This window comes from Nonomuraea sp. NEAU-A123, assembly GCF_018603905.1.
Taxonomy (GTDB): Bacteria; Actinomycetota; Actinomycetes; order Streptosporangiales; family Streptosporangiaceae; genus Nonomuraea.
Genome location: NZ_JAHFZZ010000013.1, coordinates 227,123 through 284,793, shown reverse-complemented (window position 1 = coordinate 284,793; position 57,671 = coordinate 227,123). Strand labels below are relative to the sequence as shown.

Here is a 57,671-nt window from a genome sequence, read left to right as displayed (position 1 = left end):
TAGCCGGGCACGAAGACCCACTTGGACATGACGTCCGAGTTGGTGGCGGTGTCGTAGACGCAGTGACCGGCCGTGGCGACCAGGTTGCGGTACTTCGACTGGATCGAAGTGGCCGAGCACCACTTCTTCTCGCCCTTGCTGTTGACGAAGAACACCTTGCCGATGGTCTTCGGCAGGTTCACGTTCTGAACCTTGACGGTGGTCTTCTTCTCCTGGCCGATCGGCACGGAGGAGCCGGGCTTGCTGTCCGCGCTGTAGCCACCCTTGCTCTGCAGCTTGGTGACGTCGCCGGCGTCCCAGACGTTGGACTCCTTCGCCGCCTTGAGGGCGGCGTTGTTGGTGGCCGACCAGAAGTCCGCGATGGCCTTCGCGTCAGCGGCGCTCTTCGCCATCGGGTCGGAGGCGACGTCGCTGGCGGCCGTGGCCGTACCGGCGAGGCCGGCGGCCAGAAGGCCGGTAGCCAGGATGGCTCCACCGGCGGGGATGAGGATGCGCTTCAAGGGAACTGCTCCTTGCTCTGTCGTGAGACGCAACATGCGTCCCATGCGTCAGTAAAGGGATAGCAAGGAACATAGCGTGGTGATCTCTGCAGGTAAAAGCCGTTCTGGCCCATCTGGAAGGCACCCTTACCGCCGTGACCTTCCTGTTACCAGTCAGAGATCTTAGCGGAGGGTGATCGAATTGACACGTTTTCGCTGGGTATGAGGGGGGCATGGCGGAGGGGTGGCGAGGGGCCCGCCACGCTTCGTACATGCTCCAATGTGACTCAGATCACAGGAACCAGATTGGCGCGAGCTCCGTCTAATACCACCAAATCCACGACGTTGATCTTGAAAAAGCGCGAAAAAGGGGCCCAGCCGATCTCGGCCGGGCCCCTTTTGGGTGGGGAGTGTTACTTGTAGAGCTCGCCGTTCGGGCCGACGATCTTGCCGGACCAGACGTTCTTGGCCGAGTTGTACACCGAGGCCGTCTCACCGTCGAAGTACGGCGAGGTGATGTAGTCGATGCGGTCGTTGCCGTCCTGGTCGGCGAACGTGCTGGTCACGCCGTTGACGTAGCCCAGACGCTTGCTGTTGCTGTAGTTGGACAGCCAGGGGCCGCCGTCGAAGCCGGGCGTCACGGCGCACTTGAGGCCGATGTGCTCCTCGATCTTGAGCCACGGTGCGCCCACGGCCTTGGCGGTGGTCTTGTTGTAGCACCACTTCGGCGTCACGCCGCTGTAGGGCTTGTTGCCGTCGGGGTGCGGGCCCGCGGGGTAGCCGAAGGCGCGGACGGGCTTGCCGGTGGGCTGGTTCCACGCCACGCCCTGGCCGCCGACGGCGTCACCGAGCCGGCCGGCGTCCTTGGACAGCAGGATGTAGTAGTGCCCGCCCCAGTTCCGCTTGGGGCCGACGAAGCGGTCGTAGTCCTTGCGGTCCACCTGCTTGACGCCGTTGAAGGAGATGCCGTTGTAGACGGTCACGAACGCGTAGTCGCGGTCGTAGTCCTCGTAGGTGTCGAAGTCGTAGTGGGTGAAAGCCTGCTTGCCCACGTAGATGCCGAACGGCGCCTTGCCCTCGTAGTAGCCGGGCACGAAGACCCAGTTGTTCAGCAGGTCCTTGTTGCTGTCGGTGTCGTAGACGCAGTGGCCGGCGGTGGCGACCAGGTTGCGGTAGTTCGACTGGATGGACGTGGCCGAGCAGTAGCGGAACTTGCCCTGGCCGTCGACGAAGAAGACCTTGCCGAGTGTCTTGGGCATGTTCACGTTCTGAACCTTGCCCGGGGCCTTCTTCTCCTCCCCGATGGGAGTGGCGCTTCCCGGATTGCCGTCAGGGCTGTAGCCGCCCTTCGAGACGACCTTCCTGACCTCTTTGGCGTCCCAGGTGTAGGCGGTCGCGGAGCGGAGGGCGGCGAAGTTGGACGCGGCCCAGAAGGACGCGACCGAGGAGGCCTGCTGTGTCGTACGGGCCATGGGGTCGGTGGCGATGTCGCCCTGTGCCTGAGCGGTGCCTGCCAGGCCGGCGGCCAGGAGGCCGGTCGCCAGAACGGCGCCACCGGCCGGGAGAAGGATGCGCTTCAAGGTAAAACTCCAGACGCGGGGCGCCTCGTGCGCCCCATAATGCAGCAAACGGACAGGCGGGAACCTATCGGTCTGACTCTGGTCCTGTGAATTACCTGATAGCGGAGTCAACCGCGACGATCATGCTCGTGACCTTCCCGAGATCTGAAACCGGCTGATCACTCGGGGTGGCCATACACTACGTGTAACTTACGTCACATTTTGCGGTGTAGTGAGCGCTGCGGCGCGTCGGTAGACGTCGCCGGTCGTGGTGTTGAAGGTCGGCGAGGACACCGCGTCGTAGCCGCCTTTGGCGTCTCTGTTCCAGGTCAGGCTGTTGATCCCGTTGAGGAATCCGACCTTCTGGGCGGCCTGGTAGTTGATCAGCCAGGGGCCGCCACTCGCGCCGAAGGTGAAGCCGCACGGTTGGAGCTGCACGCCGTACTGCAGGTCGAGGCTGGGGGCGACGGTGCGTCTCGTGGTGCCCGAGCACGCCTGCAGCGTCTTGCCGTTGAACGGGCGGCTGCCGTCGGGCTGCGGACCCGCCGGGTAGCCGAAGGCGGAGACCGAGATGGCCAGGCCCTTGCCGATCGTCAGACCCTGCCCGCCGATGTTGTCCTGCAGGCGGCCGACGTCCTGCATCACGAGCTGGCCGCCCTTCTCCACCCACTTGAAGCCGCGGTGCACGGTGACGAAGGCGTAGTCGAAGTCGTAGTCGCCCTTGCCCGGCCAGTCCTCGTGCATGCTGATCGCGGCGCCCACGTAGATGCCGTCGGGCGTCTCCCCGCTGGGACCCGGATTGGGGACGAAGATCCAGTAATCGGCGGGCTTGGCCTGGCGCGAGTCGTACGCGCAGTGCCCGGCGGTGGCCACCACGCTGCGGTTCTTGGCCGCGACCGAGCTGGCCGAGCAGAAGTACTCCTTGTCGCCGAAGCGGAAGAAGACCTTGCCCATGGTCTTGGCGGCCGTGCTGTTGCGCGGGAGGACGGGTCCGACGCTCAGCAGGCTCTTCGGGCGCTTCACCGTGACGATCTGGCTCGCCCCGGCGGCGGCGGTGGCGGTGGGCGAGGACTGCGAGGCCGGCGTGGCGGGGCTGTAGCTGTCGGCATTCTTGAGGCGGTCGGGCTTCCAGTACTCGGCGACCTTCTTCATGTCCGCCACCGACTTGGCCAGCGTGACCGAGTAGACCCGGCTGTCGGTCGCGGCCGAGGCGGTCCCCACGAGGGCAGGCAGCAGCAGCAGCGCGCTGAGGGCAGCCGCTACCAGGTGCCGGGCCCGGGGGATCATGGAAAAGCCTTGCCTTTGGGGGTTAGTAGTTCTGGGGGTGTAACGATGGATTTTTCCAGATCAATCACTGTATTGCAGCTTGGATGGCGATTCGTTATCAGATCAAGCGTGACTTGTACCTCATAAGGAGTGCGTCAAGAGCGCCATCCGGATAGCGGAACCGATCCCATGTGAAGGTCGTTTCCGCACGTCACAGGCATAGTACATGACGCGACTTCGATGTCTACCCGACTTTTCCGCGTGCCTTTCTTGATCACTGTAGGGGTGTGAGAAGGCCCCGGCCGGGGGAGCGGCCGAGGCCCGGTACCTCGTTGTTACGGCATGTTGCCGGTCCACCGGTTCGCGGCGGCCTTGTAGACCTTGTAGGTGTCGGTGTTGAAGTACGGCGACGAGACGTGGTCGTAGCGGTCGTTGCCGTCCGTGTCCCACGAGACGCTGTTGACACCGATCAGGTAGCCGGTGCGGGTCGAGCTCTTGTAGCTGAACAGGAACGGTCCGCCGCCGGCGCCGGCGGTGAAGGCGCACGTGAGGCCGATGTGCTCCTGCAGGTTGTACTTCGGCGCGGCGGGCATCGGAGCCGTCTTGCCGTAGCACCACTTCATCGTGCGGCCGGTGAACGGCTTGTCGCGTAGTCCTCCTTCACCACGAAGTCGTCATGCGCGTTGAACGTCTTGGCGGCGTAGATGCCGTAGGGGGCCTTGCCCTGCCAGGCATTGTCGCCGTCCCAGTACGACGGAATGAAGATCCAGTTGTCGTAGAAGGTGTCCTCCCTGGTGTCGTAGACGCAGTGGGCCGAGGTGGCCACCAGGTTGCGGTACTTGCCCTGTACAGAGGTGGCCGAGCAGTACCGCCAGCTCGCCGGATTGGCCGGGTTCGATGCTGGCAGCGTGAAGAACACGCGTCCGACCGTGTTGGGCAGGTTGACCTGCTTGCTCTTGACGGCCTTGGTCTTCTCCTCATCGATCGGGGGGACGGATCCGGGCGGGCCGTCGGGGGTGGAGTTGCTGCCTTTGACGCCGTTGGAACGAGCGTCGAGGTTCGTGTCGTAGTCGGCCGCCAGCTTGACGCGGTCGGGCGTCCAGAACTGGACCGCCTGCTCCGCGGGAGTGGCCGCGTTCTTGGACACGACGTCGGAGGGTGGGGTCGCGCCGGCGGCGGTGCTGCCGACCATCCCCGCGGCCAGGCCGATGGCCGGCAGACCGGCGAGCGGGATCGCGATGCGCCTTGCTCGGGAATACATGAAGCTCCTCTCAGTTCTCGGCGGCCCAGAGCGGGGTACAGCGCCCCGTTGGGCCAGGAAAACGTTTGGAACGTTATTGAATGGCGCAATCCGGCAGCCAGGAAAGGGCTGGAAAAAGTTATGGAAATAGCCAGATAGCATGTATTCCGAGAAAGCATTTCCGCAGGTGGAGCGGCTTGTTTATTTGCTCCGACATCACCGGTAACAGTGATTATCAAACGCCACTACTTATCAACCGAATGTTGTTCTGGTTAACTGGGTGGCATGGATCCACGCACCCCCTGTCTCATAGGCACGGCCCAGCGCACCGTTCGCGAGCAGCCGGGCCCGGAACCGCTCGACCTGTGGGAGCACGTCGCGCGCGAGGCGGCTCGCGAGGCGCGGCTGCCGGTCGAGCGGCTCGACTCGATCCAGCTCGTCTACACCGACTCCTGGCAGTACGACTCTCCGGTCGGCCGGCTCGCCGACCGCCTGGGCGCCGCGCCCCGGCACCGGGCGTACTCCAGGGTCAGCGGTACGGCCCCGCAGCTGCTCATCGGTGAGGCCGCGGGCAGGATCGCGGCGGGGGAGCTCGACTCGGCCCTGATCGCCGGCGCCGAGGCGCTGGCCACGCGCCGGGCCTACCGGCGGGCGGGCGAGCACGTGCCGTGGAGCCATCCGGCCGATCCCAAGCCGCCCTACGGCTGGGATCGCCCGCCGCACCCGGCGGAGCTGGCCCACGAGCTGTTCCTGCCGGTCCACACCTACGCGATCATGGAGACGGCCCGCCGCGCGTCCCTCGGTATGTCGATAAATGAGGAAATGGTGGACCGGGGGCGGATGATGGCGCCGATGACCGAGGTCGCCGCCGCGAACCCACACGCCTGGCGGCGTACCGCCCGCACCCCGGAGGAACTGGTCACCGGCCACCGCTTCATCGGCTGGCCGTACACGCGCGACACCGTGGCCGTGGGGGAGGTCGACCAGGCCGCGGCCGTCGTCCTGGTCTCCGCCGGACTCGCCGACCGGCTCGGCGTACCGGACGACCAGCGGGTCTACCTGCGCGGATGGGCATACGGCGAGGACACGTGGGAGGTGGCGGCCCGGCCCGCGCTCGGCGCCTCGCAGGCCATCGCGCGCACCGCCGAGGCCGCGTTCTCGCGGGCCGGGCTGGGCCTGGACGACATCCACGCGCTCGACCTCTACAGCTGCTTCGCCATCGCGCTGCGGCAGGCGTGTGACGCGATCAAGCTGGACCCGCTCGACCGGCGCGGCCTGACGGTCACCGGCGGCCTGCCGTACGCGGGCGGTCCCTCCAGCGACTACGTCCTGCACTCGACGGCCACCATGGCGGGGCTGCTGCGCGCCCAGCAGGGCCACGGCCTGGTGACGGGCGTCGGCATGCACCTGACCAAGCACACGTACGCGATCTGGTCCACGGACCCGGGCGGCACGCTGGGCGATGCCACTCCCGTCTTCACCGCCGCCCCGGTGGAGATCGTCGCCCTGTACGACGGCCCCGCCACGGTGGCCGGCTACACGGTGGCGCATGGCCGCGACGGTGTCGCGGAGAAGGGCATCCTCGTCGTCGACCTGCCCGACGGGGGGCGGGCCCATGCTCATGTGCTGGAGGAGGAACTCCTGGCGGACGCGATGTCCAGGGAGCTGGTCGGCCGGCGGGTGCGGCTGGTGTCCGACGGGAAGGTCAATGTGGCGCGGTGGTGAGATTGAGAACTGTCCAAGAATTGTGAGTGCATGGTTACTATCTGCTGTTGACATTTTTATGTCGGCGGTGGACGCTGGTGTCATGCGGAGGACCACGGTGCGGATCGACGACGCACTCCTCAACGAGGCCAAGGCGTACGCGGCACGAAACGGACGCAGTCTCACCTCGGTGATGGAGGATGCCTTGCGACAACTACTCAACCGCTCCACGGAGGCGGCCGAGCGGCCCCGCGTGGAGCTGCCGGTGTCCGGCGCCGTCCCTGGGCCCATGCTCACCTGGGCAGAGCTCAAGGAGCTGATGGAAGTGGACTTCGTGGAGCATCAACTGGCGAAGCTCGGGGGTCGCGATGCGGATGCTTGATGTCAACATCCTGGTCAACGCGCAGCGCCGCGATGCCGAGCACCATCAGGAATGCCTGGCCCTCGTCGAGGAGATCGTCAACGGCGACGAGGCCTACGCGGTCAGCGACTTCGTGATCAACGGCTTCATGCGGGTCGTGACCAACCACCGCATTCCGCAGAGCACCCCGTTCGAGACGGCCTGTCGGTTCGCGGAGAGCGTCCGCAACCAGCCGCACGCCGTCCTGGTGAATGCCGGATCGAGACACTGGGAGATCTTCACCAAGCTCTGCCACGCATCGGGCGCCACGGGCAAACTCCTGCCCGACGCCTACCTCGCCGCACTGGCCATCGAGCACGGTTGTGAATTCGTGACCTGCGACACCGATTTCGCCAAGTTCCAGGGCTTGCGCTGGCGGCATCCGCTCAACTGAACTGAGGACGGATACGCCAGCCGCACTACTCGGCAGGGGATCACCGTGGCCGATCAGTTCGACGTGATCGAGGCAGGCGAGCGTGGCCGGCGCCGATGGGTCGGGATCGGGGTGGTGCTGGCGTTGCTGGTGATTCCCATCGTCAGCCTGCTCGTGAGTCGCGACCCCGAGCCGGGGCAGGTGCCGCCGCCGCCGACCGCCGCGCCGGCGCCTGTGCCCATCCAGTCGTTGACCAGGGTCGAGGGCGCGCCCAATGTCGTACGCGCGCCGGTCAAGGTCAAGGGCGGCGACGAGGTCATCCCGGTGGTGTTCCCCGATGGGCGGCACGCGGACATCCGCTACCCCGCCGATCTGCGGCTCAATGAGCTGGGCGCACGCCCGTTCGTGGGCGCCTGGGTGGCCGGGCACTATCGCGGGCTCTACGCCCCCTACGGCGGCGAGATGGAGATCTCCAGGGGTGGCCAGCCGATCAGGAACTTCACCCCGAACGTCACCCTCTGGCCGCGCCAGCCGGGCGGCGGCTCGTACGGGCAGGTGCTGATGTTCGCGTTCGGCAAGTGGCGGCTGGCGCTCTACGACCGGCCCGAGGGACTGAGCTTCGAGGAGCGGCTGGCGGCGGCCAAGAGCCTGCGCGGGAAGGTCGGCAAGGACGGCTACCTCGTCCTGAGTGGCGGCGGCGACGCGATCCGCCTGGCGGAGCCCGGTGAGACCGCCCAGGGCGACCCGGTCGGGCCGCAGCTCTGGTTCGGCGGCGGCGTCGGCGACATGCTCGCGCTCATCCCCACCCCCGACTGCCAGAAGGACGCCAGGACGCCGTCGGTGGTCAACGGCCGCGGCCGGCCCGCCCGGGTCGTGTGCCGGGGCGACGTGCAGATCGCCGCCTCAGGCTCGCGCTCGTTCGTCGAGCACGCCATCGACGGGATCCGGATCACGCTGAAGTAGGGTGCGGCCATGTTCGCCGTAACCGCCACACAGACCGATCCCGACAACCCTCTCGCCGGGCTGACGCTCGGCGAGCATCCGGAGCCGCAGGTCCCGGACGGCTGGACGACCGTCACGGTACGGGCGACCGCGCTCAACCACCATGACCTGTGGACGCTCAAAGGCGTGGGCATCAGGCAGGACCGCCTGCCGATCGTGCTCGGCTGCGACGCGGCCGGGGTGGACGCCGACGGCAACGAGGTCATCGTGCACGCGGTGATCGGCTCCGGGGCCGACGAGACACTCGACCCGAAGCGCTCGCTGCTGTCGGAGGTTCACGACGGCACGTTCGCCGAGCGGGTCGCCGTGCCGCGCCGCAACCTGGTGCCCAAACCGGCCGCGCTCACCTTCGAGGAGGCTGCCTGCCTGCCCACGGCCTGGCTGACCGCTTATCGCATGCTGTTCGACAAGGCCGGTCTCGAGCCCGGCTCCACCGTGCTCGTGCAGGGGGCGGGCGGCGGGGTGGCCACCGCGCTGATCGCGCTCGGCCGGGCGGGCGGCTACCGGGTCTGGGCGACCAGCCGCTCGGCCGCCAAGCGGGAGCAGGCCGTGAAGCTCGGCGCCGACCAGGTCTTCGAGCCCGGCGCGCGGCTGCCCGAGCGGGTCGACGCGGTCATGGAGACCGTCGGCCAGGCCACCTGGGACCATTCGCTCAAGTCGCTCAAGCCCGGCGGGCGCATCGTGGTCTGCGGCGCCACCAGCGGCGCGGTCCCGCCCGCCGACCTGAACCGGGTGTTCTTCCTGCAGCTCTCGGTGATCGGCTCCACGATGGGCACGCGCGACCAGCTCCAGCGGCTGGCCGTGTTCCTGGAGCAGACCGGGCTGCGGCCGGTCATCGACCGTACGATGCCGCTGTCGGACGCCCGTGACGGCTTCGCCGCCCTGGCCGAGGGCGACATTTTCGGAAAAATCGTCTTTACCCGCTGAATAAGTGAAGGGTTACTTTTGCGCATCCGGGATGATACAAAGAAGGTGAGGTTGTATCACCCCGGGAGGCGCCGTCATGGACGTCGAGCCGTTCGGCCCAGGCTCGTTGCACTGGGAAACCGCTGGTGAATACCGCAACCTGCTCGTGGCGGGCAGTGCGCTGGTCCTCCAGACCATGCACCCCGCGGTGGGCGCGGCCGTCGCCCAGCACTCCGTATACAGGCAGGACCCGTGGGGTCGGCTCAACCGCACACTCACCTCGATCCACACCTGGGTGTACGGCGGAGCGGACGGCCTCGCCGAGGGTGAGCGGCTGCGGGAACTGCACAAGCCGATCAGCGGGGTGGACGAGCAGGGCAGGTGCTACCACGCGCTGAACGGTGCGGCCTGGGCCTGGGTGCACCTGTCGCTGTTCGAGCGCTTCGTCACCCTCAACCGCTACTTCGGCACGCCCTACACCGAAGACGGTGAACGCCGGCTCTACGCGGAGACGCGGCAGCTCGGCGCGATCCTGCGGGTGCCGGAGCGGGAGATGCCGCCGACCGTCGAGGAGTTCTGGTCCTACTTCGACGAGATGGTGGCCGAGCGGCTGGAACCGCATCCGACGGCGCTCGACGTGCTCGCCGTCATGCGGGGGACCCCGATGCCGCCCGGGCTGCCCCGGCCGCTGCGGCGGCTCTGGGCGCCGGTGGGTGCCGGATCGGGGGAGATCAACTACTTCGTGACCGTGGGGACGCTGCCGCCCGCCGTACGGGAGAAGCTGGATCTACCCTGGTCGGCGCGGGACGAGCGGCGGCTGCGGCACCTTGGGCGGGCGGTGGCGATGCTCATCCCGCGCCTGCCGGAGCGGTTGAGATATATGCCGATGCCCTATCACGCGCGGAAGGCCGCCCGGAGCCTGCGGGGCCTGGAGCGGGCTCTTCGCTCGGCGTAGTGGCCGGCCCTGCCTGATCATGGCTTCAGGGAGTCGCGGATCTGCCGGGCGGCCTCGTCGAGCGTGGCGCGTACCTCGTCGATGGCCTTGCGGGTGAGCGGGGTGGCCGACGCCTCGCGGCGTACCTGGGCGACGAAGTCGGCCAGGCGCTCGCCCAGCTCGGCGTCCAGCTCGGCGCGGCTGGGCGGTGCGCCGCCCAGCGTGCTCCAGACCTCGGACCAGATCCTGCGCCACTCGCCGCCGAGCCGTTCGCCGTGGTCCTGCCAGTGTGTGGCATGCTCCATCCACTGGCGCTTCTGCTGCTCCTTGAGCCGCTTGATGTTGGCCTTCTGCTGATCGCGCAGGCGTCTGGGGTCGTCGACGGCGCGGACGTCCTTGGCCATCCGGGTGAGCTCGTCGCGCAGCGACTTGACCGTGTCGCGGACATCTTCCTTCACCTCGCGCGCGATGTCGCGCACGGAGGCGGAGATCTCCTGCTCCAGGTCGTCGAGCTCGTCGAGGCGGGCGTTGAGCTCGTCGCGGCCCCTGTCGGTGATCGAGAACACCTTCTTGCCCTCGACCACCTCGTGCGTCACCAGCCCCTCCTCCTCCAGGCGGGCCAGGCGCGGGTAGATCGTGCCGGGGGAGGGCGAGTAGACGCCGAGGAAGCGGTCCTGCAACAGGCGGATGACCTCGTACCCGTGCCGCGGGCTCTCCTCCAGCAGCTTCAGCAGATACAGCCGGAGCCGGCCGTGACCGAAGACAGGGCTCATCGTTTCTCCCCCTTGAGCAGCGTGACCTCGCCGGAGACCGTCGTCGCCGACACCGAGGCCATGCCGCCACCCAGCCGCCCGGACATCGACTTGGCGCCCGGACCGCTCGCGTCTGACAGGTTTTCGAATGTGCTGACCAGCCTGCCGGAAGTGGACCTCATGCTGACGTCCGCCTCCACGTTCTCGGGCAGCCTGACCAGGATGTCACCGGACATGCTGTGGAAGGTCACATATCCGGTCGGACGCAGCTCCAAGTCGGCGGTGATCCGTCCGGACACGGTGTTGGCCCTGAGCCGGCGCGGCGTCCCGTCGGCGACGGTGAGCTCGCCCGAGACACTCTTGAACGCCAGGTCGCCGTCCATCGTCCGGCACTCGACATCGCCGGAGACGGTCGTGGCGCTCACGTCGCCGCTCACACCGTCGAGCACGATGTCCCCGGAGACGCTCCTGACCTGGGTCGTCTTCTCGAACCCGGCCACGACCGCCGAGGCGGAGACGACTCCCGCGTTGATCGTGCACCTCTTGGGCACGGTGAGCGTCAGGACGCTCTGGCGCCGGTCGCGCCGCAGCCAGCCGAGCAGCCCGTCCCAGGTGAGGTCCTTGTAGGCGACGCTCAACTCCCCGCTCTCCTCGTCGTAGGTCACGATCAGCGGCGCGGAGTCGATCTCGGCCACCTCCAGCGTCGGTGGCCCGTCGCTGGCCAGCACGGCCACCCGTCCCGCGACGATCCGCACGTCAAGCGCGGTCACCGAACCGAACGTCAGCTGCTCCGGCCCCTCGATCGTCCACTGCTGCATGATCCCCGCCCTTCTGACGACACATCCACACGTAAGACACGATATGTCGCGTCTATCGAAAACTCAAGATGTATCGCGTCTGGGGGGTGATGAGTATTCGCGTCAGTCGTCCTCGTCGTCGAGCCGGGCCAGCCAGGTGGCCAGGCGCTCGATCGGGGTCTCGAACTCGGGGTTCAGATCGACGAACTCACGCAGCCGCTCACCCAGCCACAGCAGGCTGACCTCTTCCTCGCCACGCCGCTCGACCAGCTCCTCGATCCCCCGGTCGGTGAAGTACATGGTGCTCCCATTCATTGATTACGCAGCCGCGAGGTCAGGTCGTCGGCTGGGGTCCAGGCGTCGGCACGCCCACGTCTGACTTTAGTCAGGAGTCCGCGCTGCTCGAGATCGCGCAGGTCGGTCCGGGCGGTCTGCAGGACGACCTGGTGGCTGGCCGCGTGACCGGCGACGGTGTACTCGGCCACGGGATGGTTGCCGGCATGAGTCAGCAGCGCGATCTGGCGGCCGTTGAAGGCCCCGCTCCGCCCGCGGGCCAGACTCGCCCGCACCTCACGGGCCTGCTCGGCCTTCCTGCCGAGGTAGGCGTGGAGATCGTCGACGGCCCTTCTCAGCACGCCGAGCTGGTAGAGGACGAAGTAGGTGAGGTCGTTCTCGTCCTGCTCGACGTAGAGGAAGCTGCGCCCGTAGCGGGCGGGGGCGTTCTTCAGGATGCGCGAGATGGAGATGAACTCGGTCAGCAGTGAGCCCCCGCCAAAGGCGGGGGCTCACTGGGTGATGCCTGATCTAGCCGAACAGCTCGCTCAAGATGTCCTCAAGCTCATTGTCGTGGCTGGCGTGTGAGCCGGTCGCGGGTGAGCTGTTGGGGGTCCGCGAGACGCGGCGCAGGGAGCGGCCGCTCAGCAGGCCGGGGTCCTCGGCCAGCTTGAGCGTGAGGTATGGCCACGGCCCCATGTTGACCGGCTCGTCCTGTGCCCACAGCAGCTCGACCTGCGAGCCGTAGCGGGAGAGCTCGGCGGCGAGCTCCTCCACCGGGAACGGGTAGAGCCGCTCCAGGCGGACCAGGGCGACGTCGTTACGGCCCGACTTCTCGCGCCGGTCGAGCAGGTCGTAGTAGATCTTGCCCGAAGAGAGCACGACCTTGGTGACCTGGCCCGGGTCCACCGTGGTGTCGCCGATGACCGGCTGGAAGGTGCCCGTGGTGAAGTCGGACGCCTTCGAGGTGGCCCGCTTGTGCCGCAGCAGCGACTTGGGGGTGAAGACGACCATCGGCTTGCACCTGCCCGACTCGACCTGCCACCTCAGAAGGTGGAAGTAGTTGGCCGGGGTGGTGGGCTGCGCGACCGTCATGTTGTCGAGCGCGCAGACCTGCAGGAACCGTTCGATGCGGCCCGAGGAGTGGTCGGGGCCCTGTCCCTCCAGGCCGTGCGGCAGCAGCAGCACGACACCCGACTTCTGGCCCCACTTCTGCTCACCGGACGAGATGAACTCGTCGATGATCGTCTGGGCGCCGTTGACGAAGTCGCCGAACTGGGCCTCCCAAGCCACCAGGGCATCGGGGCGCACGACGCTGTAGCCGTACTCGAAGCCCAACGCCGCGAACTCGCTGAGCAGCGAGTCGTAGATGTAGAACTTCGTGGTGCCCTGGTTGAAGACCTTGAGCGGGGTGTGGTCCTCGCCGGTCACCCGGTCGACCAGCACCGCGTGGCGCTGGGTGAACGTGCCCCGCCGGGTGTCCTGGCCGACCACGCGGACCGGGTGGCCGTCGATGAGCAGCGAGCCGAAGGCCAGCGTCTCACCCATGCTCCAGTCGATCGCGTCCTGCTCGACCGCCTGACCGCGACGCTGCAGCACCGGCGCCAGGCGCGGGTGCGGCGTGAAGCCCTCAGGCAGGTTGAGCTGGGTGTCGACGATCCGCTTGAGCGTCTCGTCGCTGATCGCGGTCGGCGTGTCGTCGTGCGACCACTTGATCACCTCAGCGGGCGGCACCCGCATCGCACCCGCCTCCAGCGGCTTCTTCGCCGCCTCACGGGTCTCGGTGAACGCCTGCTCCAGCTTGGCCTGGTAGTCGCGCAGCGCCTGCTCGGCCTCCTCCACCGTGATGTCGCCCCGGCCGATCAGCGCCTCGGTGTAAAGCTTGCGAGTGGAGCGCTTGGCGTCGATCAGGTCGTACATCAGCGGCTGGGTGAAGGCGGGGTTGTCGCCCTCGTTGTGGCCGCGGCGGCGGTAGCAGATGAGGTCGATGACGACGTCCTTGCGGAACGTCTGGCGGTATTCGTACGCCAGCTCGCCCACACGGACCACGGCCTCGGGGTCGTCGCCGTTGACGTGGAAGATCGGCGCCTGGATCATCCGGGCCACGTCGGTCGCGTAGACGCTCGACCGGGACGAAGCAGGAGATGTCGTGAAGCCGACCTGGTTGTTGACCACGACGTGCACCGTGCCGCCGGTGCGGTAGCCGCGCAGCTGCGACAGGTTGAGCGTCTCGGCCACGACGCCCTGGCCGGCGAAGGCCGCGTCGCCGTGGATGAGCACCGGCAGGACCGTGAAGCCCTCCTCGCCGCGCTCCAGCAGGTCCTGCTTGGCGCGGACGACGCCTTCGAGCACCGGGTCGACCGCTTCGAGATGGGACGGGTTGGCCACCACGGAGGCGGCGATCGTCTTGCCGCTGGGAGCGGTGAACGTGCCCGACGCGCCCAGGTGGTACTTCACGTCACCCGAGCCGTGCGCCGTGCGCGGGTCGATGTTGCCCTCGAACTCGCCGAAGATCTGCCCGTAGGACTTGCCGACGATGTTGGCGAGCACGTTGAGCCGGCCGCGGTGGGCCATGCCGATGACGACCTCGTCGAGGTCCTCGTCGGCCGCGTCGCTGATCACCGAGTCGAGCAGCGGGATCAGGGACTCGCCGCCCTCCAGCGAGAAGCGCTTCTGCCCGACGAACTTCGTCTGCAGGAACGTCTCGAAGGCCTCGGCCGTGTTGAGCCTGCTCAGGATGTTGAGCTGCTCGTCACGAGCCGGGGAGGCGTGCGGCTTCTCGACCCGCGCCTGGATCCAGGAGCGCTCCTCGGGGTTCTGGATGTGCATGTACTCGATGCCGACGGTGCGGCAGTAAGAGTCGCGTAGCACGCCCAGGATCTCGCGGAGCTTCATCAGCGGCCGGCCGCCGAAGCCGCCGGTGGCGAACTCGCGCTCCAGGTCCCACAGCGTCAAGCCGTGTGACTGGATGTCGAGGTCGGGGTGCTTGCGCTGTTTGTACTCCAGCGGGTCGGTCTCGGCCATGAGGTGGCCGCGTACCCGGTAGGCGTGGATCAGCTCGATGACCCGCGCGGACTTGGCCACGTCGTCGTCGTGCGAGGTCGAGATGTCCTGGACCCAGCGGACCGGCTCGTAGGGGATCCGCAGCGCCTCGAAGATCTCGTCGTAGAAGCCGTCCTCGCCGAGCAGCTGCCGGTGGATCGTGCGCAGGAAGTCGCCCGACTGGGCGCCCTGGATGATCCGGTGGTCATAGGTGCTGGTCAGCGTCATGACCTTGGAGACGGCCAGGCGCGAGAGCGTGTCGGGTGAGGCGCCCTGGTATTCGGCCGGGTATTCCATCGCACCGACGCCGATGATCGTGCCCTGGCCGGGCATCAGGCGCGGCACCGAGTGGACCGTGCCGATGGTGCCGGGGTTGGTCAGCGAGATCGTGGTGCCGGTGAAGTCGTCGACCCCGAGCTTGCCGGAGCGAGCCTTGCGGACGACCTCCTCATAGGCCATCCAGAACTGCCGGAAGTCCATGTCCTCGGCGCCCTTGATGGAAGGCACCAGGAGCTGTCGCTCGCCGTTGCTCTTCTGGACGTCGATGGCCAGGCCGAGACCGACGTGCTGCGGCTTGACCAGGGTCGGCTTGCCGTCGACCTCGGTGTAGGAGTAGTTCATCTCCGGCATGGCCCGCAGCGCCTTGACGACGGCATAGCCGATCAGATGCGTGAAGGAGACCTTGCCGCCGCGACCCCGCTTGAGGTGATTGTTGATCACGATGCGGTTGTCGATGAGCAGCTTGGCCGGGATGGCCCGGACGCTGGTCGCACTCGGGATGACGAGCGAGGCGTCCATGTTGGCGGCGGTGCGTGCGGCGGCACCGCGCAGTTTGACCTCCTCGGCACCCGCGGGCACCGGGGCCGCGGGCTGCTTCGGCTTGGCAACGGGGACCGGAGCTGTCGGCGCAGCCTTCGCTGGAGCCGCCGCTGGAGCGGAAGCGGTCACACTGCCGTTCGCCGCCTCCTTGGCGGGCATCCTGCCCGGTCCGTAGTCAGGGTTGTAGTCAGCGAAGAAGTTCCACCAAGCCTTGTCAACAGACTCTGGATCTTGGAGATACTTCTGGTACAGCTCGTCGACAAGCCACTCGTTCTGTCCAAAGCTTGCCAGCGGGTTTGTCCGCGACGACTCAGACGACACGGCGGAAATCGCCCTCTTCCGCAGATCGGCGTTGATGTTAGAGAACCTGTCCAAGGTTACTCGTCTTGTTCGGCGGCGCGCGCAGGAGAGGCCATGCTGCCTCGTCTGATCCTCTCAGGAGAGTCCCAAGAGGTCACGACCCCCTAGTCAATCCAGGTGGTCCCGCGATTATCACCGTTTGGTATCAACAGCGGGGCAGCAGGTTTATTTCCCTCCAGGCACCACTCTGGTGCTGATTCGCACCTCAGGGGACAGCTCGGTCAGCAGGTCCGCCAGCTCCTCGCCCGCCTCCTTGAGCTCCTCCAGGGACATCGGTTCCAGCCGCTCCAGGATGAAGATCGCGTTGGTGGTCTCCTCGGTGAGCCGGGTGCGCGCCACCTGACGCCAGTTCCACCGGCGGCAGGTGACGCCGAGGTCGTCGCGCCAGATCACCTCGCCGGGCTCCGGCTGCCCGAGCGCCTCGTCCGACTCCTCGCCGCCGCCGGCCCTGACCAGCCGCGCCGGGCCCACGTAGCGGTCGAGGTCCTCGCCGCCGATCGGCAGCGCGTGCTTCACGCTGATCGAGTTGTACGCGTCCACGGCCTGGTTGATCTCCGGCAGTGGAAGCCTGCGGGTCAGGGCGTCGACGGAGGGCCTGGTCTTCTGCGGCTTGGCGCCGAACGCGCGGTAGGCATCCTTCCACGCGTCGATCTTCTCGGTCTGTACGGGCTGCTCCGCGGCCTCCGCGAGCCAGGCGCGGGAACGGTCGTCGGTCGGCCCGTTGCGCAGGCCGTGCGCCGTCATGAGCAGCACCGCGAAGTCGGGACGCAGGGCGAAGACCGCCTCGTCCACCCAGATGTCGTCAAGCATGCGTCCCAGCCTATTCGCCACGGGAGACCGCAAAATTCACTTTGCAAAATTGTCTTTGCGGTTTACGCTTCACGTGTGGAAGAGAAGTTCAAGATCAGCGATCCTCGGGTGCTCAAGGTGGTGGCGCACCCCCTGCGGGTGCGGCTGCTCGGCCTGCTGCGCGCTCACGGGCCCGCGACGGCCAGCGAGCTGGGGCGCGAGGTGAGGGAGAGCTCCGGCTCGACCAGCTATCACCTGCGCGAGCTGGCCAAGTACGGCTTCATCGAGGAGGACCCGGAGCGCCGCGACGGCCGGGAACGCCGCTGGCAGGCCCGCCACCGCTACACCTCCTGGGACAACCTGGAGATGGCGGCCACGCCCGAGGGGCAGGAGGCCGTCCGGATCATGCACCTGCGCCAGTTGGAGGCGTTGGGGCGGGCGTTCGAGGTGTTCGAGGCGGGGGAGTGGCCCGCTGAGCTGGTCGAGGTCTCCGGGATGAACGACCATATGGTGCGGCTGCCCGCGGCGGCCGTCCGTGAGTTCAGTGAGCGCGTCGACGAGCTGGTGCGGGAGCTCGGCGACCGTTACGCGGACGACCCCGACGCCGTGCTGATGAGCGTCTGGTCGGCGGTCTTCCCGCGTGGGCCGCAGGAAGAGCGGGAGAGCTGATGACCGCCCGATCCGAGGGAGAGCCGATGACGCCCCGGTCCGCGCTGCGCCGTTACCAACTGGTCAGCTTCCTGACCTGGCTGCCACCTGGCCTGTCGATGGCCGTCATGGTGCTGCTGATGACCGACAGGGGTCTCAGCCTGGCCCAGGTCGGGCTCGTTGTCATGGTGTTCTCGAGCGTCACCATCGGCCTCGAACTGCCCACCGGCGGCCTGGCCGACGTGATCGGCCGCCGGACGGTCCTGGCGATCTCGGCCGCGTTCACCGTCGTCGCGCTCGCGCTGATGGCGGTGTCGACCACGTTCTGGATGTTCCTGGCCACCTGTGTGCTCAAGGGCGTCGCCCGCGCCCTGTCCAGCGGCCCCGCCACCGCCTGGTACGTCGACACGCTGCACGACCTCGAAGGCCCGGGCGCCGACCTCAAGCCGGGGTTGGCACGCGGCGGCGCGATGGAGTCGGTGGCGCTGTGCCTGGGCGTGCTGGTGGGCGGGTTCGCGCCGCTCGCGGTGCCGCCGGGGGTGATGACGCCTCTCGCGGTGCCGCCGCTCCTGGGCGCGACGGCCGGGCTCGTGCTCCTGGCGGCGGTGCTCTTCGCACTCCCCGAGCCATCGCACGCGCACCGGTCGCCTGGGGTGTCGCGCGGTCGGTGGTCATTAGCGCGGGTTCTCCGGGACGTGCCCGCGACCGTCGCGGGCGGGGTGCGGCTGGTGGCAGGTGCCGCTGTGCTGCGCCGCCTGATGCTGGCCGCCGCGGCGTCGGGCGTCGCGCTGGTCGCCGTCGAACTGCTCACCCCCGGCCGGTTGGCCGCGCTGGCCGGTACGGCGGAGCTGGGCAGCACCGGCTATGCCATCGTGGCGGCGCTCGGGTTCGCGGGCAGCGCGGTGGGCAGTGCGCTCGCGCCCCGGGTGGCCGGGTTGGCGGGCGGTTCGGTACGTGGCGCGGTCGCGGGCACCGTCCTGACCGCGCTGGCCATCGCCGCCCTGGCGGCCACGGCCGGTTTGGACGGGCCGCCCGGTTTCGCGGCCACCGGGCTGGCCTATGTCGTCATGTTCTCGGGGCTGTCGATGGCCGGGCTGCTGTGCTTGGAGATGACGCACAATGCCGTCACGGCCGCCCAGCGCACGACCGTGACCTCGACGAGCTCCCTGTCACTGCAGGCAGGGGCGGGAGTGTCCAATGTGGTGTTCGGCACACTCGCGGTCCAGGCCGGTCTCTCGTCCACATGGTCGCTCGCCGCCGCGGTGGTGCTGGGCTCGGCGCTGCTGTTCGTCCGCATGCCCCCGTTGGCCGAACCCCACCGGCTCACAAGTGGGGGCGCTCCGGCCAAGAATGCGCACGTCACGGCGCCCAGCCCGGTGAGCCGGAGGAGCGTGTCCCTGGAGGGAGACCAGCCCCGCACGGAGGATGGGGCCGGCCCATGCGGGCCGTAAAAGGAGATGGGTTTTCAGGGGAGAGCGGGCACTGACGGCGCGGCGTCGGTCCAGCCGACCTGGAGCAGGGTTTCGGTAAGCGCCTTGTTCGGGGAGGGTTTGCCGTTCGGCTTGGTCCCTACGATTCTGGCAAGCAGCACCATCTTGTCGGTATCGACGATCAGCTCAGTCGTGGTGTTGATGGAGAGTCCCGCACCGGTCCTGCCCGCATGGTCCTTGACCTTCCCGAGGGAGCGGACGCCGGGCATCGTCAGCAGCGCCTGGTAAGCCGCGGCGCGGACCTCCTTCGGTGCGGGGAGGCTGTACAGGAGAAGGGGCAGCGACGCTGTCACATGGCCGTCGACGGCGTTCTCCGGAGTTCGTGAGACTCGCGCGGCCTTCGCGAGCCAGGCCTTCAATCCGCTCGGGTCCGCGGGCAACTGCTGAACCTCCTCGTACGTCAGCTTCTGCCCGGCCAGGAAGAACTCGTTCGTACCTTTCAGGAGTTCAACGCTGCCCTTTTCGGTTTTGGTGGACATGGACCCGGCCTTCCTGCCATCAGCCGTGCGGCTCCACTTGGCCGGGGAGCCGTCGCGGTGCCACGCCTTCTGGTCGGCCGCGCTCCTCGGATGTGTCCCCAGCGTCCGTTCCCCGAACCAGTACTTGCCGGCGGTCGAGATCCACAACTCCCTGATCACCTGCGTCTCCACCCAGTAGCGGTTCGAGCCGCTCCCGAGCTGCCAGGGATAGGTGTTCTTCGACAGCGTCCTCGTATGCCAGTAAGCGCCTTCCGCCGGAGTCGTTACCGCGGCGGTGAGCCGCAGGTCCGGCGGGTCCAGGAGCCCCGGCGCGGTCGGCAGGCCCAGCAGGGCGATGGCGCTCACCGCAGCCAGGCCGATCCTGACGGCGAGCATCGGCCGGGTCGGGGTGGTCACGAGTTTCATGACTCCCTATACGCCTGAGCGAGTCGCGGGGTTGCCTGTGGGACAGCCATTTGTGCGAGGCAACGCCCGGCGCGGCCCAGGCGTATTAGAAGGCGTGAAATCGGACGGACAGGCGTGAGCGGCGCCGAGGAACAGGAATTCGCCGCGTTCGTGGCCGCACGCGGCACGAGCCTGTTGCGGGTCGCCTACCTCACCTGCGGCGATGAGGCCGAGGCGGAAGACCTGCTGCAGACGGCGCTGGAGCGCACATACCGAAACTGGGACCGGGTGCGGTACGCCACCCCCGAGCCCTACATCCGCCGCGTCATCGTCAACACCGCCATCAGCCGGGCCCGGCGCCGGGCGATCCTGCACATCATCCCGACGCACACCCCTCCGGATCAGGCGGCGCCGGAGACCGACGTCGACCTGCGCCGCGTGCTCATGGACGCCCTGCGCGCCCTGCCTCCCCGGCAGCGCGCGGTGATCGTCCTGCGGTACTGGGAGGACCTCGGCGAGACGCAGACCGCCGAGATCCTCGGCTGCTCGGTGGGCACGGTGAAAAGTCAGGCGTCGAAGGCGATGGCCAAGCTCCGTACGGCGCTCGGCGACGGAACACTGGAGGGAGTGATCAGGAATGTCCACGCTTGAGGACCACCTTCGCCAGATCATGGCGGACGAGACCGCGAAGTTGCGTGCCGCGCCCGATCTCGTGGATCGGGTGCTCCGATCCAGGCGGAGGAAGAAGCGGCGGGTCAGGTTCGCCGCCTTGGCCACGTCGGTGGCCGTCGCCGCCGCCGTGGTGCCCGCCTACCTGGTCCTCGGCCCGGGCTCCTCGATCGTGCAGGGACCGGGACTCGGGCCCGGCGAGCCGGTCGTGACCGTCGAGACGTCGCAGCCGGACGTCCCCGCCATCGACGACACCCCGCCCGCCCGGCCCAAGGATCTCGGGGACCTGGGCGACGGAAAGGCCTTCGGGCACGTCAAGGTGGGCTACCTGCCCAAGGGGCTGCGGTGGCACCACTGGTCCGTGGACTTCGGAGACAGCTACTCGACCGCGTGGAACTACGACGGTAAGGCGAGCAGTTTCTACTGCGTCCAGATCTACGTGTACGAAGGTCAGGCCGTTCAGGAGGTCGATGACAGCGAGCAGACGTACCGCGACAAGAAGAAAGGCAAAGAGGTGGCCGTCGGTGACCGGACCGGCTACCTGATCGTGCAATGGGTCGGCGAGGACGGTATGAAGGGCACCCCGACCCTCTTCCTGAACATGGGCGAGGGGCGGCGGGCCGAGGTGATGTTCAGCCCGGTCTACGCCAAGAAGCTCGGCGCCACCAAGACGAACCGCGAGCTGTTGAAGATCGCCGAAGGGCTCACGGCCGACTGAGATCAGGCTCGCTCCCGGCGAAGGCCGGGATCGCGTACAACCTCCGCGCGTCTCTTCAGTAGAACATGGTTCGGGCACAATGCTGTGCATGGCGAAGTTCGTGGTGACTCCATCCAGCGAGACCCAGCGCGCGGCGTGGCTCGGCGGAACGATTCCCGAGGTCGAGCGGGTGCGGCCCGGACTGTGGTCGGTTCCGGTGCCGATCCCGGTGAACCCCCTGCGTTACGTGCTGGTCTACGTTCTTGAACTGCCGGACGGGGTCGCCATCGTCGATGCCGGATGGAACACCGACGAGGCCTACGAGGCGCTCGTCGCGGGACTGCGGGTCGCCGGGTACGCGATCACCGATGTCAAGGGCGTCCTGGTCACCCACATCCATCCCGATCACTACGGCCTGGCGGGGCGGGTGCGGGAGATGTCGGGCGCGTGGATCGCCCTGCACCCCGCCGACGCGCGCCTCGTCCACGACCGGTATGACGACAGCGCCATCGACTCGCTGGTCCAGCGCGAACGGGCGCTGCTCGTCCGGTCGGGGGTGCCCGAGCTGACTCTGGACGAGCTGGCCGGCGCCTCGATGATGATCAGGCACATGGTGTCGATGGCCAAGCCCGACCGGCTGGTCGAGGACGGAGACCGGCTGGACCTGCCCGGCTGGGACCTGCGGGCGATCTGGACTCCCGGGCACTCGCCTGGTCATCTCTGCTTCGTGTCGCCGTCCAGGAAGCTGCTGTTCTCCGGCGATCACGTGCTGGCCAAGATCACGCCGATGGTGGCCGTGCACCCGCAGTCCGCGCCCAACCCGCTGGCCGACTACCTCGACGCGCTGGCCGCCGTACGGAAGCTGGACGTGGAGGAGGTGCTGCCCGCGCACGAGTACCGGTTCCTGGAACTGGCCGAACGGGTCGACTACGTGATCGCGCATCACGAGGAGCGGCTGGCGGAGATCGAGCGGGCGATCGGGGCCGCCTCCGGCGGGGTCTGCTGCTGGGACATCGCGACCGGCCTGACCTGGGCGCGGCCCTGGGAGACGATCCCGCCGTTCATGCGGCGGGCGGCCAACAACGAGACGCTGGCGCACCTGGTGTGGCTGGAGTCGCGGGGGCGGGCGCGGCACGTTCCGGGCGAGCCGGACTTGTGGTTCGCGGGCGTCTGACCAGCGGTCTCAGTAATTTCATGTAAACCAAGTAGGAAATGTTGACTTCCAGCTCATGCCTGCGTAGCGTCGTATGCATGAGCCCGGACTTGACCCGGCGCGCGCATGTCGACTTCTGCCGCGTCGTCAGCGCACAGTGTTACTGATCACGACTTAGTCCCCGTCCCCCCTTATTTGAGGACATCTCGTGATCAGACCACTTTCCTTCATCCCCCTTCTCCTCGCCGTCACGGCCGTCACGGCGTGCGGCACCGCCCAGGGCTCCGCCGAAACCCAGGAGCTGCGTTACCAGGGCAGCGTCGGCGCCGTCACCTTCCCCGAGCTGGCCGAGGAGCTCGGCTATCTCAAGCCCGTCAAGCTCAAGTGGATCGGCAACACGACCAGCGGACCACAGGACATCCAGACGGCCGCCACGGGACAGAGCGACTTCGGCGGCGCGTTCAACGGCGCCGTGGTCAAGCTCGTCGCCGCCAAGGCCCCGATCAAGGCGGTGATCAGCTACTACGGCAGTGACCAGTACGCCTACCAGGGCTTCTTCACCCTCCAGGACAGCCCGATCCACACCGCCCGCGACCTGATCGGCAAGAAGGTCGGCATGAACACCCTGGGCGCCCACGCCGAAGCCGTGCTGAAGGAATACCTCAAGCGCGGCGGCCTGACCCCGGCCGAGGTCAAACAGGTCGAACTGGTCGCCGTACCACCCGTCAGCACCGAGCAGTCGCTGCGCCAGAAACAGATCGACGTGGCCGTGCTCGGCGGCATCCTGCGTGACAAGGCGCTGGCGCGCGGCGGTCTCAAGGCCCTGTTCAAGGACGTCGACCTGTTCGGCAACTTCTCGGCCGGAACGTACGTGCTCACCGACCGCTTCATCAAGCAGAACCCGAACACGGCCAAGAAGTTCGTCGAGGCCACTGCCAAGGCCATCCAGTGGACCCAGACGCACAGCCGGGACGAGGTCGTGGCGGAGTTCAAGAAGATCATCGCCAAACGTGGCAGGAACGAGGACGCCACCGCCGTCGGCTTCTGGAAGAGCAGCGGCGTCGCCACCAAGGGCGGGGTGATCGCGCCGCAGGAGTTCCAGCGGTGGATCACCTGGCTGGAGGACTCCGGCGAGATCAAGCCCGGCCAGATCAAGGCCCAGGACGTCTACACCAACGCCTACAACCCGTTCGCCTCGGGAGGCTCCCGATGAAGATCGAGTTCGTGTCCGTGACCAAGGAGTTCGCCGTGCGCGGCTCCGACCGGCCCTTCACCGCCGTGTCCGACATCTCGCTGGACGTGGCGGAAGGGGAGTTCCTCACGCTCGTCGGTCCCAGCGGGTGCGGCAAGTCCACCCTCCTCGACCTGCTCACCGGCCTGACCCTGCCCACACGCGGCGAGATCCGCATCAACGGCGTGCCCGTCTCGGGCCCGGGGCTCGATCGAGGCATCGTCTTCCAGCAGTACGCGCTGTTCCCGTGGCGTACCGCGGTGGCGAACGTGGAGTTCGGGCTGGAGGCCAAGGGGGTGCCGCGGCGCGAACGCCGTGAGCGCGCCCGCGGCTACCTCGACCTGGTCGGGCTGCGCGGCTTCGACGAGCGCTACCCGCACGAGCTCTCGGGCGGCATGAGGCAGCGGGTCGCCATCGCCCGCAGCCTCGCCTACGACCCGGACATCCTGCTCATGGACGAGCCCTTCGCCGCCCTGGACGCCCAGACCCGCGAGTCCCTGCAGGAAGAACTGCTCCGCATCTGGAACAAGACCGGCAAGACCATCGTGTTCATCACCCACGGCATCGACGAGGCGGTCTACCTGGGGCAGCGGGTCGCCGTCATGACGCCCAGCCCCGGCCGCATCCGGGCCGTGGTGCCGGTCTCGTTCGCCTCCCGCGAAGGGGATCTGCGGGCGGATCCGGTGTTCGGCGAGTACCGGCACGCGATCTGGACGCTGTTGCGCGAGGAGGTGACCTCCGTTGGCCAGACCCTCACTCAGCTCGGCCGGCCTCTCGGCCTCCCCGCTTGACGACGACCACCTCCACTCGTCCGCCGTCACGACCATCACACCGATCCCTCAGCCCGTCAGTCCCGCCACGGGTCGACGCCGCAGTCTCTGGGGCGTCGCCCGCCGGGCGTTCAACGCGTCCGCCGCGATCGTCGTGCTGGCCGCGGTCTGGGAGATCCTCCCCAGGGTCCAGGTGGTGGACCCCACCTTCCTGCCCCCGCTGAGCGACGTCCTGGCCGCCTGGTACGACCTGCTCCGAGGGGGCGAGCTGGTCGAGCACGTTCAGGCCTCCCTGGTCAGGTCGCTGGCCGGGTTCGGGCTGGCCATCCTGACCGCCACCCCGCTGGGCCTGCTGATCGGCTGGTATCGCCCGGTGGCCGAGTTCCTGAACCCGGTCCTGGAGCTCTTCCGCAACACCGCCGCCCTGGCCCTGTTGCCGGTGTTCGTGCTGATCCTGGGCCTGGGGGAGACGTCCAAGATCTCGATCATCCTGTACGCCTGCGCCTGGCCGATCCTGCTCAACACCATTGCGGGCGTCAAAGGGGTCGACCCGCTCCTGATCAAGTCGGCGAGGTCCCTGGGACTCGGGCCGTTCCGGTTGTTCCAGAAGGTCATCCTGCCCGCGGCGGTGCCCACCATCTTCACCGGCATCCGCCTGGCCGGGGCGTACTCGATCCTCGTGCTGGTCGCCGCCGAGATGGTCGGCGCCAAGGCGGGGCTCGGCTACCTCATCAACTACGCGCAGTACAACTTCCGGGTGCCCGACATGTACGCGGGGATCATCACGATCTCGGTGCTCGGCCTGCTGTTCAACCTGCTCCTCGTACGCCTGGAGCGCCGCTTCTCCACCTGGAGGACCACGTGACCATGCACCTGAACGCCTTCTTGATGGGCGTCGGCCACCACGAGGCCGCGTGGCGGCACCCGCTGACCGAGCCGAGCCGCCTCACCGACATCCGCCATTACCAGGAACTGGCCCGGATCGCCGAACGCGGCAAGCTGGACTCGGTGTTCCTCGCCGACGGCCTCGCCCTATGGGGAAATGTCCGGCACAACGCGCTGGGCGGGCTGGAGCCCCTCACCCTCCTCGCCGCCCTGGCCGCCGTCACCGACCACATCGGCCTGATCGCCACCGTGTCCACGACGTACAACGAGCCGTTCCACGTGGCGCGCAAGTTCGCCTCGCTGGACCACATCAGCGGCGGCCGGGCGGGCTGGAACATCGTCACCTCCGCCGGCGAGGCCGAGGCCCGCAACTTCGGCATCGAACGCCCGCCGCACGGCGAGCGCTACCGCCGGGCCGAGGAGTTCCTGGAGGTCGTGAACGCGCTCTGGGAGAGCTGGGCGGATGGGGCGGTCGTCGGCGACCGGCGAACCGGCGTCTACGCCGACGTCTCGCGGATCAAGCCGATCGACCACGTGGGCACGCACTTCAAGGTGCAGGGCCCGCTGAACATCCAGCGCTCACCCCAGGGCCGCCCCCTCCTCGTCCAGGCCGGGTCGTCGGAGGACGGCAAGGAGTTCGCGGCGAGGTTCGCGGAGGCGGTGTTCACCGCGCAGCAGACCCTCGAAGACGCCCAGGAGTTCTACGCCGACCTCAAGGGCAGGCTCCCCGCGCACGGGCGGCTGCCGTACGAGCTCAAGATTCTGCCCGGCATCTCGCCCATCATCGGCTCGACCGAGCGTGAGGCGCTGCGGCTGGAGAAGGAGCTGGAGGACCTCATCGTCCCGGCGTACGGCGTGCAGCAGCTCTCGAACATCCTCGGCGTGGACCTCACCGCCTACCCGTTGGACGGTCCATTGCCCGACATACCCCCTAACCCGGACGGCCAGCAGAGTCGCATCAAGCTGATCAAGGACCTGGCGGGCCGCGGCGATCTGTCGATCCGCGAGATCATCAACAAGCTCGCCGGCGGCCGCGGCCACCGGGTCGTCGCGGGCACCCCGGAGCAGATCGCCGACCAGCTCCAGGAGTGGTACGAGAACGGCGCGGCCGACGGCTTCAACATCATGCCCCCGTACCTGCCCGGCGGCCTTGCGGACTTCGTCGACCACGTGGTCCCCGAGCTGCAGATTCGCGGCCTGTTCCGCAAGGACTATGAGGCCCGCACCCTCCGCGACCACTACGGATTGGCGGCCGCTTCGAACATCGTGGCTTCGGGAGTGTCCTCGTGAGCATCGTCACCGTCGTCGGCAACCCGCGTCCCGGGTCTCGCACGTTGGGGGCGGCGGTCGCGGCCACTGACGCCATAGCCGCCCGGCTCGGGCACACGGGGGCGAGGGAGGTCATCGACCTGTCGACCCTCGCGCCGACACTGCTCCAGCCGGAGACCGACGCGAGCCTGGAGATCGCCCTCGAACTCCTCACCAGCGCCTCGGTGGCCGTCGTGGCCAGCCCCACTTACAAGGCGACCTACACGGGCCTGCTCAAGGCCTTCCTCGACCGGCTGCCCCCGAACGCCCTGGCCGGCACGGCGGCCCTGCCGATCCTCGTCATGGGCCACCCCAAGCACGCGCTGGCGGTGGAGGTCCACTTCCGCCCCCTCCTGGTGGAACTGGGCGCTTTCGTGCCCACCCCGGGTCTGGCGCTGCTGGAGTCAGAACTACCAGGCGCCGAGCCCTTGGCTCAGTGGGCAGATCAGGTCGCGCCGCAGATAGCCGCCAGGGAAGGAGCCCTGAGATGACCATTTCACTGGACACCGACCAATTCCGTACGGCCCTGGCCCAGCACGCCGCCGGCGTGGTGATCGTGACGGCCAGACCGGAGGGCGTCCCGGTGGGCCTCACGGCGACCTCGTTCTCCTCGGTCAGCCTGGACCCGCCGCTGGTCTCCTTCTATGTCGACCAGTCGTCCACCACCTGGCCCTGGCTCCGGCTGGCCGACCACTTCGCGGTGAACGTCCTGGCCGGCGACCAGCACGACCTGGCCACCCGCTTCGCCCGCCGAGGCATCGACCGCTTCGCCGCACCTACGCGGTGGCGTCCCGGCCCGCACGAGACGCCGTTGCTGGAGGACGTTTCAGCGCACCTGATCTGCATTCCGCACACAACCGTGGAGATAGGCGACCACACCCTGGTGGTCGGCCTCGTCACCGCCGCCTCCACCACCCCGGCTCGCCCGCTCCTCTACCACCGCGGCCAGTATGGGCGATTTCTTCCGCATAACTAACTCTTTTTAAAACCAGAACCCCTTTTCTTTTTTACGGCCAGCATGGGCCAGCCCCACCCGCCATACGGGGCTGGGCTCTGTCCAGGGGCACGCTCCTCCGGTGGAGAGGGCTGGGCGCCGTGACGCGCGCACTGTTGACCAGGGCTGCCGTCATTCGTAAGCAGGTGTTCCCGGTCACTCGTGAGCAGGTGTCTCTGGCCATTCGTGAGCGGCTGTCTCCAGCTCGACATGCGGGAGGTAGTGGGCGTCTTGTCCCGGAGGGAGGTGGGTTTTGCTTGGGGGTGGCCGTGGTCTCACTGTCTCGTCGCGGTGGCCGGCCCCGCACACCTCAGGAGCGTATCCCTGGACAGGGGCCAGCCATGGGCGGTGGGTGGGGCTGGCTCATGCTGGCCGTAAAAAAGAAGAAAAAGAAGAAGCTCGCGTGGGACAGCACCGATGACAAGAAAGAAAAAAATATCTCTACTTCTATAAAATATCTCTACTTCTATCTGGTGCGGACCCGGGCGCGGGCGGTGGGAAGCGGCAGGTCGAGGATGGTGCATATGCCGGGCGGGGCGGCGCAGACGGAGGGGATGGTGTTGATGGCGTGGGCGGCTGCGGCGGCGAGGCCGTGGGAGACCTCGTCGATGGACATCGTCATGTGCGGCACCCCCTCGATGTGGATCGCGAAGCCCGGAGCCGGCCAGCGAGCCACCTTGCCGGCGTCGGCCTTGTAGATCACCTCGACCGTCATGAACGGCCGCCCCCGCACCAGGCCCGAGAACACCCAGCGCGACGCGCACACCGCCCCCTCCTCGACCAGGCCGGCCGCGATCTCGAACGGCTGCCCGGCCACCTCGAACTCGTCCCGCTCCTCCACCTCGTCGAGGTGCACGTCGAGTGCGTCGGCCACGAGTTGCACGCTCTCGGCGAAGAGGGCGCGCTGGAAGGTCCGGAACGGCCGGACCGCCGCCGTGTAGTCCTTGGCCGTGCGGGTGAATCCGATCAGGTCCACCACGACCTGGCGGGACGGGTGGCCGCGGAAGTCCGATGATTCGCGCACGTAGATGTGGTCGACCCGGTCGGCCAGTCCGGTCAGCGCCAGCGGCAGGAAGTCGCTCATGAAGCCCGGGTTGATGCCGGTGCCGTGGAGCGTGGTGCCGCCCTTGTCGCAGGCGGCCTCGATGCGCTCCACCACCCGCGGGCCGTACGACTTGGGATAGACGAAGCCGGTGGTCGTGATGACGTTCTTGCCCGAGGCGAGCAGCGCGCAGATGGTCTCCAGGTCGAGGGTCCGGTCGGGGCCGAAGAAGGAGGCCGGCAGCGGCATGTGGAGGACGCAGTCGGCGTCGATGGCCATGACGCGTTCCGGGTCGCCCGTGCAGGACACGCCCGTATAGGGCAGGCCGACCAGTTCGCCGGCGTCCTTGCCGATCTTGTCGGGGTCATAGACCAGGACCCCCGCGAGCTCCAGCCCCGGCCTGCTGAGCACGCTGCGCAGCGCGTAGCGGCCGACGGCTCCGGTGGCCCACTGAACCACGCGAATGGGCGCGTCTACCGGCATGTCCGGCCTCCCAGGCCCGGTGGAGGGCGGACGGGTGCTGGAGGGCGCCGCCCGTGCGGAGCCCAGAACTCTAGCAGATAATGAACCGGTCAATCACTATCCGCGACGATCAGTCACAGTGCAGCGGACTCGGGTTATTGTGCCAGTACTAGAACGTTGTTCTCCTGCGCTGGAGGTTCGATGCTTCGGTTCGATGACAGGGTCGCGATCATTACGGGAGCCGGGCACGGTCTCGGCAGGTCGCACGCGCTCCTGCTGGCCGAGCGGGGTGCCAAGGTCGTCGTGAACGACCTGGGCGGCGCGCTCGACGGTAGCGGCGCCTCCGCGGGTCCCGCCGCCGAGGTGGTCGAGCTCATCACCAAGAACGGTGGCCAGGCCATCGCCAATGCCGACAACGTGGCCACGCCGGAAGGGGCCAGGGCGATCGCGCAGGCCGCGATCGACGCGTTCGGCAGGATCGACATCGTCGTCAACAACGCGGGCATCCTGCGCGACAGGTCGTTCGGGAAGATGACGGTCGAGGACTTCGACGGGGTGCTGGCCGTGCACGTGCGCGGCTCCTACCTGGTCAGCCAGGCCGCCTACCCGTACATGAAGGAGGCCGGCTACGGCCGCATCGTCAACACCTCCAGCCCCGCGGGCCTGTTCGGCAACTTCGGCCAGGCCAACTACTCCACCGCCAAGATGGGGCTGGTCGGCCTGACCAAGACGCTCGGCATCGAGGGCGCCCGCAGCGGCATCAAGGCCAACGCCATCGCGCCGATCGCCTGGACGCGGATGACCGAGTCGTTGCTGCCGGCCGAGTTCGAGGCCAAGTTCACGCCTGAGCGGGTCAGCGCGCTGGTGGCGTACCTGGTTCACGAGTCGTGCGCGCCGAGCGGCGAGGTGTTCAGCGTCGGTGGCGGCCGGGTGGCGCGCGTGTTCGTGGCCGAGGGGCCCGGCTGGAAGTCCGACGACCTCACGCCGGAGTCGCTCGCGGACAACTGGGACGCGGTCATGGCCGAGCAGCCCTACGTGCTGTCGGCCGCCGACTCGATGAAGGCCATGCTCTAGAGACGCCGGGGCTACCTGCTCGACGGCGGGTAGCCCCCCTTGCGGGTCCGTCACAGCCGTTCGACGTTGGGCCCCCGGCAGCGGTTGCGCGTGTCGAAGACGAAGGTGCTGGCCTGCTCGACCATCTCGTAGTCGAAGCAGTCGTGGTCGGTCAGGATCATCACCGCGTCCGCCTGGGCGAGCTCATAGCGGGTGGCGTCGACGATCGCGATGCCGTGCGGCAGCAGGAAGTGGTCCACGTGCGGGTCGGCGGCGCGCACATCCGCGCCCAGCTTGCGCAGGGTCCTGGCCACCTCGATCGCCGGGGACTCGCGGCAGTCTCCCGCGTTCTTCTTGTACGCGAGGCCGAGCACGACCACCCGGCTGCCCTTGATCGACCTGGAGCGCTGGTTCAGCGCGAGGGCCAGCCGGTGGATGACGTGATCCGGCATGTGGTCGTTGATGTCGTTCGCCAGCTCCACGAACCGGAAGTTGTGCCCCAGACTGCGCTTGACCTTCCACGACAGGTAGGACGGGTCGATCGGCAGGCAGTGCCCGCCGACGCCCGGGCCCGGGGTGAAGCGCATGTAGCCGAACGGTTTGGTGGAAGCGGCGTCGATGGCCTCCCAGACGTCGATCCCCAACTGCCGCGCGAAGATGGCCAGCTCGTTCACCAGGGCGATGTTGATGTGCCGGAAGGTGTTCTCCAGGAGCTTGCACAGCTCGGCCACCTGGAGCGAGGAGACGGGAACGACCTCCTGCACGATCCGCTCGTAGAAGGCCTGGACCCTTTTCAGCGAGGACTCGTCGATGCCGGACACGATCTTCGGCGTGTTCTCGAGCCGCCAGCGGGCGTTTCCCGGATCGATGCGTTCCGGGCTGTAGCCGAGGAAGAAGTCCTCGGGTGCCTGCAGTCCGGAGCCCTCCTTCAGCAGGGGCAGGAGGTACTCCTCGGTGGTTCCGGGGTAGGTGGTGGACTCCAGGACCACCGTGGCGCCCGGCCGTACCAGCGGTGCGATGGATCGGGCGGCCGAGGCGATGTGACGGAGATCGGGAACGCCCTCGCTCAATGGCGTCGGCACCGTGATCACACAGATGTCGAATCCCTTGGCGTCGGCATAATCGGTAGTGGCGAGGTAGCGACCGCAGCGGTGCGCGGCGGTCAGTTCGTCGTCGCTGATGTCCTCGACATAGGACTCACCGGCGTTCAACCGCTTGATCCGCCACTCGTCCACGTCGATGCCCACGACGTCGAATCCCGCGCCGACCGCGCGCATGGCCAGCGGCAGGCCGACGTAACCCTGGCCGACGACCACCAGTTTCTCTCTCATGTCAGGACCCCCGTTACATCGAGATGAGACACGATCCGACTGTAGGAGTCCGGAGTTCTCATACCGCCGATTCGATGGCGATCCCCGGCGTGTCGTCTTATGGCGGGGTCCAGTATTCTCCGCGGCAAGGCCAGCGATTTCGGGTGTCATAAGAGTATTAACGCGGATATTTCCGTGCGTGGAGTCGGCCTTCCAGGGGATCGGGCTGTCGGCTGGATTTCGTCTATGGATGGCGGCTGGCCATCAAGAAGAGGCGATCCGTACGTGTGTGAGTGCTTTAAAGCTTCCAGGTAAGTATCGGAGGAGGGTATTCACGGGTAAAGAGCTGACCAATCGGGCATTAGCCTGGGCTCTTCTTGATCACATCTGGGTTTTTCGTGTGATGCCGTTCAAGGCATGCTCCTGCCGAATGTCGTAGCGTCTTAAAGGGGATCGACGACATTCGGGTCGTATCTCTTACGGCTGGACTTATAGCCGCTTTTAATGGCAAACGCGATGAACCAGGCGAGTGTGGAACACCGCCGTATGGATCCTTGGCGAGCTGCAGGCTGCGGCGTCCAGCCGATTGCCTGAGTAGCACAAGATACAGTGAGGAGTTGTGGCGCATGTCAAAATCACATAGCGATGCGCCCGATCGAGCAGCCGGCACAGCCTTCCCCGAAGCTCTCCAGCACGAAGCGACCATCAAAGTCAGATATTCCCGTTCTTCGGGGAATGTCGGTCGGTTGTGGATGGGGGTGGCGGCGGCGGTCGTGCTGATAGCAGGCGCGCTGGTAGGCCTGCCGCAGAGCGCCGGCGCTACGGGGCCGGTGGATATCGGTGACGCGGAGCCGTACGGGGTCGTGGCCGGAGACGAGGTCACCAACACGGATCTGACCACGGTCACCGGAGACGTCGCGGTCAGTCCCAGCAACACGCTGACCGGCTTCCCGCCCGGCACCATCAACGGTGACAGGGATCTGGGCAACGCGACCGCGGCCGCCGTCAAGGCTGATGTGGTCGCCGCCTACAACGACATCGCCGGACGGACCGCCGATTTCACGGTGGCGGCGCAGCTAGGCGGCACGACCAAGGGGCCCGGCCTGTACGCCTCCACCACCGGCGCCTTCACGATCAACGGCACACTCACCCTCGACGCGCAGGGGGATCCGAACGCCGTCTTCATCTTCCGGGCGAACACCCTGACCGCCGCCAACGTCTCCAACATCGCCCTGGCGCGCGGCGCGCAGGCCGACAACCTCTTCTGGCAGTTCAGTGACACCGTGGCGCTGGGCACCTACTGCACCTTCCGCGGCAACGTGCTGGCCCAGGACTCCGTCACGGTGAACTTCGGCGCCAGCGTCAACGGCCGGCTCTTCGCGATCAACGATTTCGTCCACATCACCGGCACCGACAGCATCCCGGCCACGCGTATCACCGTTCCCAACGACCCGCCCACCACCACTACTCTGACCACCTCGAACGACCCCTCCTGGCGAGGGGGCCCGGTCACTCTCACCGCCGTCGTGGCGCAGGTCAGCGGCACCGTGGTCCCCGCCGGCGAAGTGGTCTTCAAGGACGGCTCGACCATAATCGGCTCGAGCAATCAGGACGACGACGACGTGGCCAGGATCACGACCTCGAGCCTCGGCGCCGGCGCACACCACCTCACCGCCGTCTACCTGGGCGGCGACGTCTTCGATCACGAGGCGCTGATCCACTTCGCCCCGAGCACGTCGCCGGAAGTGGTTCAGGACGTGTCGGACAGTCTGTGGAACAAGCAGGCCACCCCGGCCGTCCAGTCTCAACCGGATACGCAGGCGATCACGGTCGGGGTGAAGTTCCGGGCCTCAGTGAGCGGGACCGTCCGCGCCATCCGGTTCTTCAAGGGCGCTTTGAACACGGGGACTCATACCGGAAGCCTGTGGACCAGCGGTGGTCAACTGCTCGCGAGCGCGACGTTCACCAGCGAGACGGCCTCTGGCTGGCAGCAGGTGAATTTCTCGACGCCTGTCTCGATCTCTGCTAATACCACCTATGTAGCGTCGTATCACACTACATCAGGATATTATTCGATGAACCGCCCGTACTTCACCTCGGCTTTCACGAACGGGCCGCTCACCGCTCTGGCGAACGGTACGGACGCGAACGGGGTGTACACCTACGGGGCGACCAGCACCTTCCCGACGAGCTCCGTGCAATCGACCAACTACTGGGTCGACGTCGTGTTCCAGCCGTCGGACAGCCTGTGGGACACAGTGGCCACTCCGGCCGTCCAGTCTCAACCTGATACGCAGGCTGTTACGGTCGGCGTGAAGTTCCGGGCCTCGACGAGCGGGAAAATCGTCGCCATCCGGTTCTTCAAGGGCGCTTCGAATACGGGGACTCATAAAGTGAGCCTGTGGAGCAGCAGTGGTCAGCTGCTCGCGAGCGCGACCTCCTCCAACGAGACAGCCTCCGGCTGGCAACAGGTGGATTTCCTGACGCCTGTCACGATCTCTGCTAATACCACCTATGTAGCGTCGTATCACACTACATCGGGATATTATTCGATAACTCGCCCGTACTTCACCTCGGCATACACGAACGGGCCGCTCACCGCTCTGGCGAATGGTACGGACGCGAACGGGGTGTACACCTACGGAGCGACCAGCACCTTCCCAACGAGCTCCTACCAGTCCACCAACTACTGGGTCGATCCGGTATTCGACTAACGGCCGCGAGTCTCCGAGATCACGACCGCCGCTGCTCATAGCGGATCCGTGAAGTCGGGGTGACCGCCAAAGGCCCCGTTGTGCAGGCAGTTCATTGCCTGCGCAGCGGGGCCGTGTCATTTCTCGGGAACCGCATCGATGCCCGCTAATGTCAAATATCCAGCGTCATATGACCGGCGGGGGATTTATCCCAGATCACAGATAAAAGGAGTTGCTCATGACTACTATTGATTTTTCCCGTTTTTGGGGGAATGCCGGTCGGTTGTGGATGGGGGTGATCGCGGCGGTCGTGCTGGTGGTAGGTGTGCTGGTGACCCTGACCGAGGGCGCGAGCGCGCCGCAGTCGGTGGACATCGGCGCCGCGGAGCCGTACGGGGTGGTGGCCGGGGTGTCGGTCAACAACACGAACCTGACCACGATCTCCGGAGACCTGGGGATCAGCCCCGCCAAGACGTTGACCGGCTTCCCGCCCGGCACCATCAACGGTAACAGGCAGCTCGGCAACGCGACCGCGGCGGCGGTCAAGGCTGATGTGGTCGCCGCCTACAACGACATCGCCGGGCGGACCGCCGATGCCACGGTGGCAGGGCAGCTCGGTGGTACGACCAAGGGGCCCGGCCTGTACGCCTCCGCCGGCGGCGGCTTCGCGATCAGCGGCACACTCACCCTCGACGCGCAGGGAGATCCGGACGCGATCTTCATCTTCCGGGCGGACACCCTGACCACCACCAGGGTCAGCAACATCGCCCTGGTGCGCGGCGCACAGGCCGACAGCGTCTTCTGGCAGCTCGGCGACACCGCGGCGCTGGGGATCTACAGCACCTTCCGTGGCAACGTGCTGGCCCAGCGCACCGTCACCGTGAACTTCGGCGCCAGCATCGACGGCCGGGTCTTCTCCCTGAACGGCTCCGTCAACACCACCGGCACCGACAGCATCCCGGCCACTCGCATCGCGATCCCCAACGACCCGCCTACCACCACCACTTTGACCAGCTCCCGCAACCCGTCCGCGAAGGGGCAGGCGGTCACGTTCACCGCCACCGTGGTCGCGGTCAGCGGCAAGCTGGTCCCGGCGGGTGAAGTGGTCTTCAAGGACGGCTCGACCGTTCTCGGCTCGGTATTCCTCAACCGCACCGGCCGTGCGGTGTTCACGACCTCCAGCCTCGACCGAGGGCAGCACCGGATCGTCGCCGTATATCTGGGCGGCGACAGCTTCGACCACGAGGCGCTAATCCACCACGCCCCGAGCAAATCCGACCCGGTGCTGCAAATCGTCAACGCCTAGATCTGACGGGGCATCCCCCACCCCGTCAAAAGCACAACCCCACCCATCCTGTACGGCACAGCACGGGAAGACCCACCCGCCGCCCCGGGTCACCGGCATTCCAGGGTCACGCTCACCGGCCGCGCCGCCACCCACCGCGACGTGCGCATGGTCACCGTCTACGTTCCCCTCCACCACCCGGAGCGCCCGAGCCCCCTAAGCCCCCGAGATCCCGAGCTCCTGAGGCCGTGAGGTCCCGAGCTCCTGAGGCCGTGAGGTCCTGAGCCCCTGAGGTCCCGAGCCCCCCGAGCCCCCGAGGGCCGGTTGGGCGGTTCGGGGTTTTCGGTTCCAGTCGGTGGGTCGAGTTGCCCGATCAGTGGTGCGGCATCGGTGGGGCGGCGGGTTTCAGCGGGCGCCACCACCGCTGGTTGTCCTCGTACCAGCGCACCGTCGCCGCCAGGCCGTCCGCGAACCCCGTCAGCGGTTCGTAGCCCAGGGCTCGGAGCTTGCCGTAGTCGACGGAATAGCGACGGTCGTGCCCGAGCCGGTCCGGCACCTGCCTGACCATTTCCCATCCCGTCCCGAGCGTGGCCAGCAGCAGCTCGGTGAGCTCCCGGTTGGTGAGTTCGGTGCCGCCGCCGATGTTGTACGTCTCTCCCGGCGAGCCCTTCTCCAGCACCAGGTGAATGCCCCGGCAGTGGTCGTCGACGTGCAGCCAGTCCCGTACGTTCAGTCCGTCGCCGTAGAGGGGGACCTGCTCGCGGTCGAGGAGATTGGTGACGAAGAGCGGGATGAGTTTCTCCGGGTGCTGGTAAGGGCCGTAGTTGTTGGAACAGCGGGTCACCCGGACATCGAGGCCGTACGTCTGGTGATACGCCCGGCAGAGCAGGTCGCTGCCGGCCTTGGCCGCCGAGTACGGAGAGTTCGGGAGCAGGGGCTCGTCCTCGGACCAGGATCCTTCCGCGATCGACCCGTACACCTCGTCGGTGGAGACGTGCACCACCGTCCGGACGCCGGCCTCCAGCGCCGCCTGCAGCAGTCTCTGGGTGCCCAGCACGTTCGTCGTCACGAAGTCACCGGCTCCCGTGATGGACCGGTCGACGTGCGTCTCGGCCGCGAAGTTCACGATCACCTCGCACTCGGGGACGATCTCCGCGAGAAGCTGCAGGTCGGTGATGTCTCCGTGAATAAACGTGTAGCCGGGATGTCCGTCTACGGGCGCAAGATTGGCGAGATTTCCGGCGTAGGTGAGCTTGTCGAGAACGGTGATGTTCACGGCCTCGTAGCCCGGATACGAGCCGAGCAGCAGTGAGCGTACATAGTGCGAGCCGATGAATCCGGCGCCGCCGGTGACCAGAATCCTCATGAGCGCACCTGAATCTTGCTGTGATCGCCCACCATGAGCTCGTGGGTGTTCGGTATGCCTTCCGCACGGTTCACTTCGACGTTACGCCCGATCAGGGAGTGTCCGATGCGCGAGACGCCGCGGATGGATGAGCTGTCGAGCACGATGGAGTACTCGATCTCGGTGTTCGCCAGCTCGCACCTCGCCCCGATCGAGGTGAAGGGGCCGACATAGGAAGAGATGATCTTGGAGTCCGCCCCGATCACGATGGGCCCGCGCAGGACGGAGTCCTCCACCACCGCGCCCCGCTCGACGACGACTCGCCCGGTGATCTCACTCCGGCCGTCTACGGTGCCGCTGATGTCAGGCTCGATCTGTTCGAGGATGATCCGGTTGCATTCCAGCATGTCCTGCAGCCGCCCGGTGTCCTTCCAATAGCCGCTGACGAAGTGGGAGTGGACGCGGTAGCCCTTGTCGATCAGCCAGGTGATGGCGTCCGTGATCTCCAGCTCGCCGCGCGCGGACGGTGTGATGCTCCGCACGGCCTCGTGGATGACCGGGGAGAAGATGTAGACCCCGACGATCGCGAGATCGCTGCGCGGGTGCTCCGGTTTCTCCTCCAGCCCGAGGATCTCGCCTTCCGGCCCGAGCTCGGCCACGCCGTAGAACTGTGGTTCGGCGACCTTGGTGAGCAGGATCTGCGCGTCATGGTCGGCCCCGCGGAACGCGTCGACCAGGCTGGTGATGCCCCCCACCAGGAAGTTGTCGCCCAGGTACATCACGAAGGGCTCGTCGGCGAGGAACTCTCCGGCGATCAGGACGCAGTGAGCCAGCCCCAAGGGGGCCTGCTGGGGGATGTAGGTGATGTCGAGGCCGAACTTTGAGCCGTCCCCGACGGCCGCGCGCACCTCGTGGGCCGTGTCGCCGACGATGATGCCCACGCTGGTGATGCCCGCGTCTCGTAGTGCTTCGAGTCCGTAGAAGAGGACCGGTTTGTTGGCCACGGGGACCAGCTGTTTCGCCGAGGTATGGGTGAGCGGGCGCAGCCTCGTCCCCTTGCCACCCGCTAGAACGAGCGCCTTCATCCGCTTCCTGAGTCCTTCCGCGAAGAGCAACGGCGGCCTGTCCGCTGGAGTTTATGCCGCGCCGCGACCAGGGGACCTTCGCGGTTCCGCGCTCTTGTCGAAGAAAACCCGGCCCGTTGCCGAGACTAGATGGTTCCGCGATCGCGAAAAGTCCATGTTCGGTGTATCAGATAGCTCAGTGGTGGACTTATGACTATTATCAGGCCCTGCGCGATCATGATGGGAATTCCGATGATGCCCACGAGGATCGGCAGGCTGATGAGGGACGCCCCGAGGAAGCTCAGGCCGACCACATAGAATCGCAGGTACCCCCGCAGCCAGGACTCGCCGGAGACCCGGAACACCACCAGCCGATACCACGGGTACACGATCACCACGGTGACGAAGTGGCTGGTCACGACCAGGACAAGATAGGGAACGGCATCCTCGGCGGCGAGCAATGCTAGGCCAAGGAGACAGTAATAGACAACTGCCGTCATGGCGCCGGCCATTAGATATGTGATGCGGTTTCCAGCAAAAGCGGAGATCAGAGCCCGCCACCAGAAATGCGGCTTCTTGTCGCTTTTGGCGTGGCTTTCCACGTCAACCATGTCGCCCGCACTCCAGATCGTCGTGTGGTGGGGGCAGCATGATTGTAACCGGCTCACACTGGATGATCGGGGGATCAATGTCGGTGTCGGTGGTAATTCCGTGTTACCGATCCGCGCGCACTCTTCCAGCGCTGGTGGCCAGGATCCTGTCGACCATGAGCGAGGCCTCCGTCCGTCACGAGGTGATCCTCGTCGTCGACGGCAGTCCGGACGACACCTGGGCGACGGCCGCCGGACTGGCCCGTCGGAACGAGGCCGTACGAGCGATCCACCTCTCCCGCAACTACGGCCAGCACAACGCGCTGATCGCCGGCATCAGGGAGGCGGCCTTCGAGGTCGTCGTCACGTTGGATGACGACCTGCAGCATCCGCCGGAGCAGATTCCGCTCCTGCTGGCCGCTCTTGAGGGCGATCGTCTCGACCTGGTCTACGGCGTCTCCTACCGCGAGGAGCACGGTTTTCTCCGGAGCTTCGCCTCCCGATCGGTGAAGGCCGGGATGTCCAGCGCGCTGGGCATCCGCTCCGCCCGGGCGATCAGTGCCTTCCGCGCCTTCCGCACGCGGCTGCGCGACGGGTTCGAAGATCTGTCGGGGCCGCATGCCTCGGTCGACGTGGCCCTGTCGTGGGCCACCTCCCAGGTCGGGTCGGTCCGCGTGCGCATGAACGAACGCCATCACGGGCGCTCCAACTACTCGGCGCGGCTGCTGATCCGGCACGCGGTGAACATGCTGCTCGGCTACAGCACGGCGCCCCTGCGGGCGGCGAGCTATCTCGGATTTCTCGTCGGCGTCGTCGGCCTGCTGCTGGGCGGGGCCGTCCTGTGGCGGTTCGCCACGGGGGAGACCACGGTGGCCGGCTTCACGACCATCGCCTCGATGGTCGCGCTCTTCTCCTCCGCGCAGCTCATCTCCATCGGTGTCCTCGGGGAGTACATCGGCCGCATTCATGGCAGCGGTATGGGCCGGCCGACCTACGTCGTGCGTGAGCGCGTCGGACTGACCGCCTCCGCTGACGTGCGTCCCGGCGGTTCTAGTGTTCCCGCCCAGGCAGGAGCGCGCTCCGGACCAGATGAACCGTGAGAACCGTCCGTACGGGCTCGAACCCGTATCGGGCCCATGCCCGCTGCACTCGCGTGTTGTGCCCCTGGGTGGAGATGACGACCTCGCCCGCGCCGCGCGCCAGCGTGCGGTCCTCGACCGCCTTGAGCAGGTGAGCGTACAGACCGCGCCCCTGCTGCTCGGAGACCACGCCGGCGAGCAGGATCTCCGTCCGGGCTTCGTCCTCTTCCAGGGTGGCCAGCGCGAGGACGGGCGACTCCGTCCCGGCCGCGCGCCGATCCACCAGCGCCAGGCAGCCGCCTTCGGCGGCTGACCGCAGCGCCCATTCCTGGTAGCCGGCGACCGCGTCGGCGGCGTCGAACAGGGGATTGGCCAGGTAGTGGTTCCCGTATGCGAGGAAGATGTCGGACACCAGCTCCTCGATCGCGGCGGTTCCGGTCAGCTCGGTCGCGCGCAGCTCTGGCGACGCCTCGGGCGTCCGGCCCTCTCCGGCGCGCAGCCGCCAGTACACCAGGGAGTCCGCGAAGATGGCCGTCCGGCCCGGAGTGGTCAGCTGGGCGTACCAGCCGACGTACTCGGCCGGGTAGCGAAGGACGATCACGTCCGCAGCGGAGCGTACGACAGCCTCGCGGACCGCGGAGAGCGACGATCCGGACTCGGCGGAGACGGCGAGCCGCTCCACCGAGCAGCCGAACCGCGCGGACTCGAGCGGAGACTCCCGCGCCTGTACGGCTTCCGCCTCGATCACGTCCTGCCAGGCCATCAGCTCACCTCGTAGGCTCGGACCGCGTCGATCACGCGTGACAGGTCGGCGTCGTCCAGGTCGGCGAACAGCGGCAGCCGTACGAGACGGTCGGCGACCTCCTCGGTGACCGGGCAGCCGCCCGGGGCCGTCCGCCCGTACCGCCTACCCGCGGGTGAATCATGGAGCGGCTGGTAGTGGAAGGCCGCCTGCGCGCCACGGTCGGCGAGATGACCGATGAAGGCCTGGCGGTTCGCCAGGTCGGGGAGTAGCAGGTAGTACAAGTGCGCCGGATGTGTGCACCCGTCCGGGATCGTCGGCTGGGCGACCCCGTTCTCCGCTGCCCAATCCGCCAGTTCCTCGTGATACCTGTTCCACGCGGACTGGCGTCGGAACTGGATCTTGTCGAACGATTCGAGCTGCGAGGTGAGCTGCGCGGCGAGCACGTCCGACGGCAGGTAGCTGGACCCGATGTCGACCCACCGGTACTTGTCCACCTGGCCGCGGAAGAACCGGCTCCGGTCGGTGCCCTTCTCCCTGACGATCTCCGCGCGCTCGACGAGGCCGGCGTCGTTCAGGAGCAGCGCGCCGCCCTCTCCGCACTGCACGTTCTTCGTCTCGTGGAAGCTCTGGGCGGTCATGCAGCCGAACGACCCGAGTGGACGGTCCTGGTAGAACCCGCCCAGTCCATGGGCGTTGTCCTCGATGACCGCGAGGCCGTGCCGTCGCGCGAGCTCGCCGATCACCTCCATCGCGCACCCGACACCCGCGTAGTGGACGACCACGATGGCCCGGGTGCGGTCGGTGATCGCGGCTTCGAGCTGACGTTCATCCAGGTTCAGCGTGTCCGGCCGGCAGTCGGCGAACACCGGGACGGCCCCGCGCAGCGCGTAGGCGTTGGCCGTCGACATGAAGGTGAACGACGGCATGATCACTTCGTCGCCGGGCCGCAGGTCGAGCAGGAGCGCCGACATCTCCAGGGCGTGCGTGCACGAGGTGGTCAGCAGCGCCCGGTGGGCCCCGGTGATCTCCGTGAGGAGCCGGGTGGCCCGCTCGGTGAAGGGCCCGTCGCCGCGGGTGAACCGCCGGAGTACGGCCTCCGCCAAATAGTCGAGCTCGTTCTCCGAGATGTGCGGCACGTTGAAGGGGATCGCCGTCAGGCCGGTTGCGTTCACGAACGCAGTGAACAACGGGCCGGGCCGGCCGACACGCATGGTGCCTTGTGGCTGGATGAGGCATTACGCAAGCCTTACCTCACCACCTCACATCGAGCCGTCCGGCAGCCGATAGACGGCGTAATCACCGGACCGGAACTGGAATTCCGCGAAATCGCCGATTCGCCGGCTGGGATTCGCCCGGAGCTCGTCGACGAAGAGCCAGCGCACCCCGTAGCTCTCTCGCAGGCGCCGCATGGCGGTCTGGCTCGGCGACTGAAAGGCCGTGTCGTTCATCTTGATCAGTTCGGTGTCCCAGAACGGCAGGCCTTCGGGCAGCAGCCCCGGACGCCAGTGGCTCAGGTTCGTGGCCGTGTAGGCCCAGCCCTCGACCAGCACGTGCCGTTCGGACAGCGCGGCCACCCACGGGTAGCGGGTGTCGCACGGATGCTCGTACCCCAAGCGGCAGTGCGTGTTCGTGGCCACCAGGTCGTCCGGCTCGGAATGGTCGCGCAGCCACCGTCCGGCGGCCAGGGCCCCCTGGGGGATCACCCGGTTCTCCACCGGCCGGACCACCGGATTGGGATCCTCCCCGGTGACGTTGTCGATGGCGGAAAGGACGCGTGCGTGCCAGTACGCGGGCAGGCCGATGGCCGCGAACGCGACGAGCACGAGGGCCGAGGCGTGGGCGCGTCCCCTCAGGAGAGCCAAGAGGAGGCCCGCCAGCACGGTCAGGGCCACCAGGGTGAGATAGGGCCGGTACAGGCTCCCGTCCTCCTGGCCGGAGCCCAGCGGAATCTTGACGCCACACAGGATGGGGATCAGGTACGCGGCGACGAGCCCCGCGCCCATCGAGCACACGACCGCCTTGGGCGACACCCGTGCCCGCCGCAGGAGGATGAGGATCCCATAGGCCGCGACGGCGGCCAGGTAGGGGTAGGCCCCCCAGAAGAAGAAGAGCTGGCTCTGGCCCGGGTGCCCGAGCAGCAGCACCGCGCCGAGCCCGGCCGCGCCCATGCCGAGCATGAGGCTCACCCGTGGCCGCATGAGCAGCTTTGGCCTGCTCAGCAGCCCGAGGATGCCGGACCAGGTCACGGCCCAGCAGAGCAGATACACCAAGGTGAGAGCCAGCGTCGAGCCCGGCGAGGGCGTGGTCAGTCCGGTGAGTCTGCTCCAGGTGCCGCGCATGAAGGACAGCGGGTCCGTGACCAGCCCTTGCCGCTCCTGGCCGAACAGGAAGAACTGCGCGAAGAGCACGCATGCCGCGGTCATCCCCAGCAGGATGAGTACGGGCGTGGACGGCCGGCGCCGCCTCATCACGTCGACGGCGGCCACGACCAGCAGTCCAGCGCCGAGCAGGGGCAGATAGGTGGCTTTGGCGCCGGTCAGGACCACCAGGAAGAGCCCGGCCAGCAGCCATGTGCGGGTGTCGCGCCACCGGCGCTCGAGAAGGTCCACCAGGAGGAGGACGAGGGGAGCGAACAGCAGCGCGCCCAGCGTCTGCGTGGGGCTGATCCACGCGGTGTCCGGAACCCCTCCCCAGGTGAACACTCCGTTCGTGCCCAGGTACAGGCTCGGCGCGCCCACGAAGATCGTGCCCACGAGGGTGACGACCCCGCCGATCCATGAGCCCGTGACGCGGCGCCCGGTCATGCCGGCCAGGACGACGAACGCGGCCAGCATGGGCAGCATCCCCAGGCGGTACAGCAGGACAAGAGGTTCCACTCCGGACAGCCAACTCGCCGCCGCGAGATGCGCGTAGACGAACCAGTGGTACGCCAGAGGCTCGCCCACGACCATCGGCACCGAGGGCGGCACATGGTGCTTCAACTCGCCGATCAGCGCCAGATGAAACGGCATGTCGGGAGCCGACGCCCCGAGACCGGGCCAGGTGATGGCGTGGGTGCCGAAGAACTTGAGGGCGCTGCAGCCGACCAGCAGAGCGATGACGAGGGCGAGGGCCCATGACCACCACAGGGGAGTCGCCGGGCGGGATCCGGCCCGCCAGTGCCCGCGCAGGGACGGGACCGCGAGGAAGAGTGCGTAAGTGGTCAACGGCCACACCGCGACGAGCAGCGGCATTCCGACGGCGCGAGCGCCTATGTAGACCAGGATCTCCACGGCGTAACCGAACGCCAGGCCCAGTGCGATCTCCTCTGCCCATGTGCGCGGAGCGCGGTACAGGGCCCTGATCGCCAGGACTCCGGGCAGCGCCAGCCCCAAGACGACGTAGATGGCGAACAGCGCCAGGTCCGTGCCGGACACTCCATAGCGAATCAGTACGGCAGCGGTGAAAGCCGTCACGAAGGCGGCCGCGAGCCGGCCGGACAGTGCGGGCCACCAGCGGACCGGGCGCCGGGCGCCGCGTGCGGGCCGTACCGGATGTGCTGCCTCCACCGTGCTCAGCCGGCTCGGCGCGGAACCGTTGACAGGCGAGATCTTGTCCATGGCCGCAAGCTTGGTGCGGCGAGGGCTTCGATCGGGCCGGGCCCCCTGCTCGCGGCTGTTTCTTGCCGGTTCTTTGTCCGGGCCAAAGGGTGATGGCTCGCGTTCTCCGGAGATATGCCGATCTCTGCGGCGAATGAGTTGTTAGCGGAGAATCAACACCCGCGTCCGTCCTGCCGGAAAATCGCCCTGCCCTCACCCGATTAACGAAAGAGCCGGGCATCGTTGTATTCATTTGCTCATGGCCCCCCGTGACGGCTGAGAAGTTCACTGAAATCAGTGTGATCCAGGGGGTGCATCATGCCCGGCAGTGAGAAAAAGACCGGTTTGTGGTGGCGGACATTTCGCAGTCCGCCGGTTGTGCTGGGTGCGGGCATGGTGGCCGCGCTGGGCATCCTCGGTGCCGCCCAGGTGCCGGTGGGTGAGAACGGTGTTGTGGGCATCACCGCGAACGTCACCGCTTACCCGGACCAGGGCACGACGGAGTCCGGCGTCGCGGCCCCTCGTATCGGCGAGGCCGCACGCGAGGGCTTGGCAGCGATCAAGGCCGCCCACGGCCGCCCGCCGGGCCCGCCCAGGAGGAGGCATGCCGTGATGGCGGCGGATCCCTGCCCGCCGACCTCGGTCATCTGCGTGGAGAACGCCCTTCCCGGCAATCCGCCGAGCGAGTGGGACGTGGTGGGGGCGGGTAGCGCAAATATCCAGGGATATGCGACGGATATCAGCATCAACAAAGGGACGACCGTAAATTTCAAGGTGGACACAGACGCCACCGACTACCGGTTGGACATCTACCGCATCGGCTACTACAGCGGCATGGGAGCGCGAAAGATCGCCACGGTGGAGCCGTCCGCCACGTTGCCTCAGGTGCAGGACACGTGCGTCAGCGATACGGTCACCGGACTGGTCGACTGCGGGAACTGGGTGGTGTCCGCGTCCTGGGCGGTGCCGGGCACCGCCGTTTCCGGCGTCTATATCGCGAAGCTGGTACGCGAAGACGGCACCTTCGGCGAGAGCCAGATCACCTTCGTCGTACGAGATGACACGCGCGGCGCGGACGTCCTGGTGCAGACCTCTGACGCGACATGGCAGGCGTACAACAACTACGGCGGAAACAGCCTGTACACCGGAAGCCCGGCGGGGCGTGCCTTCAAGGTCAGCTACAACCGGCCGTTCAACAACCGGAGCGCTGAAGTCAGTGGCGCGCCGGAGTCCTTCTTCTACAACTCCGAATACCCGATGGTCAGATGGCTTGAGGCCAACGCCTATGACGTGAGCTACGCCACGAACGTCGACACCGCAAGGCTAGGGGCGGAGCTGCTTGAGCATCGCGCGTTCCTGTCGGTCGGCCACGACGAGTACTGGTCCCTGGAAATGCGGAACAACGTCGAGGCCGCCCGGGGCAGCGCGGTCAACCTGGCCTTCTTCTCGGGCAACGAGATGTTCTGGAAGACCAGGTGGGAGCCGAGCATCGACGGCGCGGCCACGCCGTTCCGGACCATGGTCTGCTACAAGGAGACGCTGGCGAACGCCAAGATCGACCCGAGTCCGCAATGGACCGGCACCTGGCGTGACCCGCGTTTCTCGCCGCCGTCGAACGGCGGCCGGCCGGAGAACGCCGTGACCGGCACGATGTTCGCGGTCAACGGCACTGTCTCCGACTCGGTGGCCGTTCCCGCGGCGTACCGGAGCATGCGGCTGTGGCGCAACACGTCCGTGGCGAACCTCCTGCCCGGACAGACGGCGATCTTTCCGGCTGGAACGCTGGGCTATGAATGGGACGCGGCGCCTGACAACCTGACGACCCCCGCGGGCTCGGTGAAGTACTCCAGCATGACGATGGGCAGGATGGACAAGATCCTGCTCAACTTCGGCGGCGGATACGGGGCCGGGGTCTCGACCCACAATCTGATCCTCTACCGGCACTCCAGCGGTGCGCGCGTCTTCGGCGCGGGCACCGTGCAGTGGTCGTGGGGGCTTGACGCCGTTCACTACCGGCCTGGTACGCCTACGGACGTCCGGATGCAGCAGGCGACCGTCAATCTCTTCGCCGACATGAGGCTGCAGCCGGCGAGCCTGCAGCCGGGCCTGGTTCCGGCGACCGCGTCACCGGACACCTCCCCTCCGACGACGACGATCACGAGTCCGTCCAGCGGTGCCGCCGTGGCGAGTGGCACCACGGTCTCCATCCGGGGGACGGCGATCGACCTCGGGGGCGGACAACTGGGGGGCGTCGAAGTATCCCCGGACGGCGGCAACCGGTGGTTCCAGGCGAAGGGGCTCGCGGACTGGCAGTTCAGCTGGACGACCGGCGCGGCCGGGCCGGTGACGATACTGGCGCGAGCGGTCGACGACAGCGGAAATCTCCAGACGACGCCGACCCAGAGGGCCGTCTCCGTCACCACACCTTGCCCCTGCACCACGTGGCCGCCGTCCGCGACGCCCGCCACCGCTTCGCACGCGGATCCCGCCGCGGTGGAGGTGGGCGTGAAATTCCAGCCCACCAGTCCGGGCCACATAAGCGGCATCAGATTTTACAAGGGGGCGCTCAACACGGGAACGCACACGGGTAGTCTCTGGACCTCCACGGGTCAGCTCCTGGCCAGAGCGACGTTCACCGGTGAATCGGCGAGCGGCTGGCAGCAGGTGAACTTTTCCACGTCCGTCCCGGTGAGCGCCAACACCACTTATGTCGCCTCGTATTACGCGCCGTCCGGGAGGTATTCGATAACCCGGCCGTATTTCACTCAGCAGTATTCGTCCGGGCTGCTCATCGGACTGGCGAACGGTGCCGTCGCCGGGGGCAACGGCGTCTATTCGTACAGCGCGACGCCCGTCTTTCCCACCGGTACCTACCAGTCCACGAACTACTGGGTGGACGTGGTGTTCTCGCCGTCGAGCACACTGTGGGAGGAGACGGCGCAACCGGCGCTCGATTCCAGCGGTGACACCAAGGCGGTCGTCACCGGGGTGAAGTTCAGTCCCACCTCGAACGGAGTCGCCACCGGAGTCCGGTTCTACAAGTCTCCGCAGAACACGGGAACCCACGTCGGGACCCTGTGGACGGAAGGCGGCCAACTGCTCGCGAGCGCGACATTCACCAACGAGACTCCGTCCGGGTGGCAGCAGGTGAACTTCGCGACACCGGTCCCGCTCACCGCGAACACCACGTACGTGGCCGCCTATTACATGCCTCAGGGAAATTACTCGATAACCAGGCCGTTCTTCACGACGGGATATGGCCGCGGCCCGCTCTACGCACCGGCTGGTACCGAGGTGGTGGGAAGTAACGGGGTATACAAGTACGGGACGCCGACCACGTTCCCCACCAATGCCTACCAGGTCAGCAATTACTGGGTCGATGTGCTGTTCGACGCCGCAGCGAGTTAACGCGCCGCGCGCCGTCACATGGAAATGACCCGGCCCGAGGCTGAGCCTCGGGCCGGGTCGTTCCGCGATCCTTAAAAACCCACAAAGGGCAGGCAAGAACATCGCCGTGCGCGGGCGTTCGCACCTGTCCGAGACGCCGGTGTGGTCAAGCTTGCGTGCATGGCCGAAGCTCCACCCTTTCTGCGCTCCGCGCTGCTTCCCTTCGCACCCACGTCGGAGCCCGGCGTGGCCGGATCGCCGCCCGGGGGGAACCGCGCGTCACTGCTGAAGCGCTGTTCGACCTGGCTTCCGGCGACGGCCGTGGTCGCCTGTGTCGGGGTCGCGCTGGGGTTCTATGGCGTGTCCGCCGCGGACCTGGCCCTCTTCAGCCTCTACATCGCCCTGGGTGTCGCGCTGCCGGGCCTGCTGTGGGTCCGAGCGCTGTACCGGGGCACGCCCACGCTGACGGAGGGGCTCGCGCTCGGCGTGACGCTCGGCTACGCGCTGGAAGTCCTCACCTACATACCGGCCCGCGCGCTCGGCGTGCCGCTGCTGGTGCTGGCCTGGCCGATCAGCACCTATGTGCTCTTCCTCGCCGTCCCCCGGCTGCGCGGACATTGGAAGGGCGCCCCCGGCGCGGGCAGGACGCCGTTGTGGTGGTCATGGTGCACCGCGCTGATCATGATCTATCTGGTCGTGTGGTCCGCCGTCAACGTCTTCAGAACCCAGGCCCTCACCTGGCCGGCGATCGGGACGTCGTTCATCGACATGCCCTTTCACCTGGCCCTGGCCGGTGAGTTGAAGCACCACATGCCGCCCATGGTGCCGACGGTCACCGGCGAACCCCTCGTCTACCACTGGTTCGTCTACGCGCATGTCGCGGCCGCCAGCTGGGTCACCGGGGTGGAACCACTGGTTCTGCTCTTCCGCCTCGCCATCCTGCCCATGCTCGCCGCCCTCATCGTCGTCCTCGGGATGGTCGGCCGTCGCATCACGCACTCGTACGCGGGAGCGCTGGCCGGCCTCGCGAGCACGGTCCTCATCACGGCGCCGAGCCTGTATCTGGGCGAGGCCGGCGGGGTGTTCACCTGGAAGGCCGTGCAGTCATGGTCGAGCCCGACCCAGACCTTCGGCGCCCTGTTCTTCGCCCCGATCGTCCTGCTCCTCATCGACCTGCTCGGCCGCAAGCCACAGCCACGGGGCAGGTGGGTCCTCCTGGGGATCCTGCTCGTGGCGGTCATGGGGGCCAAGGCCAGCTATCTGCCGCTGCTCATGGCGGGGCTCGTGGCGGTCGTGCTGGTCGAGGCGGTCCGGTGGTTCGCCCTGCCCCGGCGACCGCTCGTCGCGCTCGGCCTCACCGCGGCGTGCCTGCTCTTCGCGCAGTGCGTGCTGTTCGGCGGCGCGCGGCAGGGGATCTTGATCGATCCGTTGGCGATCATTCGCCTGACCTTGAGGAGTATGACCGGATTGGAGGTCGGGGCCGAGTTCTCGCCGGCGGTCACGATCGGCGTCGCCCTGCTGTGCGTCCTCTGCGGGGTCATCACATGGTGCGGGATCTTCGGGCTCGTGGGCCGGCCGCACCTGCTCGTGCGGCCCGTGGTGGTGCTGGTGCTCAGCATGAGCGCGGCCGGTCTCGGGGCGGCGCTCGTACTCGGCCATCCGCATCAGTCCGAGGGCTATTTCCTCCAGGCGTCCTATCCCTACCTGGCGATGGTCGCGGTATACGGGCTCATGCTCATCGTGCGGAGGGCGCGCGTGGGGTTCGGCGCGATGGCGGGCGCGGCCGGGGTGGGAGTGGTGGCCGTCTACGCCATCCGGACGCTCTGCGGCGTCAGGATCCCGCTGGATCCGGGCCAGGACGGCATCATCCTGTTCCTGCCGTACCTCGCGCTGCTGGGTGTGGTCCTGCTGGCCGTCGTCGTGCTGCGTGTCGCACGGCAGAGCAGGCTCCGGACCTGTGCCCTGGTGATCTGCATGGTCACGGCCGCCGGCACGCCCGCCGCCTGGTTCGCCCGGGTCATGCCCGGTACGTTCAGAACCCCCGTGGCCGCCGTCCAGAACCCCGCCGTGCAGAACTCGAACGGGACCACGCCGCCGCAGACTATTCCCGAAGGGGCCATGACCGCCGGGCGCTGGCTGCGTGCCCACTCGGCTGTCGACGATCTCATCGCGACGAACGTGCACTGCCGTATGGGCTTCGAAAACCCCTGTGACAGCCGTGCGTTCTGGGCGACCGCGCTGAGCGAGCGGCGGGTGCTGGTCGAAGGGTGGGCCTACACGGTGACCAACATGGACAGCTGGCGTCCCGGTGAGGTGGTGGAGACCCGGCCGTTCTGGGATCGCGACCGGCTCCAGGCCAACGACGCGGTGTTCCTGGCCCCCTCGGCGGAGGCGGTCCGGCGTCTGCGGGACGACTACGGGGTGCGGTGGCTCTTCGTGGACGAGCGCCGGATGAGTCCCGGCGCCAACCTCGGCGCCGTCGCGGACCTTCAGCTCCGTGCCGGCGACTACGCCGTCTACCGGCTGCCCGCGCCGGGCCGGTGACATCTCTTCCGCGTGACCGCCGGGCAGGGCGCCGAAACGCCGGCCCGGCGGTCTCTCGAATGATCAGCAGATAGGGCCGTCGGAGGCTCGAGCGAACACGTACTCGTTGCAGCCGTGACCACCCGGCAACGTCTTGAGGTAAAGTAGTTCGAAGCCGCGAGCGCGCAAGACGTTGAAGATCTCCCCGGGCGATGCCACTTCAAAGGGGAAGCCACCGATCCAGTCGATCAGATCGTGGCGCGCGGACATTCCGCGAGGTCGGACAGCGCTGGGGACTTCGACGCCACACGCTCGTTTCACGACCCTGGCCAGGGCTCCACGCAGGCCGAAATATGCTCTGAAGGCGCGGATGAACTGGCGCTGCGAGATCCGGCCGGACTGTACGTAGCGGCGTTTCACGTGCCACCACAGCCGACTTGTCAACCCTTGATCGTTGTAGATCGAGATGTACAGCAGTCCGTTCGGCGCGACAAGCCGGGAGGCCGCCTCGATCGCCTGCCACATAGCACCCGTATGGTGCAGCACTCCCCATGAGTAGACGACGTCGTGAAGGCCGAGAGACTGCGTGTAAGCCTCGTCCAGAATGGATCCCCGCTCTATGATCCAAGCGCTTTCCGGCGCGAACATGCTGCGGAGCTTCGCTGATGCCGCGACGGAATGCGCATCGAAGTCGAACGAGTGGACCCTTGCCCCCAGGCGGTGCGCGGCGAGCGAGAACAGGCCGCTGCCGCAGCCGATGTCGAGGAAGGTGCGCCCGCTCAGGTCGGAGACCCCGAGGGCCTCCTTCAGCGACGTCACGGCCATGTCGATCCGACCTTCGTCGACCAGTTCGAGGAAGCTCAACCAGTTGGCGCCGAAGGCGAAGCGGTCCTTGGTGGTCTTGTCCACTGAGTTTACCGACATGACTTCACTCCGCTCTGAGAGATGATCCGAGGAGCGCGTTGCGGGTGTCCACGCAACGCTGGATTCGCACCAAAGCGGGGAAATAATTCTCGACCGACAAAGGTGCGATCGCTGACCGGGTAACGCCGTCAACAATACGTGGCTGATTGCGAATATCTACCCGTGACGCACATACCGGCGTGTCCGCGCCTAAAGGAGTTCGACTCCGCTGCCGGCCGCGCTGTCCACCGCATATAACCAGATTTGACGGAAGCTCTGCCATGTCTTTCAGTCGTTGGCTGCCGTGTCACGGGCGTCGCCGAGTTAGAAAGTAATGTGATCTGGTCGGTCTCGGGCGACGTGGACGGGAACGACATCGCCGCACCGGCACATTCGATTACCGAGCAAGGGAGAAACTTTTGCGGGATCATATGTCCGAACGCCTCCGAATAAGCGTGATCGGCGCCGGATATCTGGGCACCGCCCACGCGGTGGGCATGGCCCAGCTCGGCCACGATGTCATCGCCATGGACATCGACAAGGAGAAGATCGACAGGCTGTCCGCGTGTGAGCTGCCCTTCTTCGAGCCCGGTCTCGGCGAGTTGCTCCGCAAGAGTGTGGAGGCGGGCCGGCTTCGGTTCACCGCGGCGTACGACGATGTCGCCGAGGCGGACGTCCATTTCGTCTGCGTGGGCACACCGCAGCTTCCGGGCTCCTTCAACGCGGATCTGCGGTGGGTCGAGACGGCCTTCGCCGAGCTGGCGCGGCGGGTGGCCGGGCCGGCGATCATCGTGGGGAAATCCACGGTGCCGGTGGGAACCGCGCGGCGCATGGCCGATGTCCTCCGCCACCAGGCCGGCGGCAGCCGGGTGGAGGTGGCGTGGAATCCGGAATTCCTTCGCGAAGGGCACGCGGTTCAGGACACGCTCGAGCCCGATCGGCTCATTTTCGGGGTGGAGTCCCAGTGGGCGGAGCAATTGCTGCGGGCCGTCTACCAGCCGATCATCGAGGACGGCTGTCCTCTCGTGGTGACCGACTACGCCACCGCCGAGCTCGTCAAGGTGTCGGCCAACGCGTTTCTCGCGATGAAGATCTCCTTCATCAACTCCGTGGCGCAAATATGTGAGGCCACCGGCGCCGCCGTGCTGCCGCTCGCCGAGGCACTCGGCTATGACGACAGAATCGGCCGGCGCTTCCTGGGCCCCGGACTCGGCTTCGGCGGGGGCTGCCTGCCCAAAGACGTTCGTGCCCTGTACGCCTGCGCGACGGACCTCGGCCTGGACGAAGTCGCCACGTTCGTCAGGCAGATCGACACCATCAATCTGAGTCGCAGGGACCGCGCCCTCACGCTCGGCCGGGACCTCCTGGGAGGCACGTACGAGGGAAAGCGGGTCTGCGTCCTCGGCGCCGCGTTCAAGCCGAACACCGACGACGTCCGGGATTCTCCCGCGCTGGCGGTGGCAGTCGCCGCCCATCGCGAGGGCGCCCGGGTCACCATGCACGATCCCGTCGCGATGAACAGCGCACGGCTTGTCCATCCAGAGATCGAGTACGCCGACACGATCGTCACGGCCGCGCTGGAGGCCGACCTCGTCATGCTGCTGACCGACTGGACCGAGTTCCAGGACATGGATCCCGCACTGCTCAGCAGCGTCGTCCGGAGCCGGAACGTGCTGGACGGGCGCAACGCGCTGACGCCGGAACGCTGGCGCGCGGCCGGTTGGACCTATCGCGCTTGACCGGCTCTCGTTTTCGATAGGGGGTGGACGTGCGACTCGCGCAGGTCCACCCCTTATTCGACCTCGTGCAGCGTGAGTTCTGGTGGGCCTGATCAGTCCGGCAATGTCCAGGACATATCTTCCCAATTCTTGCGGCCGCACCGCGATGCCGCCGACGCTCCCACCTTCGAGAAGCGTGATCCTTTAGGCACGTGAGCAACGATCGGGGGTCGCATCATGAGGAGACTGCACGTCTGCGAAGTCATCAAGGACCTGGGGGTCGGCGGCGCGGAGATGCTGCTCGTCGAGCGATTGCTGGCCGCGCCGCCCACGGGCATGCGCTACACGGTCGTCTGCCAGAGCGCGGCGACCGACGAGCTCATCCAGCGATTGCGACTGGCGGGGATAGAGGTGATCAATCTCGCCGCCTGGCCGCGGCGGCTCCGCCTGGCCCGTCTGGCGGTGGAGGTCAGACGCTTGCGCCCACACGTGCTCAACCTCCACTCGCCCGTGCCCGCGTCGCTGCTCCGGCTGACGTCGCGGCTGTCCAGGCCGAGGCCCGCGCTGGTCTCGACCGTGCACAACGTCCGCTACCGCCTGCCGACGATGCTGCTCGACCGGGCGACGGGATGGCTGGACGACCGGACCGTGGCCGTCTCGCCGCAGGTCGCGCGGGCCATCGTCAGCCGGGGCGCGCGCGACCTGTCAACCAGGATCCACGGCATCAACGTCGCGGAGCAGCGCCGCCGGGCGGGGGAGGCCGCGCGGACGAGGCAGGAGTGGAAGGTTCCCGAGTCCGCCTTCCTCATCGCGCACGTCGGCAACTTCCGTCCGCAGAAGCAGCACGGCGTGCTCATCGAGGCGGCGGCCAAGGTGGTCGACCGCGATCCGCGGGCTGTCTTCCTGCTGGCCGGCACCGGTCCCTTGCATGACGAGACGGCTCGCCGCGTCGCCGAGCTTCAGTCGGACGGCGTGCGGCTGCTCGGACATGTGCCGGACGCCGCCAGGCTGATCGCTGCGGCGGATCTGCTCGTGCTCAGCTCCGCTCACGAAGGGCTGCCTGTCGTCATCATGGAGGCTCTGGCGGCCGGCGTGCCGGTGGTGTCCACAGCCGTCGGCGGGGTGCCGGACTTGATCGACAACGGCTGGAACGGCCTGCTGACCAGGCCAGGAGACCCCGATGCGCTCGCTGAGGCCATTCTTCGGGCGATGCGGCCCGACGTTCACGCACAGCTCCGCGAAGGGATACGGAACGGCGCTCATCCGGTGGACATAGGCCAGACGGCGGAGTGGTTCGAGCGGCTCTACGATGAAGTCGTCACCGATGGCGGTGATGTGCCGCGCCGGCGGAAGGCAGGCAGGCTTTGACGGCCGGGCCGGATCTCGCTTTCCGCACACGAGATCCGGCGATCGCCGGCTATTCGGCGGTGGGGACGACTTCGTTCTGAAGGGTCCACTCCAACTGCGTCGTCAATCCGGTTCGCAGATCGATCGTGGGCTGATAGCCGATCACGTCTCTCGCCCGGGAGACATCGGCATGCGTATCCCGCACATCGCCGGCCTGTCCGCGTCCGAATTCGAGGACGACCGGCCGCCCGACGACGGTGCCGACGAGGTCGGCCACGTCGAGCACCGAGGTCGTGACCCCGGTGCCGATGTTCAGGGCTTCCGCTTCGACCTCCGCGGTCATGGCCATCAGATTGGCCCGCACGGCGTCGGCGATGAAGGTGAAGTCCCTTCGCTGCTTGCCGTCGCCCAGAATCGTGACGGCCTTTCCGGACAGCGCCGATTCGATCAACTTGCTGATCAGCATGTCGCGGCGTTGCCTCGGGCCGTAGACCGTGAAGTAGCGCAGCGCCACGACCGTTGGCCGGGATCGGGCGCGCCGCGCGTGAGCGAGAGCCAACTGCTCCGCGGCGAGCTTCGTCACCCCGTAGGGCGAGAGTGGGGCGGGGAGGTCCTCTTCGGTGACCGGTCCGTTCGGCGCGCCGCCGTACACGCTTGACGAGGATGACACCACGACACGGCGGACAGCGGTACGGGCGGCCGCCTCCATCAGGAGATGGGTGGCGACGATGTTGCTCCGCGCGTAGCTGGTGAACTCGGCTCCCCATGAGGGGCGGACGCCGGGCCGGGCGGCGATATGAAATACCGTGTCCGCACCGTCGAGCTGCGGTTCGAGGGGTATCTCGGCTAGATCGCCACGAATCAGGGTGAAGCGGTCGCTGACCTCGTTCAGCCGGAGGTTCCGCTCTGTGACCTCCTGTGGATGGCCCAGGCAATGGTCGATGCCGACGACCTCGTGGCCGTCGTCGAGCAGTGACCTCGCGATGTGGGAACCGATGAACCCGGCGACTCCCGTCACGACGATACGCTGCCCCGCCGGGGCGGCCTCCATGGGTTTCATTGATCGGTTCTCCTTATCTGAGCACTGCGGAATTTGCTGGCACCGCGAGAAATGGAAACCCTTTGCATCCTCTTGCCCTTCGGCGTCGCGCCGGCGGCATCGAGGTGTGCGGGACAGGAAATCCGGGACGGACTTGACTTGACCGTCCCGCCGATATGTTCTGCGGGCCATGATACCGAGAATGACCGGGCGAGCACTTATCGCCTGAAGGTGTGTTGCGAGCCACGCCCACCTTGTTGGGGATGTCGCGGTGCGTGGCCCACGGTGGTCTAGGATCCATTTCCAGCAAGGATGCCCGGACAACGAACGGCTCCACGGGAAAATCGACCTAAAGATTGCCTCGGGAGAGCGTCACGGCTTTCCGGGTCGACGCGTTCCTGAATTTGTCAGTTCTGCCGGCGCGCCATTGATCGCCCGGTCGGGGAACACAATTTCTTGCGCCAACCGATGGAGGACCGATGTGCGGGATAGCCGGGATCGTATCGACGACACGTCCCGACCCGGTGCTCGTGCGCCGCATGTGCGAGGTGATCGAGCACCGTGGTCCGGACGGCGCCGGATTCCACAGTGACGAGCACGCGGCGCTCGGCATGCGACGACTGGCGATCATCGACCTGGCCTCGGGCGACCAGCCCGTCTACAGCGAGGACGGCGAGGTCGTGGCCGTCTTCAACGGTGAGATCTACAACTTCGCCGAGCTGCGGCGAGACCTGTCCAGACGAGGGCATCGGCTGCGCGGGGCAGGTGATTCCGAGTGCCTGGTGCACCTCTACGAGGAGCACGGCACCGAGATGGTCCACCGGCTCAGGGGGATGTTCGCCTTCGCCATCTGGGATCGTGCGCGCCGACGATTGGTCCTCGCGCGTGACCGCGTAGGGAAGAAGCCCCTTTACTGGCGTTCAGACGGCACTTCGCTGGTATTCGGGTCGGAGCTGAAGTCCCTGACGCAGGATCCGCGCCTGCGGCGCGAAGTCGATCCGGTGGCATTGGATCACTATCTGACCTACAAGTACGTCCCGGCACCGTGGTCCATCTTTCAGGACGTGCGCAAACTCCCGCCCGGCCATCTGTTGGTCTGGGAGCGAGGAAACGTCTCCGTGGACCGCTACTGGGCGCTGGACAGTTCGCCGCGACCGGTGCTGGATGAGGAAGCGGAGGAGGAGCGACTACGTGAGCTGCTCCTGGAAGCCACCCGCATCCGCATGGTGAGTGAGCGCCCCATCGGGGCGTTCCTGTCAGGCGGGGTCGACTCGTCCGCGGTGGTGGCGGCCATGGCCATGCAGAGCCACGAACAGGTGCGTACGTTCTGCATCGGTTTCGCGGACAGCGATTATGACGAGCGGCACAAGGCCCGCATGGTGGCGGACCGATATGGCACGGACCATCATGAGCTCGTCGTCACATCCGAGCTGCTGGACGTCCTGCCGCACATTGCCTGGCACTTCGATGAGCCGTTCGCCGACGCCTCGGCCATACCCAGTTTCTACGTCGCGCAGCTGAGCCGGAAGCACGTCACCGTGGTGCTCAACGGTGACGGTGGCGACGAGAGTTTCGGGGGATATCGGCGTTACGTTCGGATGGGGCAGGCCGAGCGGATCCCGGTCATGCCCCACATCCTGGCGATGGCGACCGGCCGCCTCGGCGACCTGATCGCGGAGCGGAGCACCAGCGGATCTATGCCACGGCGGCTCGCCCGGCTGATGCAGTTCGCCGCGGCGCGCCCGGCACGACGCTACGCCCGCCTCATGTCCCAGTACACCCACCGGCAGAAGTTCGCCATCTACAGTGACCAGCTTCGCGAGCTCCTGGCGGGGGCGGACAGTCACCGGCTGCTCGACGAGGCGTTCGAGCGATCATCGGCGGCGACCGATCTCGGCCGCATTCTGGACGTGGACATCGCGAGCTACCTACCGGACGACCTCCTGGTCAAGGTGGACATCACCACCATGGCCAACTCGCTGGAGGCCCGCTCTCCGCTCCTTGATCACCATCTGGTGGAATGGGCGGCCGGGCTGCCCATCGCGCTGAAGGTGCGCAACGGTGAGACGAAGGTCCTGCTCAAGCGGGCCGTCGCCCCTTGGCTGCCCAAGGAGATCCTGGGCTTCCCCAAGCAGGGATTCGACGTGCCGCTGGCGGCGTGGCTCCGGGGTGAGCTGCGTGAGCTGGCCTTCGACCTGCTCACCGATGCCACCGCCCGCAGCCGAGGCATGTTCCGGCCACAGGCCGTCCGGGACCTCCTCCAGCGGCATATCGAAGGAGCCGACCACAGCGTCCAACTGTGGGCTCTCCTGCAGTTCGAACTCTGGTACCGAGCTCACGTAACCGGCGACGATCTTGCGATGCCCGAGACCGGTTGTGCCCCCTTGACGTGAGCGCGCGCTCACCACGATGAGGAAGATCACTTGAGTGATGCGTAGCCGGCGCGAGGTGAGAAGGCGGAGCTCCGTACGACGCGGAGCGTCGAGCGCCGCCGTCAGCGATGGCCCTCCCTCCGGAGTTCTGCTCCTCCGGGCCTTGATCTTCTCGGGGGACTCGAATACGGCCAAGATCGTACAGACGGTGGTAAGCCAGGGGCTCCGCCTTCTGCTGGCCACATTCACCAGCATTCTGATCGCACGCTACCTGCAGCCGGAGGGCAGGGGTCAGTACGCGATGATCGTCAGTTTGGTCAGCGCGTCGGTCATTCTTGGGCATTTCACCATCGTCAATTCCCAGATCGCGTTCTGGAAGGACGGCGCTCTCAGCCGTGTGCTGACCGCCAACGGCCTCCTGCTCGGGGTGGGGCTGGGAGCGGTGGCCGCCCTGGGCGCCTTCGCCGTGTCACCGCTGGTGTTTCCGAACCGGCCGGCCCTGATCCTGGCGGTGGCTCTGTCGGCGGTGCCCGCCATGGCGGCGATCATCAACCTGCGGGGCATCCTGACGCTCCAAGCCAGGGTGGACCTGGTCAACCGCAGTATTCTCATTTCCGGCCTGGTCAGCTGCGTGTCCCTGGTCCTGCTGGCGGTGCTGGGCCACTTCACGATCTTCACGGTCATCGTCGTGTGGGCCGTTTCCGCTGCCCTGCCGCTCCCGTTGTACCTGCGG

49 protein-coding genes (2 of these 49 running past the window's edge) are annotated in these 57,671 nt (G+C 67.2%); 27 read left to right on the top strand and 22 right to left on the bottom strand.

All coding sequences use genetic code 11. The annotated features are described in order from the left end of the window. The 5 genes from KLK06_RS36325 to KLK06_RS36310 form a co-directional block, all read right to left on the bottom strand. A protein-coding gene (locus KLK06_RS36325; RefSeq protein ID WP_214640138.1) for a serine protease crosses the window boundary here: on the bottom strand, positions 1-500 show its 5' portion. Its footprint begins 1,003 nt before the window's first position; 500 of the gene's 1,503 nt are visible here — the first part of the coding sequence; it begins with the start codon at positions 498-500; the stop codon falls past the left edge of the window. A 392-nt stretch (positions 501-892) separates the two neighbouring features. After that, positions 893-2,059, bottom strand: a complete 1,167-nt coding sequence (locus KLK06_RS36320) for a serine protease (RefSeq protein ID WP_214640137.1) — start codon at positions 2,057-2,059, stop codon at positions 893-895. Between the two features lie 189 nt (positions 2,060-2,248). Then, the gene (locus KLK06_RS36315; RefSeq protein ID WP_214640136.1) at positions 2,249-3,325 is read right to left on the bottom strand and encodes a serine protease; all 1,077 of its coding nucleotides are present in this window, start codon (positions 3,323-3,325) and stop codon (positions 2,249-2,251) included. 314 nt (positions 3,326-3,639) lie between these two features. Beyond that, on the bottom strand, positions 3,640-3,927 hold the full coding sequence (locus KLK06_RS60405) for a hypothetical protein (RefSeq protein WP_250906544.1): 288 nt from the start codon (positions 3,925-3,927) through the stop codon (positions 3,640-3,642). Next, positions 3,924-4,565 carry a hypothetical protein gene (locus KLK06_RS36310; protein ID WP_250906543.1) on the bottom strand — a complete coding sequence of 214 codons (642 nt, stop codon included), beginning with the start codon at positions 4,563-4,565 and terminating at the stop codon, positions 3,924-3,926. Before KLK06_RS36310 ends, KLK06_RS60405 begins: the two co-directional genes overlap by 4 nt. Before the next feature lie 264 nt (positions 4,566-4,829). Between KLK06_RS36310 and KLK06_RS36305 the strand changes: the two genes are divergently transcribed. From KLK06_RS36305 to KLK06_RS36280, 6 genes are all read left to right on the top strand, one after another. Beyond that, positions 4,830-6,269 (top strand): acetyl-CoA synthetase, encoded by a 1,440-nt coding sequence (locus KLK06_RS36305; protein ID WP_214640135.1) that lies wholly within the window; start codon positions 4,830-4,832, stop codon positions 6,267-6,269. 97 nt (positions 6,270-6,366) lie between these two features. Further along, positions 6,367-6,630: a hypothetical protein gene (locus tag KLK06_RS36300; protein ID WP_214640134.1), complete on the top strand. Its 264-nt coding sequence runs from the start codon at positions 6,367-6,369 to the stop codon at positions 6,628-6,630. Continuing rightward, positions 6,617-7,042 (top strand): type II toxin-antitoxin system VapC family toxin, encoded by a 426-nt coding sequence (locus tag KLK06_RS36295; RefSeq protein WP_214640133.1) that lies wholly within the window; start codon positions 6,617-6,619, stop codon positions 7,040-7,042. Before KLK06_RS36300 ends, KLK06_RS36295 begins: the two co-directional genes overlap by 14 nt. A gap of 45 nt (positions 7,043-7,087) precedes the next feature. Continuing rightward, positions 7,088-7,984: a hypothetical protein gene (locus KLK06_RS36290; RefSeq protein WP_214640132.1), complete on the top strand. Its 897-nt coding sequence runs from the start codon at positions 7,088-7,090 to the stop codon at positions 7,982-7,984. 9 nt (positions 7,985-7,993) lie between these two features. Then, a complete protein-coding gene (locus tag KLK06_RS36285) occupies positions 7,994-8,950 on the top strand; it encodes a zinc-binding dehydrogenase (RefSeq protein WP_214640131.1) in 957 nt (318 codons plus the stop codon). Positions 8,951-9,026: 76 nt separating this feature from the next. After that, positions 9,027-9,884, top strand: a complete 858-nt coding sequence (locus KLK06_RS36280; protein WP_214640130.1) for an oxygenase MpaB family protein — start codon at positions 9,027-9,029, stop codon at positions 9,882-9,884. A 17-nt stretch (positions 9,885-9,901) separates the two neighbouring features. On the opposite strand, the gene KLK06_RS36275 is transcribed toward KLK06_RS36280, so the two are convergent. From KLK06_RS36275 to KLK06_RS36250, 6 genes are all read right to left on the bottom strand, one after another. Beyond that, positions 9,902-10,636 carry a PadR family transcriptional regulator gene (locus tag KLK06_RS36275; RefSeq protein WP_214640129.1) on the bottom strand — a complete coding sequence of 245 codons (735 nt, stop codon included), beginning with the start codon at positions 10,634-10,636 and terminating at the stop codon, positions 9,902-9,904. Further along, positions 10,633-11,433 (bottom strand): DUF4097 family beta strand repeat-containing protein, encoded by an 801-nt coding sequence (locus KLK06_RS36270; RefSeq protein WP_214640128.1) that lies wholly within the window; start codon positions 11,431-11,433, stop codon positions 10,633-10,635. Before KLK06_RS36270 ends, KLK06_RS36275 begins: the two co-directional genes overlap by 4 nt. A 102-nt stretch (positions 11,434-11,535) precedes the next feature. Further along, on the bottom strand, positions 11,536-11,712 hold the full coding sequence (locus KLK06_RS36265; protein WP_181308704.1) for a DUF6104 family protein: 177 nt from the start codon (positions 11,710-11,712) through the stop codon (positions 11,536-11,538). A gap of 11 nt (positions 11,713-11,723) precedes the next feature. Beyond that, positions 11,724-12,047: a hypothetical protein gene (locus KLK06_RS36260; RefSeq protein ID WP_214640127.1), complete on the bottom strand. Its 324-nt coding sequence runs from the start codon at positions 12,045-12,047 to the stop codon at positions 11,724-11,726. Positions 12,048-12,216: 169 nt separating this feature from the next. Further along, entirely contained in the window at positions 12,217-15,867 is a 3,651-nt protein-coding gene (locus KLK06_RS36255) for a multifunctional oxoglutarate decarboxylase/oxoglutarate dehydrogenase thiamine pyrophosphate-binding subunit/dihydrolipoyllysine-residue succinyltransferase subunit (RefSeq protein WP_214640126.1), read from the bottom strand. A gap of 204 nt (positions 15,868-16,071) precedes the next feature. Beyond that, positions 16,072-16,716, bottom strand: coding sequence for a phenylalanine--tRNA ligase beta subunit-related protein (locus KLK06_RS36250; protein WP_214640125.1), 645 nt, complete (start codon positions 16,714-16,716; stop codon positions 16,072-16,074). A gap of 75 nt (positions 16,717-16,791) precedes the next feature. On the opposite strand from KLK06_RS36250, the gene KLK06_RS36245 reads away from it, so the two are divergent. Together KLK06_RS36245 and KLK06_RS36240 are read left to right on the top strand one after the other, a co-directional pair. Beyond that, the gene (locus KLK06_RS36245; protein ID WP_308168602.1) at positions 16,792-17,364 is read left to right on the top strand and encodes a winged helix-turn-helix domain-containing protein; all 573 of its coding nucleotides are present in this window, start codon (positions 16,792-16,794) and stop codon (positions 17,362-17,364) included. A 26-nt stretch (positions 17,365-17,390) separates the two neighbouring features. Then, a complete protein-coding gene (locus tag KLK06_RS36240) occupies positions 17,391-18,794 on the top strand; it encodes an MFS transporter (RefSeq protein ID WP_214640124.1) in 1,404 nt (467 codons plus the stop codon). Between the two features lie 14 nt (positions 18,795-18,808). Here the strand turns inward: KLK06_RS36240 and KLK06_RS36235 are convergent, their stop codons facing one another. Continuing rightward, positions 18,809-19,717, bottom strand: coding sequence for a hypothetical protein (locus tag KLK06_RS36235; protein WP_214640123.1), 909 nt, complete (start codon positions 19,715-19,717; stop codon positions 18,809-18,811). Between the two features lie 114 nt (positions 19,718-19,831). Between KLK06_RS36235 and KLK06_RS36230 the strand changes: the two genes are divergently transcribed. From KLK06_RS36230 to KLK06_RS36190, 9 genes are all read left to right on the top strand, one after another. Beyond that, a complete protein-coding gene (locus KLK06_RS36230; protein WP_214640122.1) occupies positions 19,832-20,347 on the top strand; it encodes a SigE family RNA polymerase sigma factor in 516 nt (171 codons plus the stop codon). Beyond that, positions 20,334-21,083 carry a hypothetical protein gene (locus KLK06_RS36225; RefSeq protein ID WP_214640121.1) on the top strand — a complete coding sequence of 250 codons (750 nt, stop codon included), beginning with the start codon at positions 20,334-20,336 and terminating at the stop codon, positions 21,081-21,083. The genes KLK06_RS36230 and KLK06_RS36225 overlap by 14 nt, the downstream gene beginning before the upstream one ends. Before the next feature lie 88 nt (positions 21,084-21,171). Continuing rightward, the gene (locus tag KLK06_RS36220) at positions 21,172-22,236 is read left to right on the top strand and encodes an MBL fold metallo-hydrolase (RefSeq protein WP_250906541.1); all 1,065 of its coding nucleotides are present in this window, start codon (positions 21,172-21,174) and stop codon (positions 22,234-22,236) included. A gap of 187 nt (positions 22,237-22,423) precedes the next feature. After that, positions 22,424-23,428, top strand: coding sequence for an ABC transporter substrate-binding protein (locus KLK06_RS36215; RefSeq protein ID WP_308168601.1), 1,005 nt, complete (start codon positions 22,424-22,426; stop codon positions 23,426-23,428). Then, positions 23,425-24,237 carry an ABC transporter ATP-binding protein gene (locus KLK06_RS36210; RefSeq protein WP_214640119.1) on the top strand — a complete coding sequence of 271 codons (813 nt, stop codon included), beginning with the start codon at positions 23,425-23,427 and terminating at the stop codon, positions 24,235-24,237. Before KLK06_RS36215 ends, KLK06_RS36210 begins: the two co-directional genes overlap by 4 nt. Beyond that, on the top strand, positions 24,188-25,081 hold the full coding sequence (locus KLK06_RS36205) for an ABC transporter permease (RefSeq protein ID WP_250906540.1): 894 nt from the start codon (positions 24,188-24,190) through the stop codon (positions 25,079-25,081). The genes KLK06_RS36210 and KLK06_RS36205 overlap by 50 nt, the downstream gene beginning before the upstream one ends. Before the next feature lie 2 nt (positions 25,082-25,083). Beyond that, positions 25,084-26,391 carry an LLM class flavin-dependent oxidoreductase gene (locus KLK06_RS36200; protein ID WP_214640204.1) on the top strand — a complete coding sequence of 436 codons (1,308 nt, stop codon included), beginning with the start codon at positions 25,084-25,086 and terminating at the stop codon, positions 26,389-26,391. Continuing rightward, complete coding sequence (locus KLK06_RS36195) at positions 26,388-26,900, top strand: NAD(P)H-dependent oxidoreductase (RefSeq protein ID WP_214640118.1); 513 nt, start codon at positions 26,388-26,390, stop codon at positions 26,898-26,900. Before KLK06_RS36200 ends, KLK06_RS36195 begins: the two co-directional genes overlap by 4 nt. Next, positions 26,897-27,385 carry a flavin reductase family protein gene (locus KLK06_RS36190; RefSeq protein WP_214640117.1) on the top strand — a complete coding sequence of 163 codons (489 nt, stop codon included), beginning with the start codon at positions 26,897-26,899 and terminating at the stop codon, positions 27,383-27,385. Before KLK06_RS36195 ends, KLK06_RS36190 begins: the two co-directional genes overlap by 4 nt. A 484-nt stretch (positions 27,386-27,869) precedes the next feature. Here the strand turns inward: KLK06_RS36190 and KLK06_RS36185 are convergent, their stop codons facing one another. Beyond that, positions 27,870-28,928 carry a dihydrodipicolinate reductase gene (locus KLK06_RS36185; RefSeq protein WP_214640116.1) on the bottom strand — a complete coding sequence of 353 codons (1,059 nt, stop codon included), beginning with the start codon at positions 28,926-28,928 and terminating at the stop codon, positions 27,870-27,872. 180 nt (positions 28,929-29,108) lie between these two features. Between KLK06_RS36185 and KLK06_RS36180 the strand changes: the two genes are divergently transcribed. Continuing rightward, complete coding sequence (locus KLK06_RS36180; RefSeq protein ID WP_214640115.1) at positions 29,109-29,981, top strand: SDR family oxidoreductase; 873 nt, start codon at positions 29,109-29,111, stop codon at positions 29,979-29,981. Between the two features lie 50 nt (positions 29,982-30,031). Here the strand turns inward: KLK06_RS36180 and KLK06_RS36175 are convergent, their stop codons facing one another. Beyond that, positions 30,032-31,291, bottom strand: a complete 1,260-nt coding sequence (locus KLK06_RS36175; RefSeq protein WP_214640114.1) for a nucleotide sugar dehydrogenase — start codon at positions 31,289-31,291, stop codon at positions 30,032-30,034. Between the two features lie 605 nt (positions 31,292-31,896). Here KLK06_RS36175 and KLK06_RS36170 point away from each other — a divergent pair. Together KLK06_RS36170 and KLK06_RS36165 are read left to right on the top strand one after the other, a co-directional pair. Beyond that, on the top strand, positions 31,897-33,984 hold the full coding sequence (locus tag KLK06_RS36170; protein WP_214640113.1) for a DUF4082 domain-containing protein: 2,088 nt from the start codon (positions 31,897-31,899) through the stop codon (positions 33,982-33,984). Positions 33,985-34,201: 217 nt separating this feature from the next. Beyond that, positions 34,202-35,269: an ice-binding family protein gene (locus KLK06_RS36165; protein WP_214640112.1), complete on the top strand. Its 1,068-nt coding sequence runs from the start codon at positions 34,202-34,204 to the stop codon at positions 35,267-35,269. A 352-nt stretch (positions 35,270-35,621) separates the two neighbouring features. On the opposite strand, the gene rfbB is transcribed toward KLK06_RS36165, so the two are convergent. The 3 genes from rfbB to KLK06_RS36150 all read right to left on the bottom strand — a co-directional run bounded on the left by rfbB (position 35,622) and on the right by KLK06_RS36150 (position 38,268). After that, positions 35,622-36,614 (bottom strand): dTDP-glucose 4,6-dehydratase, encoded by a 993-nt coding sequence (gene rfbB / locus KLK06_RS36160; protein ID WP_214640111.1) that lies wholly within the window; start codon positions 36,612-36,614, stop codon positions 35,622-35,624. Then, entirely contained in the window at positions 36,611-37,678 is a 1,068-nt protein-coding gene (locus KLK06_RS36155) for a glucose-1-phosphate thymidylyltransferase (protein ID WP_214640110.1), read from the bottom strand. The genes rfbB and KLK06_RS36155 overlap by 4 nt, the downstream gene beginning before the upstream one ends. Before the next feature lie 125 nt (positions 37,679-37,803). Next, positions 37,804-38,268 carry a GtrA family protein gene (locus tag KLK06_RS36150; RefSeq protein WP_214640109.1) on the bottom strand — a complete coding sequence of 155 codons (465 nt, stop codon included), beginning with the start codon at positions 38,266-38,268 and terminating at the stop codon, positions 37,804-37,806. Between the two features lie 38 nt (positions 38,269-38,306). On the opposite strand from KLK06_RS36150, the gene KLK06_RS36145 reads away from it, so the two are divergent. After that, positions 38,307-39,347, top strand: coding sequence for a glycosyltransferase family 2 protein (locus tag KLK06_RS36145; RefSeq protein WP_308168600.1), 1,041 nt, complete (start codon positions 38,307-38,309; stop codon positions 39,345-39,347). Here KLK06_RS36145 and KLK06_RS36140 read toward each other — a convergent pair. From KLK06_RS36140 to KLK06_RS36130, 3 genes are all read right to left on the bottom strand, one after another. After that, positions 39,298-40,089 carry an N-acetyltransferase gene (locus KLK06_RS36140; protein ID WP_214640107.1) on the bottom strand — a complete coding sequence of 264 codons (792 nt, stop codon included), beginning with the start codon at positions 40,087-40,089 and terminating at the stop codon, positions 39,298-39,300. The two genes, KLK06_RS36145 and KLK06_RS36140, sit on opposite strands and share 50 nt — an antisense overlap. Beyond that, positions 40,089-41,243: a dTDP-4-amino-4,6-dideoxygalactose transaminase gene (rffA, locus tag KLK06_RS36135; protein WP_308168599.1), complete on the bottom strand. Its 1,155-nt coding sequence runs from the start codon at positions 41,241-41,243 to the stop codon at positions 40,089-40,091. Before rffA ends, KLK06_RS36140 begins: the two co-directional genes overlap by 1 nt. Before the next feature lie 87 nt (positions 41,244-41,330). Next, entirely contained in the window at positions 41,331-43,670 is a 2,340-nt protein-coding gene (locus tag KLK06_RS36130; protein ID WP_214640105.1) for a hypothetical protein, read from the bottom strand. 372 nt (positions 43,671-44,042) lie between these two features. Here KLK06_RS36130 and KLK06_RS36125 point away from each other — a divergent pair, with 372 nt between their 5' ends. Then, the gene (locus KLK06_RS36125) at positions 44,043-47,057 is read left to right on the top strand and encodes a N,N-dimethylformamidase beta subunit family domain-containing protein (protein WP_250906539.1); all 3,015 of its coding nucleotides are present in this window, start codon (positions 44,043-44,045) and stop codon (positions 47,055-47,057) included. A gap of 159 nt (positions 47,058-47,216) precedes the next feature. Then, entirely contained in the window at positions 47,217-49,580 is a 2,364-nt protein-coding gene (locus KLK06_RS36120) for a hypothetical protein (RefSeq protein WP_214640103.1), read from the top strand. Between the two features lie 63 nt (positions 49,581-49,643). Here KLK06_RS36120 and KLK06_RS36115 read toward each other — a convergent pair whose 3' ends face one another. Then, positions 49,644-50,468 (bottom strand): bifunctional 2-polyprenyl-6-hydroxyphenol methylase/3-demethylubiquinol 3-O-methyltransferase UbiG, encoded by an 825-nt coding sequence (locus KLK06_RS36115; protein ID WP_214640102.1) that lies wholly within the window; start codon positions 50,466-50,468, stop codon positions 49,644-49,646. A gap of 425 nt (positions 50,469-50,893) precedes the next feature. On the opposite strand from KLK06_RS36115, the gene KLK06_RS36110 reads away from it, so the two are divergent. Continuing rightward, entirely contained in the window at positions 50,894-52,201 is a 1,308-nt protein-coding gene (locus KLK06_RS36110) for a UDP-glucose/GDP-mannose dehydrogenase family protein (protein ID WP_214640101.1), read from the top strand. 216 nt (positions 52,202-52,417) lie between these two features. Then, positions 52,418-53,548, top strand: coding sequence for a glycosyltransferase (locus KLK06_RS36105; RefSeq protein ID WP_214640100.1), 1,131 nt, complete (start codon positions 52,418-52,420; stop codon positions 53,546-53,548). Positions 53,549-53,597: 49 nt separating this feature from the next. Here KLK06_RS36105 and KLK06_RS36100 read toward each other — a convergent pair whose 3' ends face one another. Continuing rightward, on the bottom strand, positions 53,598-54,578 hold the full coding sequence (locus KLK06_RS36100; protein ID WP_214640099.1) for an NAD-dependent epimerase/dehydratase family protein: 981 nt from the start codon (positions 54,576-54,578) through the stop codon (positions 53,598-53,600). 467 nt (positions 54,579-55,045) lie between these two features. Between KLK06_RS36100 and asnB the strand changes: the two genes are divergently transcribed. Together asnB and KLK06_RS62595 are read left to right on the top strand one after the other, a co-directional pair. Next, positions 55,046-56,959 (top strand): asparagine synthase (glutamine-hydrolyzing), encoded by a 1,914-nt coding sequence (gene asnB / locus KLK06_RS36095; RefSeq protein WP_214640098.1) that lies wholly within the window; start codon positions 55,046-55,048, stop codon positions 56,957-56,959. Between the two features lie 187 nt (positions 56,960-57,146). Continuing rightward, positions 57,147-57,671, top strand: the 5' end (the start) of a protein-coding gene (locus KLK06_RS62595; protein WP_214640097.1) for a polysaccharide biosynthesis C-terminal domain-containing protein. 657 nt of this gene lie beyond the right edge of the window; 525 of the gene's 1,182 nt are visible here — the first part of the coding sequence; it begins with the start codon at positions 57,147-57,149; its stop codon lies off the right edge, out of view.

Coding starts and splice junctions, on each gene's coding strand:
- KLK06_RS36315 (WP_214640136.1), bottom strand. CDS start 3,325: ATGATCCCCCGGGCCCGGCACCTGGTAGCGGCTGCCCTCAGCGCGCTG.
- KLK06_RS60405 (WP_250906544.1), bottom strand. CDS start 3,927: ATGAAGTGGTGCTACGGCAAGACGGCTCCGATGCCCGCCGCGCCGAAG.
- KLK06_RS36310 (WP_250906543.1), bottom strand. CDS start 4,565: ATGTATTCCCGAGCAAGGCGCATCGCGATCCCGCTCGCCGGTCTGCCG.
- KLK06_RS36305 (WP_214640135.1), top strand. CDS start 4,830: ATGGATCCACGCACCCCCTGTCTCATAGGCACGGCCCAGCGCACCGTT.
- KLK06_RS36295 (WP_214640133.1), top strand. CDS start 6,617: ATGCGGATGCTTGATGTCAACATCCTGGTCAACGCGCAGCGCCGCGAT.
- KLK06_RS36285 (WP_214640131.1), top strand. CDS start 7,994: ATGTTCGCCGTAACCGCCACACAGACCGATCCCGACAACCCTCTCGCC.
- KLK06_RS36280 (WP_214640130.1), top strand. CDS start 9,027: ATGGACGTCGAGCCGTTCGGCCCAGGCTCGTTGCACTGGGAAACCGCT.
- KLK06_RS36275 (WP_214640129.1), bottom strand. CDS start 10,636: ATGAGCCCTGTCTTCGGTCACGGCCGGCTCCGGCTGTATCTGCTGAAG.
- KLK06_RS36270 (WP_214640128.1), bottom strand. CDS start 11,433: ATGCAGCAGTGGACGATCGAGGGGCCGGAGCAGCTGACGTTCGGTTCG.
- KLK06_RS36265 (WP_181308704.1), bottom strand. CDS start 11,712: ATGTACTTCACCGACCGGGGGATCGAGGAGCTGGTCGAGCGGCGTGGC.
- KLK06_RS36250 (WP_214640125.1), bottom strand. CDS start 16,716: ATGCTTGACGACATCTGGGTGGACGAGGCGGTCTTCGCCCTGCGTCCC.
- KLK06_RS36240 (WP_214640124.1), top strand. CDS start 17,391: ATGACGCCCCGGTCCGCGCTGCGCCGTTACCAACTGGTCAGCTTCCTG.
- KLK06_RS36235 (WP_214640123.1), bottom strand. CDS start 19,717: ATGAAACTCGTGACCACCCCGACCCGGCCGATGCTCGCCGTCAGGATC.
- KLK06_RS36225 (WP_214640121.1), top strand. CDS start 20,334: ATGTCCACGCTTGAGGACCACCTTCGCCAGATCATGGCGGACGAGACC.
- KLK06_RS36220 (WP_250906541.1), top strand. CDS start 21,172: ATGGCGAAGTTCGTGGTGACTCCATCCAGCGAGACCCAGCGCGCGGCG.
- KLK06_RS36210 (WP_214640119.1), top strand. CDS start 23,425: ATGAAGATCGAGTTCGTGTCCGTGACCAAGGAGTTCGCCGTGCGCGGC.
- KLK06_RS36200 (WP_214640204.1), top strand. CDS start 25,084: ATGCACCTGAACGCCTTCTTGATGGGCGTCGGCCACCACGAGGCCGCG.
- KLK06_RS36190 (WP_214640117.1), top strand. CDS start 26,897: ATGACCATTTCACTGGACACCGACCAATTCCGTACGGCCCTGGCCCAG.
- KLK06_RS36185 (WP_214640116.1), bottom strand. CDS start 28,928: ATGCCGGTAGACGCGCCCATTCGCGTGGTTCAGTGGGCCACCGGAGCC.
- KLK06_RS36180 (WP_214640115.1), top strand. CDS start 29,109: ATGCTTCGGTTCGATGACAGGGTCGCGATCATTACGGGAGCCGGGCAC.
- KLK06_RS36175 (WP_214640114.1), bottom strand. CDS start 31,291: ATGAGAGAGAAACTGGTGGTCGTCGGCCAGGGTTACGTCGGCCTGCCG.
- KLK06_RS36170 (WP_214640113.1), top strand. CDS start 31,897: ATGTCAAAATCACATAGCGATGCGCCCGATCGAGCAGCCGGCACAGCC.
- KLK06_RS36165 (WP_214640112.1), top strand. CDS start 34,202: ATGACTACTATTGATTTTTCCCGTTTTTGGGGGAATGCCGGTCGGTTG.
- rfbB (WP_214640111.1), bottom strand. CDS start 36,614: ATGAGGATTCTGGTCACCGGCGGCGCCGGATTCATCGGCTCGCACTAT.
- KLK06_RS36155 (WP_214640110.1), bottom strand. CDS start 37,678: ATGAAGGCGCTCGTTCTAGCGGGTGGCAAGGGGACGAGGCTGCGCCCG.
- KLK06_RS36150 (WP_214640109.1), bottom strand. CDS start 38,268: ATGGTTGACGTGGAAAGCCACGCCAAAAGCGACAAGAAGCCGCATTTC.
- KLK06_RS36145 (WP_308168600.1), top strand. CDS start 38,307: ATGATTGTAACCGGCTCACACTGGATGATCGGGGGATCAATGTCGGTG.
- KLK06_RS36140 (WP_214640107.1), bottom strand. CDS start 40,089: ATGGCCTGGCAGGACGTGATCGAGGCGGAAGCCGTACAGGCGCGGGAG.
- KLK06_RS36130 (WP_214640105.1), bottom strand. CDS start 43,670: ATGGACAAGATCTCGCCTGTCAACGGTTCCGCGCCGAGCCGGCTGAGC.
- KLK06_RS36125 (WP_250906539.1), top strand. CDS start 44,043: ATGGTGGCCGCGCTGGGCATCCTCGGTGCCGCCCAGGTGCCGGTGGGT.
- KLK06_RS36120 (WP_214640103.1), top strand. CDS start 47,217: ATGGCCGAAGCTCCACCCTTTCTGCGCTCCGCGCTGCTTCCCTTCGCA.
- KLK06_RS36110 (WP_214640101.1), top strand. CDS start 50,894: ATGTCCGAACGCCTCCGAATAAGCGTGATCGGCGCCGGATATCTGGGC.
- KLK06_RS36105 (WP_214640100.1), top strand. CDS start 52,418: ATGAGGAGACTGCACGTCTGCGAAGTCATCAAGGACCTGGGGGTCGGC.
- KLK06_RS36100 (WP_214640099.1), bottom strand. CDS start 54,578: ATGGAGGCCGCCCCGGCGGGGCAGCGTATCGTCGTGACGGGAGTCGCC.
- asnB (WP_214640098.1), top strand. CDS start 55,046: ATGTGCGGGATAGCCGGGATCGTATCGACGACACGTCCCGACCCGGTG.